This window comes from candidate division KSB1 bacterium, from assembly GCA_034506395.1.
In the GTDB taxonomy this organism is placed as follows: domain Bacteria; phylum Zhuqueibacterota; class Zhuqueibacteria; order Thermofontimicrobiales; family Thermofontimicrobiaceae; genus Thermofontimicrobium.
On sequence record JAPDPQ010000021.1, the window covers coordinates 1 to 57,671 of the forward strand.

At 45.8% G+C, this 57,671-nt stretch carries 49 protein-coding genes and 1 tRNA gene (1 of these 50 running past the window's edge); 11 read left to right on the forward strand and 39 right to left on the reverse strand.

The annotated features are described in order from the left end of the window. Window positions 1–373 precede the first annotated feature (373 nt). Both ONB37_13450 and ONB37_13455 read right to left on the reverse strand, forming a co-directional pair. Complete coding sequence (locus ONB37_13450; GenBank protein ID MDZ7401161.1) at window positions 374–1,165, reverse strand: tetratricopeptide repeat protein; 792 nt, start codon at window positions 1,163–1,165, stop codon at window positions 374–376. A 134-nt stretch (window positions 1,166–1,299) separates the two neighbouring features. Next, window positions 1,300–3,459, reverse strand: a complete 2,160-nt coding sequence (locus ONB37_13455; protein MDZ7401162.1) for a TonB-dependent receptor — start codon at window positions 3,457–3,459, stop codon at window positions 1,300–1,302. 145 nt (window positions 3,460–3,604) lie between these two features. Here ONB37_13455 and ONB37_13460 point away from each other — a divergent pair, with 145 nt between their 5' ends. Continuing rightward, window positions 3,605–3,739 (forward strand): hypothetical protein, encoded by a 135-nt coding sequence (locus ONB37_13460; protein ID MDZ7401163.1) that lies wholly within the window; start codon window positions 3,605–3,607, stop codon window positions 3,737–3,739. Between the two features lie 30 nt (window positions 3,740–3,769). On the opposite strand, the gene ONB37_13465 is transcribed toward ONB37_13460, so the two are convergent. The 11 genes from ONB37_13465 to ONB37_13515 all read right to left on the reverse strand — a co-directional run bounded on the left by ONB37_13465 (window position 3,770) and on the right by ONB37_13515 (window position 16,896). Next, complete coding sequence (locus ONB37_13465) at window positions 3,770–4,426, reverse strand: deoxynucleoside kinase (GenBank protein MDZ7401164.1); 657 nt, start codon at window positions 4,424–4,426, stop codon at window positions 3,770–3,772. Between the two features lie 98 nt (window positions 4,427–4,524). After that, a complete protein-coding gene (nadB, locus tag ONB37_13470; protein MDZ7401165.1) occupies window positions 4,525–6,162 on the reverse strand; it encodes an L-aspartate oxidase in 1,638 nt (545 codons plus the stop codon). 761 nt (window positions 6,163–6,923) lie between these two features. Beyond that, window positions 6,924–8,483 carry a SpoIID/LytB domain-containing protein gene (locus ONB37_13475; GenBank protein MDZ7401166.1) on the reverse strand — a complete coding sequence of 520 codons (1,560 nt, stop codon included), beginning with the start codon at window positions 8,481–8,483 and terminating at the stop codon, window positions 6,924–6,926. A 234-nt stretch (window positions 8,484–8,717) separates the two neighbouring features. Further along, window positions 8,718–9,521: a CPBP family intramembrane metalloprotease gene (locus ONB37_13480; GenBank protein MDZ7401167.1), complete on the reverse strand. Its 804-nt coding sequence runs from the start codon at window positions 9,519–9,521 to the stop codon at window positions 8,718–8,720. Between the two features lie 13 nt (window positions 9,522–9,534). Next, a complete protein-coding gene (locus ONB37_13485; GenBank protein MDZ7401168.1) occupies window positions 9,535–10,308 on the reverse strand; it encodes an RNA methyltransferase in 774 nt (257 codons plus the stop codon). A gap of 4 nt (window positions 10,309–10,312) precedes the next feature. After that, window positions 10,313–10,786 (reverse strand): PTS sugar transporter subunit IIA, encoded by a 474-nt coding sequence (locus ONB37_13490; GenBank protein MDZ7401169.1) that lies wholly within the window; start codon window positions 10,784–10,786, stop codon window positions 10,313–10,315. A gap of 726 nt (window positions 10,787–11,512) precedes the next feature. Beyond that, entirely contained in the window at window positions 11,513–11,995 is a 483-nt protein-coding gene (locus ONB37_13495; GenBank protein MDZ7401170.1) for an adenosine-specific kinase, read from the reverse strand. A 527-nt stretch (window positions 11,996–12,522) separates the two neighbouring features. Further along, window positions 12,523–12,596: transfer RNA gene (locus ONB37_13500), tRNA-Val, on the reverse strand. A gap of 214 nt (window positions 12,597–12,810) precedes the next feature. Then, the gene (locus tag ONB37_13505; GenBank protein ID MDZ7401171.1) at window positions 12,811–13,884 is read right to left on the reverse strand and encodes an LD-carboxypeptidase; all 1,074 of its coding nucleotides are present in this window, start codon (window positions 13,882–13,884) and stop codon (window positions 12,811–12,813) included. A gap of 116 nt (window positions 13,885–14,000) precedes the next feature. Further along, entirely contained in the window at window positions 14,001–14,459 is a 459-nt protein-coding gene (locus ONB37_13510; protein MDZ7401172.1) for a RidA family protein, read from the reverse strand. A gap of 616 nt (window positions 14,460–15,075) precedes the next feature. Further along, window positions 15,076–16,896 (reverse strand): ATP-binding protein, encoded by a 1,821-nt coding sequence (locus ONB37_13515; protein ID MDZ7401173.1) that lies wholly within the window; start codon window positions 16,894–16,896, stop codon window positions 15,076–15,078. Between the two features lie 376 nt (window positions 16,897–17,272). Between ONB37_13515 and ONB37_13520 the strand changes: the two genes are divergently transcribed. Both ONB37_13520 and ONB37_13525 read left to right on the forward strand, forming a co-directional pair. Beyond that, entirely contained in the window at window positions 17,273–18,088 is an 816-nt protein-coding gene (locus ONB37_13520) for a YjbH domain-containing protein (protein ID MDZ7401174.1), read from the forward strand. A 25-nt stretch (window positions 18,089–18,113) separates the two neighbouring features. Beyond that, window positions 18,114–18,716 (forward strand): hypothetical protein, encoded by a 603-nt coding sequence (locus tag ONB37_13525; protein ID MDZ7401175.1) that lies wholly within the window; start codon window positions 18,114–18,116, stop codon window positions 18,714–18,716. Between the two features lie 455 nt (window positions 18,717–19,171). Here ONB37_13525 and trxB read toward each other — a convergent pair whose 3' ends face one another. The 24 genes from trxB to ONB37_13645 all read right to left on the reverse strand — a co-directional run bounded on the left by trxB (window position 19,172) and on the right by ONB37_13645 (window position 46,261). Next, window positions 19,172–20,119, reverse strand: coding sequence for a thioredoxin-disulfide reductase (trxB, locus tag ONB37_13530; GenBank protein MDZ7401176.1), 948 nt, complete (start codon window positions 20,117–20,119; stop codon window positions 19,172–19,174). Then, entirely contained in the window at window positions 20,120–20,929 is an 810-nt protein-coding gene (locus ONB37_13535) for a hypothetical protein (GenBank protein MDZ7401177.1), read from the reverse strand. 6 nt (window positions 20,930–20,935) lie between these two features. Continuing rightward, the gene (locus ONB37_13540) at window positions 20,936–21,820 is read right to left on the reverse strand and encodes a hypothetical protein (protein ID MDZ7401178.1); all 885 of its coding nucleotides are present in this window, start codon (window positions 21,818–21,820) and stop codon (window positions 20,936–20,938) included. 21 nt (window positions 21,821–21,841) lie between these two features. Beyond that, window positions 21,842–24,919, reverse strand: a complete 3,078-nt coding sequence (locus ONB37_13545) for a DPP IV N-terminal domain-containing protein (protein MDZ7401179.1) — start codon at window positions 24,917–24,919, stop codon at window positions 21,842–21,844. A gap of 204 nt (window positions 24,920–25,123) precedes the next feature. Continuing rightward, complete coding sequence (locus ONB37_13550) at window positions 25,124–28,348, reverse strand: FG-GAP-like repeat-containing protein (protein MDZ7401180.1); 3,225 nt, start codon at window positions 28,346–28,348, stop codon at window positions 25,124–25,126. Between the two features lie 303 nt (window positions 28,349–28,651). Further along, the gene (gene porV / locus ONB37_13555) at window positions 28,652–29,704 is read right to left on the reverse strand and encodes a type IX secretion system outer membrane channel protein PorV (protein ID MDZ7401181.1); all 1,053 of its coding nucleotides are present in this window, start codon (window positions 29,702–29,704) and stop codon (window positions 28,652–28,654) included. Between the two features lie 345 nt (window positions 29,705–30,049). Further along, a complete protein-coding gene (gcvPA, locus tag ONB37_13560) occupies window positions 30,050–31,393 on the reverse strand; it encodes an aminomethyl-transferring glycine dehydrogenase subunit GcvPA (GenBank protein ID MDZ7401182.1) in 1,344 nt (447 codons plus the stop codon). Between the two features lie 53 nt (window positions 31,394–31,446). Continuing rightward, complete coding sequence (gene gcvH / locus ONB37_13565) at window positions 31,447–31,830, reverse strand: glycine cleavage system protein GcvH (protein MDZ7401183.1); 384 nt, start codon at window positions 31,828–31,830, stop codon at window positions 31,447–31,449. A 32-nt stretch (window positions 31,831–31,862) separates the two neighbouring features. Beyond that, the gene (gene accC / locus ONB37_13570) at window positions 31,863–33,209 is read right to left on the reverse strand and encodes an acetyl-CoA carboxylase biotin carboxylase subunit (GenBank protein MDZ7401184.1); all 1,347 of its coding nucleotides are present in this window, start codon (window positions 33,207–33,209) and stop codon (window positions 31,863–31,865) included. 30 nt (window positions 33,210–33,239) lie between these two features. Beyond that, window positions 33,240–33,740 (reverse strand): acetyl-CoA carboxylase biotin carboxyl carrier protein, encoded by a 501-nt coding sequence (gene accB, locus ONB37_13575; GenBank protein MDZ7401185.1) that lies wholly within the window; start codon window positions 33,738–33,740, stop codon window positions 33,240–33,242. Between the two features lie 13 nt (window positions 33,741–33,753). Then, window positions 33,754–33,879: a hypothetical protein gene (locus ONB37_13580; protein ID MDZ7401186.1), complete on the reverse strand. Its 126-nt coding sequence runs from the start codon at window positions 33,877–33,879 to the stop codon at window positions 33,754–33,756. 427 nt (window positions 33,880–34,306) lie between these two features. Then, on the reverse strand, window positions 34,307–35,761 hold the full coding sequence (gene gatB / locus ONB37_13585; protein MDZ7401187.1) for an Asp-tRNA(Asn)/Glu-tRNA(Gln) amidotransferase subunit GatB: 1,455 nt from the start codon (window positions 35,759–35,761) through the stop codon (window positions 34,307–34,309). Then, window positions 35,751–37,202, reverse strand: a complete 1,452-nt coding sequence (gene gatA / locus ONB37_13590) for an Asp-tRNA(Asn)/Glu-tRNA(Gln) amidotransferase subunit GatA (protein MDZ7401188.1) — start codon at window positions 37,200–37,202, stop codon at window positions 35,751–35,753. The genes gatB and gatA overlap by 11 nt, the downstream gene beginning before the upstream one ends. Before the next feature lie 157 nt (window positions 37,203–37,359). Then, entirely contained in the window at window positions 37,360–37,551 is a 192-nt protein-coding gene (locus tag ONB37_13595; GenBank protein MDZ7401189.1) for a twin-arginine translocase TatA/TatE family subunit, read from the reverse strand. Window positions 37,552–37,738: 187 nt separating this feature from the next. Next, entirely contained in the window at window positions 37,739–37,927 is a 189-nt protein-coding gene (locus ONB37_13600) for a twin-arginine translocase TatA/TatE family subunit (protein MDZ7401190.1), read from the reverse strand. A gap of 162 nt (window positions 37,928–38,089) precedes the next feature. Further along, complete coding sequence (locus tag ONB37_13605; protein MDZ7401191.1) at window positions 38,090–38,365, reverse strand: DUF4321 domain-containing protein; 276 nt, start codon at window positions 38,363–38,365, stop codon at window positions 38,090–38,092. Window positions 38,366–38,433: 68 nt separating this feature from the next. After that, a complete protein-coding gene (gene pssA / locus ONB37_13610; protein ID MDZ7401192.1) occupies window positions 38,434–39,183 on the reverse strand; it encodes a CDP-diacylglycerol--serine O-phosphatidyltransferase in 750 nt (249 codons plus the stop codon). Between the two features lie 45 nt (window positions 39,184–39,228). Further along, the gene (locus tag ONB37_13615; GenBank protein MDZ7401193.1) at window positions 39,229–39,870 is read right to left on the reverse strand and encodes a phosphatidylserine decarboxylase family protein; all 642 of its coding nucleotides are present in this window, start codon (window positions 39,868–39,870) and stop codon (window positions 39,229–39,231) included. 43 nt (window positions 39,871–39,913) lie between these two features. Then, window positions 39,914–40,624: a phosphoribosylaminoimidazolesuccinocarboxamide synthase gene (locus tag ONB37_13620; GenBank protein MDZ7401194.1), complete on the reverse strand. Its 711-nt coding sequence runs from the start codon at window positions 40,622–40,624 to the stop codon at window positions 39,914–39,916. Between the two features lie 297 nt (window positions 40,625–40,921). Next, the gene (purB, locus tag ONB37_13625; protein ID MDZ7401195.1) at window positions 40,922–42,217 is read right to left on the reverse strand and encodes an adenylosuccinate lyase; all 1,296 of its coding nucleotides are present in this window, start codon (window positions 42,215–42,217) and stop codon (window positions 40,922–40,924) included. 9 nt (window positions 42,218–42,226) lie between these two features. Then, complete coding sequence (locus ONB37_13630; protein MDZ7401196.1) at window positions 42,227–43,432, reverse strand: trypsin-like peptidase domain-containing protein; 1,206 nt, start codon at window positions 43,430–43,432, stop codon at window positions 42,227–42,229. 381 nt (window positions 43,433–43,813) lie between these two features. After that, the gene (fsa, locus tag ONB37_13635) at window positions 43,814–44,461 is read right to left on the reverse strand and encodes a fructose-6-phosphate aldolase (protein MDZ7401197.1); all 648 of its coding nucleotides are present in this window, start codon (window positions 44,459–44,461) and stop codon (window positions 43,814–43,816) included. A 29-nt stretch (window positions 44,462–44,490) separates the two neighbouring features. After that, window positions 44,491–45,219, reverse strand: coding sequence for a tRNA pseudouridine(38-40) synthase TruA (truA, locus tag ONB37_13640; GenBank protein MDZ7401198.1), 729 nt, complete (start codon window positions 45,217–45,219; stop codon window positions 44,491–44,493). 235 nt (window positions 45,220–45,454) lie between these two features. Further along, on the reverse strand, window positions 45,455–46,261 hold the full coding sequence (locus tag ONB37_13645) for an energy-coupling factor transporter transmembrane protein EcfT (protein ID MDZ7401199.1): 807 nt from the start codon (window positions 46,259–46,261) through the stop codon (window positions 45,455–45,457). Window positions 46,262–46,562: 301 nt separating this feature from the next. Here ONB37_13645 and ONB37_13650 point away from each other — a divergent pair, with 301 nt between their 5' ends. The 8 genes from ONB37_13650 (at window position 46,563) to ONB37_13685 (ending at window position 55,329) form a co-directional block, all read left to right on the forward strand. After that, the gene (locus ONB37_13650) at window positions 46,563–48,602 is read left to right on the forward strand and encodes an oligopeptide transporter, OPT family (protein ID MDZ7401200.1); all 2,040 of its coding nucleotides are present in this window, start codon (window positions 46,563–46,565) and stop codon (window positions 48,600–48,602) included. Window positions 48,603–48,672: 70 nt separating this feature from the next. Next, window positions 48,673–48,897, forward strand: coding sequence for an AAA family ATPase (locus ONB37_13655; GenBank protein MDZ7401201.1), 225 nt, complete (start codon window positions 48,673–48,675; stop codon window positions 48,895–48,897). Between the two features lie 215 nt (window positions 48,898–49,112). Beyond that, window positions 49,113–49,463, forward strand: a complete 351-nt coding sequence (locus ONB37_13660) for a PqqD family protein (GenBank protein ID MDZ7401202.1) — start codon at window positions 49,113–49,115, stop codon at window positions 49,461–49,463. A 165-nt stretch (window positions 49,464–49,628) separates the two neighbouring features. Then, on the forward strand, window positions 49,629–50,999 hold the full coding sequence (locus tag ONB37_13665; protein ID MDZ7401203.1) for an ATP-dependent Clp protease proteolytic subunit: 1,371 nt from the start codon (window positions 49,629–49,631) through the stop codon (window positions 50,997–50,999). Window positions 51,000–51,401: 402 nt separating this feature from the next. Further along, window positions 51,402–51,881, forward strand: a complete 480-nt coding sequence (locus ONB37_13670; protein ID MDZ7401204.1) for a hypothetical protein — start codon at window positions 51,402–51,404, stop codon at window positions 51,879–51,881. A gap of 345 nt (window positions 51,882–52,226) precedes the next feature. Next, window positions 52,227–53,210 (forward strand): flotillin-like protein FloA, encoded by a 984-nt coding sequence (gene floA / locus ONB37_13675; GenBank protein MDZ7401205.1) that lies wholly within the window; start codon window positions 52,227–52,229, stop codon window positions 53,208–53,210. A 593-nt stretch (window positions 53,211–53,803) separates the two neighbouring features. After that, complete coding sequence (locus tag ONB37_13680) at window positions 53,804–54,250, forward strand: hypothetical protein (protein ID MDZ7401206.1); 447 nt, start codon at window positions 53,804–53,806, stop codon at window positions 54,248–54,250. A 125-nt stretch (window positions 54,251–54,375) separates the two neighbouring features. After that, window positions 54,376–55,329, forward strand: coding sequence for an aminopeptidase (locus tag ONB37_13685; GenBank protein MDZ7401207.1), 954 nt, complete (start codon window positions 54,376–54,378; stop codon window positions 55,327–55,329). Between the two features lie 190 nt (window positions 55,330–55,519). Here ONB37_13685 and ONB37_13690 read toward each other — a convergent pair whose 3' ends face one another. After that, entirely contained in the window at window positions 55,520–56,962 is a 1,443-nt protein-coding gene (locus ONB37_13690; protein MDZ7401208.1) for a DUF2851 family protein, read from the reverse strand. Between the two features lie 148 nt (window positions 56,963–57,110). Then, window positions 57,111–57,671, reverse strand: the final stretch of a protein-coding gene (locus ONB37_13695; protein ID MDZ7401209.1) for a CapA family protein. It continues 645 nt past the right edge of the window; 561 of the gene's 1,206 nt are visible here — the last part of the coding sequence; the start codon falls outside the window, past its right edge — the gene reads right to left on this strand; the stop codon is at window positions 57,111–57,113.

Sequence of the window (57,671 nt, forward strand, 5' to 3'; positions counted from 1 at the left end):
CAGGCCAAACAGGTAGTTGTAGTTGGCTGAAGCAATGAGCGCCGCCCAAAAGGGAATCGCTTCGATTTGTAGATACATCACCAGCGCATAAAACAACACCCAGAGGGTGCATAGCAGGATGACCCCGAGGACAGTTTTTGGTTTTGTTATTTTCATTTTTAAGGTTGAATAGTTTTTGTATTCTCCCACAGATATGGGATCAAAAAATTCTGTGGCATTTCATGCCGCTGCAATACGACCATTCCGCCGACTGGCGGACGGTTTTGTGAGAGGAAAATCGTCATAGAGCCCGCATTCCTAAACCTGGTAGGTTTAGGAATGCTTTCTTATCGTTTTATCAATATAATCCTATCAAACCAAAAATTCAAGCTCTTTATTTTTTTGCGGCCAATTTCTTTTGCAAATTTGGCATTAAATCATTTTTCACCCAGGAATAGTCAGGATTAATTTGTAGCGCCTTTTCGAAATTTGTTTTTGCAGCTTCCAACTCTCCATTTTCCATCTGAAGCATGCCCAACCAGGTATAAGCTTCCTCATACCCCCAATTGGGCAGCAACGGATCAGTAACTTGGTAACTATTGAAAAAAGCAATAGCCTGTTCGAAATATTGTTGTGCCTTGTCCTTACCGCCACCGAACATTTTTGGCGTAAAATAGGCCGACCAACCAGCGATCAAATGAGTTCGCGGATTATTTGGCTCTAACTCCAGCGCCTTTGCCATTTCTTTACCCGATTTCGGTCCCAGCACCATGGCCGAAAATGGGTTCACAGCGATTTTATTTCCATATAATGCGCCTAAAAGACTGTGCGCTTCTGCAAAGTCAGGCTTACTTGTAACGCAGTTTTGCAACTGCTCGATCCCATCATCAAGAAACGCCTTAGCCTTATCTTGAGCCTCAATAGTAAAATAGAAAGTTGTTAATCGATAATCCGCCAGAGCGAGGTAATATTGCACCAGCCAAGCCTCTGTTGGCTGAGCTGTTATCAGCCGTTCGAAAAAAGCACGAGCTTGCAATAAATCTGCTTCCTGCCAGGTATTTTCTGCCTGTTTTAATTTCTCCTTACCCTGGAGAATTAATGAACTGAAATCATTTTGAGTTTTAGCGAAAGATAGCAGCGCCGTGAAAAAAACGAAAAGTAGGATGAATGTAATGGTGTTTCTCATTTGAGCCTCCTGCTAAATCAAATTTCGTAATGAAAATTTTTCAATTCTTGACCAATAAATGAATCGAGAAAATAAAAACGCTGAAGATCATCTGTTGGTTTCATCCATCAATTTGAGTATATGTCTTCTATCAATCACAAATTAAATGAAACTCCAAAATAAACCGACCTGCCAAACGAGCTATCCACCGCATCCCGCCGCTGATAATCAGACGAATAACGATAATCATAGATGTTGATTCTTCCCTCCAGATTGGAGATGCCTAAATAAAAGACCGTCAGATTTCCTTCGAAAAAGCGTTGCAAATGGGAGAGGGTCAAATCGACTCGCATATAATCTGGAACTCTCGCCTGATGATATTTATCGGGCGCAGGGGTATACGGTTTTCCCGTGGCATAACGAAAGCTGATTCCCGCCGAAAAATTTTTGGGCAGCGTGGCATTCAGCACCAGCGTCAAGTTGTGGGTGATATCGAAATAAGGCGGGGCCAACGTTGGCGCATCCAGCCATTTGCGGCGAGCCTTGAGCCAGCTATATGAAATCCAGCCAGAGATTGGTCCCCAAGAATTTTTGGCAAATACATCGATGCCAGTGGCATAGCCATGCCCCTGATTGACATAATTCAATTGCTCCTCTTCCAGCAGCAGCTTGGAGTAATTTTTATAGTAGCCTTCCAGACGAAAAATTTTATTCTCTTGCTGAAACGCATAGCCGATAATGTAATGTACCGCTTGCATCGAGGACAACTGGGGATTGCCGATGTAAGGATCATAATAGCTCGGCTCAGGAAACTGGTGATAGATACCCCAACTGGCCGTGAGATTCGACTGGGGCGTTAACGAATAGATCAGCGCCAATCGTGGATCAAGTATAAATTTTTTGGAAATGGACTCATACTCACCCCGCAGCCCTGGGGTCATTTTTATTCCCAAAGGACCAAATAACTCCAACTCGATAAATTGAGCGGCTCGGTAGGAATTGTAATCGGTATACACCTGATCGGTTGGCGCAGTAGGGCTTAAATCCAATTCATTTTGGGTGATGGTTCCTGAAATCAAGGTCTGATTCTTAAAAAATTCCATGCCCGCTTGTAAGGTGTATCCCTGGAATGATTCGATCTCAGCATTGAGCCGTGCCTGATAGAGTCGATCCTCAAAATCCAGCTCCATTACGCTCAGCCGCACATCCCGCTTGAAATTGCTGAACGCCAGATTCGCCTGCAATAAAAATTTTTTCTGGACCAGGCTATGGTATTTCAGATGATAAAGCTGGTTGGAATTATTGCCGTGAAAATGAGTCGAATAATCAGGATCGTCGATCTCCACGCCGACTTTATCGGCGGCTCGATAGGCGAAAAATTTGAGCTGGCTTTGCGGATTCATTTTATAAACTGAATTGAAATTGAAATCATAAGAAAATGGATACTGGGAGAAATCCTTGCTGCAGTTATTCAATTGGAACATCATCTTTGTATTGCTGCGATTGCCTGACAGGGAAAAGCCAAATTTGTCATCAACAAGCGGCACAGCCAAATAAATCGATTCAGCCGCCAGTCCCAAGCCCAATCCGATGGCCCGTTGGTCGGGCAGATCGAGGCTTTCCATGGCCAAAGCGCCTGATAGAGCGTTCCCATACTGCGCCGAGAAACCGCCACTGGAGAAGAAAGTCCCCTTCAATAGGAATGGGCTGAACGTCCCGAAAAAGCCACCAGTGGGCGATTCGTATTTATAAGGGTGATTGATGATAGCGCCGTCCAGCAGCACCACCGTTTCCGAGACATCGCCGCCACGGACAAATAAGCCAGCGCCTTCATCGACCTGTTGCAAGCCAGGAAAAGTTTTGATCGCCCAGAACAGATCGGCCGCCGCACCAGGCGTGCGCACCACATCCATGGCTGTGAGCGTGACCCCCTCGCCTTCATCAGTAGCGGTGAAGGCGCTGGCCGTGACCATCACCGATCGCCCTCGTATTTCGATTTGTCTCAATTTGATGTTGATTTCGATGATCGAGCCAGCTTTCAACTCCAATTCTTTTTCAAAAGATTGGTAGCCGATGTAGGAACAGATTAATGTGACTTTGCCCGATGCTTTGGTTTTAAAAGAAAAATTGCCCAGGCTATCCGAAACGCTCCCTTCCATTCGTCCTTTGAGGAAGATATTGGCAAACGGCAGGGGCGTATTTTTCTCGTTAATGACCGAGCCCTTAATCGTACAGATGGGTTCTGGCTGGGCCAAGGAATTTGCAGAGAGGAGGATTGACCAGAGCGCCATCAAAATGAAATAAGTGGTTCTCATGAGCTGTTTTCCCCTTCAAATGAATTCAAAAGATTTCCAGCGGATCGAAAGATCCAGCAGATATGTTTTGTCGCCAATCTTTGGATAAAATAATCAATTGATCTGGATTTTTCAAAACATTATCCGCCAATGGAATTATTATTCGGTGAAAAGAATTTTTAGTCGGGGAATGAGCCAGATCATCGAGCAAGAATGGTTCAATAATCCGGGGATGAATGGAGCGGCGGAATGGTTTGCGGATTTATTGGTCACTAAAATTGGGGTTCAAGCCTTCAATTAAAGGATTGCTCAAACGGAAAGTACTTGGATGCTAAATCGCAGTCATCTTCGGAAACAACTCTAATTGTGTCTCATACAGTCCCACTTGCTTGATAATTTTATCGACTCTGGATAAATCTTTCTCGATATCGAGATTATCCGTGTCGACAACCAGGACCCGGTTACGCAACGCATAACGTTTGATCCAATCTTCGTATGCTCGGTTCAACTGGGCAAGATACTCTTTGCTAATCCTTCGTTCGTAGTCGCGGCCCCGCTTGCGGATGCGGCTGATCAGGGTCCAAGTAGAAGCCCGAAGATAGATGATAAGATCCGGGTAGCGGAGAGAATCAATAATAGTCTCATATAGATCGCGATAGCTGCGATAATCCTTTTCTGACATCACCTGGTTCAGGTACAAATTTTTGGCGAACACCTCGCCATCCTCAAAAATCGTTCGATCTTGAATACAGGTCATCGTGGTTCGCTGGATTTCCAGATGCGCTTTGAAGCGCTGGGTCAAGAAAAATATTTGTGAATGAAAGCTCCAGCGCTCCATATCATGGTAGAAATCCGCCAGGTACGGATTCTCTACAACTTTTTCATAGTATGGCCGCCAGCCAAAATGTTCACTTAGCAGTTTGGTCCAAGTAGTTTTTCCCACACCAATATTGCCAGCTAAAGCAAAAAAATAATTGCTGTCGCTCAAATTTTACCTCAATTTGGTTTTAGCAAGTGGGCAGTTGTCAATTATCAGTCTAAAGTTCTTTATAGCAGATCGCTGATGATTTTATAGTCACCAATGATTCACAAAAAAATCAATTTTCCATTTCGCTGAATCAGCACGGTATCCTTCAACCAATGTTTATCATCGCGCTCAGGATAATCAGTGGTGTAGTGGAGTCCTCGGCTTTCTTTTCGATAAAGGGCGCAATTGATGATCAGCCGGGCAACCTGCACCAGATTTCGAAGCTCGATCAGCCCTGCAGTGATTTTGGTCTTTTTATAAAAATTTTCTACCTCCCTGGCGATCAAATTAACCCGGCGCAGCGCTCGTTGCAGCCTCAAATTCGACCGAACTATGCCCACATAATCCCACATTAAACTCTGGACTTCTTCTTTGTCATGAGAGATCAGTACCCATTCCTCTTGATTAAAAGTGCCCTCATCGTTCCAGATTGGAATATCGGGGAAGCTGATCTCGGGAAATCGCTGCTTTTGTTCCAACACAGATTGATAGACCTGATCTGCAAACACAACAGCTTCCAACAGCGAATTGGAGGCCAATCGATTGGCACCATGAAGTCCTGTGCACGCCACTTCGCCGCAGGCGTATAAATTTTCAATATTGGTGCGACCATGGATGTCCGTTACGACTCCACCGCACATATAATGGGCGGCTGGCACGACAGGGATTGGCTGGGTTGTGATATCAATATTGAATTTCAGGCAATTTTCATAAATGTGTGGAAAGCGAGCCTTGATTTCGTCAGCGTTTTTATGGGTGATATCGAGATAAACGAATTCCTCACCGCGTTTTTTCAATTCGGCATCGATGGCACGAGCCACGATATCCCGGGGCGCAAGTTCGGCCATGGGATGGTATTTTTCCATAAATAGCGCCCCATTTTGGGTCTTTAATTTTGCTCCAAAGCCACGCACAGCTTCTGAGATCAGAAATGATTTGCTCTGTGGATGATAAAGGGTCGTGGGATGAAATTGCATGAATTCTAAATTTGCGATTTTAGCGCCCGCGCGATAGGCCATGGCGATCCCATCACCGGTGGCAATTGCTGGATTGGTGGTGTGCTGATACACCTGGCCACATCCACCTGTTGCGAGGATTGTGGTTCTTGCCAGAAATTGATGAATCTGACCACTGGCTTCATCCAGAACGTATGCGCCCCAACAGTGCAAAGGCTGAGTGAGATCCGAGAACTTCAAGCCCAAATGATGTTCAGTGATTAAATCAATTGCCAAATTTTGTTCCAGGATGGTAATATTAGGATGCCGCTTCGTCGCCTCAAGCAATGATTGTTCCACTACCTTGCCTGTGAGATCCTTGGCATGAACAATCCGATTCCGGCTGTGTCCTCCTTCCCGGCCCAAATCAAGCTGGTGATTCTGCGGTGGGCTCTGGCGTGAAAATTCGACCCCCCAAGCAATCAGCTCCCGAACGCGCTCCGGGCCATTGCGCACCACCAGCTCAACAACGTCGTCGTGACATAGCCCAGCCCCTGCCTTTTTCGTATCCTCGATATGGAGATCAAAGGAATCATCCGGGGATAAAACCGCCGCCAGCCCTCCCTGCGCATAGTTAGTATTCGATTCCGCCCGCTCTTTTTTCGTGATTATGGTAACCGTCCCGTGTTGAGCTGCCTTTAAAGAGAAAGAGAGACCAGCAATGCCGCTGCCGATAACAAGAAAATCTGTTTTGATTGTCATTGGAGTTTTAGATTAATTCGGTGGTCATTATTGAACAAAGCAATATTTTTAAAATTTGCTGGAGCGCAGAGCTCGCGAATAGCCCCAGAAGCCCATGAGGGAATTCATTTTGAAAACCAGATTTTTGCCAAGCATTTAGTAACCTGAAAACGATTTTATTAAGCTTCATCAAGCCCAAAGCCACCAAATCCCTGCCAGGAAAACGAATAGCAAATCACCTGCCCCCTTCGGTTTTGAAATCTAATCGGTGCTAAACGAAAAACCACCTCTCTGTCATTTCGACAGGGGGGAGCAATCTTTAGATGAAATAATCTCCAGGTCATCAGATTTCTCGCTTCGTTCGGAATAACATTTTTGCTAAAAATTTATTGGTTTTCGTTCCAGTACTAATGATGAGAAGTCTGTTCAAAAAACTTCATTGAAGACAGATGAGCGATATTAAACATAATATAATTTTGTCATAAAATCAAGGGGAATGTTTTTCAATTGTTGAACGCCAAGCTTGGATGGAATTTGTGGGCAATATAAAAATTGGAATGAGATGGCAGAGAAGAAATAAAAAAGGCCAGCACCGCGTTCCCAGTTCAGTGCTGGCCCCCCCCTAATCTCAGATGTGAATCAATTAACCTAAAGAGAGCTCCCAGTCCTCTTTCATCAAATTGAATTGCTCAAATTTTTCACCCATACAATATAGGCAATTCGCCAGCTTTGCGGAAAATATTTTTTAACGAACTGCTCAGGCAGTTTCAACAGCGAATTTACTATTTGGGAGAATACAGCTCGACCAGTCTAGTGCCTTTATAATAATGCTGCAAAATTTGTTGATAGGGGATCTGTTTCATCGCCATCACTGTGGCGCCAACCTGACAGAGTCCTACCCCATGGCCCCAACCAGCACCTTTAAGCCTAAGCTGCTTAAGTCGGCCACTGCTATCGTATTCCTTGATTACATAAAAACATGAACTGTAAAGGTGGCTTTTAGATAAGGCGCGACGGATCTGGAGTTCTTTTCCTATTTTTAAGCGCTTTTTAGACCCAACAATTTCAATATAAATCAATCTCCCCGAGTCCCCGCGCTCCAGTGGGATAATGTCGATGAGCTCTCCAATGTCATGACCCGTCTTTTCCGCGATCAACCGCTCCAGTTCCTCTCGCTGGTAAATGACCTCCCAGCGGAACAGATTCTGAGTGGAATAAAGGTTGGCAAGCTTTGGCGGTAATGGGTGGAGGTGCGTGTTACAATAGGCTGGTACTTCGGTATCGATCAATTGCCGAGCTTTCTCCTCGGTATTAGCTGGGCAGTCGATGGGCTGGTCGCTGTCGATACCCGTAACCATGTACGGGATATGGCGATTTTCCCAGACATTATGATAGGCTTCCATGATGCCGCCACAGATTTTTGAATAGCGGGCATCGCAGACCTCGTTTTCATACATGATCACCTGACCCCAGGTGCTTTCGACTGCTTGACGGGAGGCTGGCTGCTCCCGTTTCTTCCCCTGATAGCATTGGCAATGATCATCAGAGCAAAGATGGAAATTGGTATTATAATGATGTTTTCCCATAGTGGCCAAAACAGTGTTTCGAGCGACCACGGTCTGTGCTTTGAGCAATTCCAGCGGACAATCCGGTGTCATTTCTGAGGAATTCACGCTGACCAAGTAATTTTCAAGATCCAATTCATTGATCACCACCAATTTCCCCTGGTTGTTAAATCCGATTTCAATGATGCCCCGATAGTCCAAATCTTCATACCGCTGCCAATGAAATTCAATACCGATAATGATATCTTTCACCGTAATATGGGTATTAGGTGTCTGGTGCTCTGGGACTAGTCGAACTGGCGCCTCGAAGATTTTATCATCAATCTGAATGGTCCCTTTTGCCGGCGAAAGCACCCGCTCGACAATTACATACTCGCCCAATTGCTCTTGAAGATTCCGAAATGCCAAGGCCTCCTCATAGCTGCCAAAGTCGCCAATAACAACCCAATGTTCGCGATTGTCGATGCGGTGACCATTGATTTCAAAATTTAGGCCAACGGTTCGAATGGATGTGGCAAGCCCTTGCTGTCGCAATGCATCGGCTCGTTGTTCGGCTTGGGCAAGTTCTTTCTCAATACCAGCGCGTACCTGATAGCGCAAACCCGCCGGCTGTTGGGAAGCGATAGTGAGGAGATAATCCCGATTCGGTTGTCCTGAATAGAGTTTCTGCCCATGAACATTTTGCAGAGAGAAGCTTTCATTGCACCGCAATATGACGCGATCTGCTGATTGCAGAACGCCAATTCGGATTATAGGAATATTTTGAGATGCGATCAAGAGGTCCCTCCAAATTGAAAAAGTTCAAGATTTCAGTAAAATGAAAAGCGAAAAAATATGGCAGCGACTTTTCGCTGTTACAAAAAACTCTTTGGTATTATGAAATGAGAATCTAAACGAAACCGATCAAATTGTATAGAAACGTTTGAAACAAAATAGATGCTTGTTGGCATTTTTCAAATGAACAGGAATGTTCTTTCAATTTAAAAACGGATGTGATCACCGCTTTAGACTTCATGGATAGAGATGAGCTGAGTCGTGCGATTCAGTAAATTCATAGAAAAGCTTCATGCCCCAAACAGTTGCTATGATTGCAGCCAGAACAACTGGAATTTGGACATGATCTCCGCGCAAATACCATCGCATCTGATCCGGCGAGAGATTAACGAACACGATCGCCAAGCTATTGTTGATAAAATGCACGATAATTGGGGGGATGATGCTATTGCTTTTCCATGCCATAACCCCCAAAATGACCCCAATAATGATGACTTGAATTAGCCACCATGGGTTGAAATGGATCACCGCAAAGAGCAACGCACTCGACATGACCGCTTTGGTGATGTCGAAGTGATGTTCGAAGCTTGTTTGAACAAAACCGCGAAAAAGCATCTCCTCAACGATAGCGGCAAATATCACAGAGGAGACAACGATAATGATGAGATCGGAATGCGACTCAATTTTGAGTGCCGCCTCGATCGCTTGTCGGACAGCATCGGGCATTGGGAAAAATATTTCTACGATGCGATCAATTTCATCTGTAACCACAGCGATTCCCAACGCAATGATGATACTGATCAGAACCACACGGGAGTTGACCCCTCGCAATCGAAACAAAGCTACCGCCGAAAGACGATTTTTATAAATGAACAAGAGCGCTGGCAAGATAACAACCGCTTCTAAAAGGTACAACTCCTTGGTAGCGCCGAGCATGGTTCCGATAAGGCCCAGCAAGAATACGATACCAATAGTGAGCAAAATGACAAAGATCACCTGCCGAACGGAAGGATACATGGTGATATCATGTTCTGAGTTCATGTTACAAGCCCAGTTAATTGATGATTCGACTAATTATCAGGGCAGCGGCCACCGCCATATTAAGCGATTCCGCTTTGCCATAACTTGGAATTTTGACGAGTTTATCGAAATATGGATAAAGCTTTGGTCGAATGCCATGATGTTCGTTTCCGATAACCATCAGGAGCGGTCGAGGATAGGTAACCTGATGATAGGCATAGGTTCCATTAACATCAGCGCCAAAAATAGAATAACCCAGCTGTTTCATTCTTGGTAGCCAGTCACAAAGATCGAGCTGTTCCACAATAGGCAGGTGAAAAATGGACCCCATCGTGGAACGAACTACCTTTGGGTTGAACAGCTCTACGGTTCCTTTGCCCAAAAATATTGCTGAGACGCCAAACCAGTCGCAGGTTCGAATGATCGTTCCCAAATTGCCGGGATCTTGTCCAGCATCGATGACGATTCCGAATTCAAAACCAGACCTTATCACATCATCCAAGTGGAATTTCTTTTGCTCGACGATCGCAAATATCCCCTGAGAATTGACTGTATCGGCCAATTTTCGGACATCAAGCGCTTCGATTTTCTCGACCTTGATAGCCTTAAGACTGGCCAAGTTTAAAAGGTCGGTGTATTTTTCCTTAGCTAACAACTCGGGTGCAATAAGCAATGTTTCGACCTCAAAATCAGATCGGATGGCCTCGGTGCAGAGATGGTATCCTTCGACCAGAAATTTGCGATGAGTTTCCCGATATTTTTTGCGCTTTAAAGAGAGGATGTAATTGAATCGAGCTTTTGAAAGCATACGATTAATTGAGATCGAAATACTTTTCTTCTTCTTCTTTGATAAATTTAACAACTTCCTGGGGGGATTTGGAATCAAGTAATCGGTTCCGAAATTCCGGCCGATGCATCAATCGAGAGATTCGACTGAGCGCTTTTAAGTGCGGCCCTGTTTTATCTGGTGGCCCAATGAGCATAAAGATCAATCGCACTGGCTTATTATCGATTGATTGAAAGTCCACATCCTTATCGGTGATCCCCAATGAGGCAACAACATCCTTCACTCCCTCCGCTTTGCCATGCGGAATAGCGACTTGGTTGCCGACACCCGTGCTCATTACCTGCTCTCTATCTAAGATCGCTTTCAAAATTCGATCTCGGTCCTCTATTTTGTGATGCCTGAATAGATGGTCCACCATCTCTTCAATGATTTTTTCTTTATCATGGTTTTTCAAGGGAATGATCACATCATCATTGGATAAAATTTCCGCCAACTTCATGAAAAAACCTCCGAGGCCTGTTTCACAATCGATCCGATCAAATTGTGAAATTGATTGTAATAACTAGAAAGCACTGCCATCCATTACAGGTCAATGTCTTTTATTTAACTGGAGAGATCATCGAAGGTTCAACGCTGGATGATCAAATTCCATAATTATCTATTTCGTTGGTCTGATGAATCAAGAGACTCACATATCGCATTTCATAATAAATCGCGCTACCCAACAGCGCTCTCAATATGCTCCAATTAAATTACCTTGGTTGCAAATGAACAAAGATTTTGCTGTTTTTCAGCCAGACAAAATCAATTCGAAATCAAAATCCGCTAATTTAAACAAAAATCCTGACTGCAAGGCCAGGATTTACCAATTGAGGAAAATTAAATCGAAGAATTGGTAAATGAAAAAGCAGCGCTGAATTCTTTTATCACCAAATCCGCCGACAATTTTGCCCGATTAGGCTAATCGATCAATACACACTTCAATTACGTCCCGATGCACGTGATAATAGCCTCCGCCAGTGGCGAATTGCCTCTGCCTACCGATAGACAATTCCGATTCGAACTTGATAATGTCATTTGGTCAGATTTTTATGGGATTGTCTTTCATTCAGATCGAGAGACTTCGGAGACTGCGCTCTGATGAGATTTTCTCAAAAATCGGGCACTCTATTTTTACCGAATATATGACAACGATGGCAATGAACTCAAGCGATGCCCTTAACGATTAAAGTTTATATCCGAATTTTCGGAGCAGATTTTTCCGTTCTTGAATATCTTCATCCTGCTCGATTCCCAAAGCCTTGAATCCATCAATTACCCCTAATACTCCCCGGCCCTGGTCTGATTCAACCACAACTACCTCTAATGGATTTGCAGTGGCACAAAAGATCCGACAAATTTCTGGCACCGATTTCACTTCTTTAAGGACATTAATTGGATAAGCGTTTTTGATGAAAATAATAAAGAAATGTCCAGCAGCAATCTGCATGGCGTTTCGTTGTGCTAATTCAATCAGCTCTGAATCATTGCCAGACCATCGCACCAATCGTTTATCCGATGCTTCACAGAACGCGATACCAAATTTTATCTGTGGAACTGCATTGGTTAAGGCTTCATGAAGGTCTTCGACTGTCTTGATGAAATGAGATTGTCCTAAAATCACATTATAGTGCTGCGGATTTTCGATTTTCACAAGTATCAGTTCCATTCTCCCTGCTCCTTATTTTTGCACAAGAAAACAGCAAATCAGTTTTTGATCGAACAAGAAAGAAAGCGGAATCAAAAAATTTGCGAGTTCAAAGGCTGATTTGTTCAGGAAGTTTTGGTGTGCGATCGCTTCGATTGATCTCAGCTGAACAAGCTGGGACGCTAAACAAATGATTGTGTCGCAATGGCGAAGCTCATTCGTCAATCAGTTAGTCAAACATTCCTGATAATAAGTTTGGTAAAGGTTGGCCAGCAAATTCTAAGTTCAGACTGAAAGTCAAATATTTCAACTGAACGACCGAGGAACGAGGTTAGCTAATCACAAGGTAATGACAAGCGCATCTCTTAAAAACGCGCTGTCATTTATTTTTAAGCGGCAATTTAAGATCGCTACAAGCTTGTTATGCTTGAAATCGTAATGAGAAGTCAACAGCAATTAGAAGAGAAATTGGAATAAGAAAAGCTGTGATAAACCGCGTTGATCAAAGTTTGCTGTGCCTGCTTGCTATTTAAGCATAGATTATTTAGTGGGCGATACTGGAATCGAACCAGTGACCCCCGGTATGTGAGACCGGTACTCTAACCATCTGAGCTAATCGCCCATTTTTGCGCAGATAAAATATGAAATTTATTCTTGAAAGTCAAGAAAAATTATTTTGCAACTTTAAATCTCAAAATCAGATCTTCATGCGCGTCCTCAGTTCCCAAGAGCAAATTTCCAAATGACTTTTGGTCAACCAGAAAGCTGATTCGCTTGCATGATTTTTGCAAAGAGAAATGCGATTTGAGCTATAAATGTTTTAAGTGTTTTTAAGTTCAAAGAACCGCCGGTTCTTCAATAATGAGAGCATTGCGCTCGGCATCCAATGTCACTGTTATTCCGATTGGAAGTGTTGGCTTATCGGATTCATGGCCCAGATGCAGGCCATAGGATATTGGGCAATTCAAGTTTCCAAGCCGATCCACTAACACTTCCTCAACGCTCAGGGTGGTGTAGAATGCTGGCTTATAGTCACTGGGCTTACAATCCGGGCATTTATCAAAGGCTAAACCAGCAATCTGGTTCAGCTTGCCAGCGAGTAGCAGTTGCGTCAGCATGCGGTCGATGTCGTAAGGTTCTTCCCCAGTTTCTTCTAAAAATAAAATAGCCCCGCGAGTGTCAGCCTCATAGGGAGTGCCCAATAGGGCTGTGAATAGTGTTAAATTCCCACCGATCAAGCGTCCTGTGGCTTTGCCTGGTCGAATGCAATTCAGATGGGCTGTCGGTCGCAATGGATTAGCTGGTTCGGGGTGTGGCAACTCGCCAAAGGGCTGGGGCGAACCGAGCATTTTCCAGAAGATATCTCTCGTGTATTTGGTAAAACTGGAGATCGCCACTGGACCATGAAATGTGACTAAACCTGTTTTTTGATGGATCGCGATCAGCAACGAAGTGATATCGCTATACCCGATGAGAATCTTGGGGTTGTTTTTTATTAAATCATAATCAATTAAATTGAGCAAACGCATGCTCCCGTAGCCGCCCCGAAGCGCAAAGATCGCCTTCACTTCATTATCTCGAAACATTTGGTGCAAATCGGCCACCCGATCTGCATCGGAGCCCGCAAGATAACCGAGCTTGTCCCGAATATGAGCCCCCAATTTCACGCGAAATCCCAACGATTGGAGCGTCTCAACTCCTTCCCTGATGGTTGTTGGTTCAAAAGCATTACTTGCTGGCGCAATCAGGCCCACTGTATCTCCCAGTGCGATTCGCGCTGGTTTTATGATTTCGCGGGATTGTCGATTTTCCTGAACAAATTTAGGCACAACCGAGGGAACGGAAGCCAATACCGCTAGCCCTGTCATAAACTGTCGCCGATCGAGCCAGTGAGGTGAACGATGTTTCATGCAAAAAATCCTATCATCCATTAACTGAAATAATACAAAATGCTCAGGATTGAGTTCCACTATATCCGAGCGGGTCACAAAGTTGGTTGCTGACTTCGCTGATGCTGCGAGCCGCACTATTTAATCTTGACGATCATTTCGATTTCCACGGGTGCCCCTAATGGCAACTCGGCGACACCAACGGCACTTCTGGCATGGGCACCATTTTCTCCAAATAGCTGTTTGAGGAACTCTGAAGCTCCATTGATGACCGCGGGCTGCTCTGTAAAACCTGGCGCACTCGCCACAAAGCCAACCACCTTTACCACTCTGGTAATACGGTCGAGATCACCGATGACGCTGGCTATAGCGCTGAGCGCATTCAAGGCGCAGAGGCGGGCTGCCTCGTATCCCTGTTCCTTGTTAATTTCGCTGCCTAATTTGCCTTGATATTGCAATTGGCCATTCAAAATCGGCAATTGACCAGAAGTATACACGAAATTATCAACCAAAACGGCTGGGACATAAGCAGCCACTGGCTTAGGAGTGGTTGGTAAGGTAAACCCTAATGATTTCAGCTTGTCATTAATTGTCATCGCTGTTTTCCTTCCGGGATAAAGTTTGTAATCCGCTTGATGATTTACTGCACCTATGTGAGAGCACGAACCAGTTTAGCAAGAAAATCTCAATCCACATGTTTGGAAAATGTTTAAGGACACGACAAGAGCCCTCCGACGTTTCACCCATTCTTTCAGAAGGCTATTGCAATGAAATGCAGTTAACATTAACAAATTTTTAAAAAAGAAGCAAGCGATTTTTCTTGTGATTTTTTGGATTCGATCATGTAACAAACCATTACCGTTTTTAGCTGCATCTCAATTCATCTGAGATTCCATTAAGGCGATGGTTTTTAGACCGATTCGATGGCGTAGGATCGAGATTTTCGTAAGGCAGTTTTTAGGAAGCCAAAATTTAGGATTGTTGCGATATCTGGCTCAAAGTGAGGAGATCGATCTTCTATATTATTCGAATGCGAGACTCGAGAATTTGCAGCGTGGCGTGGATTTACCAAGGAAGAAATGCAGGACATGAAGAGTTAAGATCAATTGCCTGACAAGTAGCAACAAAGACCCTGCAGTACCGATCTAACGAACTCCGAGGTCGGCAATCCGAATCTGATGCTGATAATCTTTTTTGATTAATTTTGGCCTTCTATTTTGAAGCCGCTTTGGGCAAAGTAAAATAGAAAGTAGCACCCTTATCCAATTTCGATTCCACCCAAACAGTTCCACCATGATGTTCTATGATCTTCTTCACGATTGTCAGGCCTACGCCAGTGCCATTATTGTCATGAAGCTTCCTTTCACATTTCTGGAACACCTCAAAGATCCGCTGATGATCGGCAGGGTCGATGCCAATGCCATTATCGCGAACACAAAATTCATAATAGCTATTTCGGTCGACGCAATCGACTTCGATGAGGGGCGTTCGCTTATCGGAAATAAATTTGATGGCATTGCCGATCAGATTTTCGAACACGGTTTGCAATCGTTGCCGGTCGCCGTAGATGATCGGCAGCGATTTGGAGATCGAAAAATTAATTTGATGTTGGAGAATTTGCGGATAGAAACACATATAAATTTCTTTCACCAGCTTATAAGTTGAGAATCGGCGCTTTGCCCCGACCACTCGACCAGCGCGTGAAAGTTTCAGCAGATCGCTGATCATTTTATTCATGTACTCTGCATTACAAATAATGCGGTCGAGGTATTCCTGCCCTGTTGTATCGATCAAATCCTGAAATTCTTCGCGAAACAGGCTGATATAACCATGCAATGCGATGAGCGGCGTTTTTAAATCGTGAGAGACAGTGAACACGAACGAACTCAGCTCTTTATTTTTAGCTTCGACTTCTCGGCTTTTTTCTTCCAGTTCTTTGAATAGAATGGCATTTTCGATATTGATAGCCAATTGATGGCCAATGGCGGAAAGTAATTGCCGCTTCTCCTGATCAAATTCAATTCGAGATTTGCTGGCTAACACCAACAATCCAAACGAGCTTTTTCGAATGAACAAAGGAATAAAGGCCAATGAACGACATCGGGGGCTCTTACCGAAGATTTCCCAAAATTTCCCATTCGGCGAATTTAAAAAAAGATCCTCTTTCTGTTTCTTGATCTGTTTGATTTGCTCGCGATATTGCTCCAGCAACTCGTTGGCATTTTCAAACGTCATTCCGGCGGCTGCAATCGGCTGCAATGTTTTCAAGAATTGATTCCCCTGATAAATCGCTCCCATTTCGATCCCTAACAGCGCTCGTGTTTGGTCTAAAGCTACATTTAAGATTTGTCTCAGGTCTTTTGGATGATTGATCAATCTGGAAATCGTGTTGAGGAGGGTGAGTTCCTTGGTTCGTTGCAAAATTTCGAGTTCATATTGCCTCTGCTTGGTGACGTCATTCAACATGATCAGCAGATAGTTTTGACCAGCCACTTTTGTCCCTCTGAATTCTACAAATCGAACGGATTTATCGCTGCAAAGGCATTGGACCGTGATAGCCTCGGTGGATGTATCAGTATCGGCAGATTCGAGCTGCTTTAAAAATTTTTCAATTTTTTTTCGATCTTTTTTATGAAAATAATCGTAAAGATTACCACCGCTCATCAGATTCACAGGGTCGTGACCAAGGAGTCGAATGAAATTTTGATTGGCCTTGTGGATGCGACGATGCGCATCCACAAGAAGCACTGCACTGGAGGTAGCTTCAAACAACGCAGCGAATGTATTTTTGATCGCTTGCTGTTCATGAATGAGTTTCTTAATCCGAAGATCGAATTGATGTAGGATATTGCTGGGGAATGAACGAGAAATTTTCATTTGTGCTGGCAGATCAACTACTCTGACGACGGATTGGCTATCGTTTGGCGGTCCATCAGTGAGAAGCTCATTGATGGTTGCGGATTCCTGAGGCGAGAAAAAGAGTTCGGATGCCTCAAATTCAGTTTTGGGTTCGATCTGCAAATCTTTCACCATACATCACCTCCCCAGATTCCCCCAAATTGGTCTGAAAGTTGAATTATTAAACTTCTTCAAACAAAATTAACAGATGATAGCATGAGAATCAAGTAAAAAATATATTATTGCTGTTTTTTAACGGCAACTGTCATTTATAATAATATTAATCTATTTCAATGTCAGAAACTTTTGCTCATTATCCCTGGTAATAATGATGTGATCAAATTTTTTGAAGGAAAAAAATAATATCAAGTAACAATTCTCAGATCACGTTTCCAGCCAATTTTAATGCTCATCTTTTTTTTCTGAACGATAATTTATGCTTGATTTTCCTCAAGAAAAAGTTTACATTATAGTGCATTACGAGTCCGCTTTTTATTTAAGGAGCATGTCGATGAAAACCACAATTAGCTTGATATTGGTTGCTTTGGAAATGGCGCTGGCGACGATAGTTTTTGGGCAAACCTACCGAAGTCAACCGCAAGAAGAGTTCACCCCTTTTTTTGCGCAAAACATCCGTCCGATCAATTTGATCGATGTGCCTACTGCCAATTTCTTATCGAGAAAGGCATTTCAGCTCAAGTTACGCGTATATCACCTGGGAGGTATGATTGGAGGGCTAACCGTTTGTTTGACAAATCGACTGATGTTTGGTGTGACCTATGGCGGGCAGAATATCATTGGCCAGGGGCGAGTGCTATGGAACGGAGCGCCTGGGGTGAATCTGCGATATCGTATCAGGATTGAAAACTATCAGCTTCCGTCCATATCCGTCGGGTTCGATTCCCAAGGTTATGGCACTTACTACCCTCAGCTTGGCCGCTATCAGATCAAGTCAAAGGGTTTTTATGTGGTCGTTAGCAAGAATTTTCTCATTCTGAGTGATTTCGGCATCCACGGCGGAATCAATTATAGCAATGAGAACAAAGGGGATGAAAAGGATATCAATTTCTTCTGTGGCGCTCATTTAGTGCTTGATCCTGAATTAACGCTGCTGTGGGAATACGATTTTGGGATCAACGATAATGATGACAAATCGCTGGGCTCAGGCAAAGGCTACATGAATGCGGCAGTTCGGTGGCATTTCTCGAACCAGATGGTGTTTGAATTTGCCATCAAAAATTTGCTCAAGAATAATCGGGAGTTCAACGGCGAAAAAATCCCAAATTTGAATCGGGAACTCAAGATCATCTATTTCCAAAACCTCTAAACACGCATAATTATTGGGGAAGCGCATGCATTCAATCAAAAATTTTAAGCTGATTATGTTCATCACAGCGGCTGTGGCTTGCCTGTTGGTGATGCAATGTTATACCACATTCCGACATCCGCCAGTTGTCTCGCAATCTGATTCGACAGATGTAGCGATTGCAAAGCAAATCGATTTTCTCGATGACTGCAGCAGTTGTCATGAGCAACATAACCCGATCGACAATTCGCATTGGCAGCTTTACGATAGCCCACGTCTTCAAGAGAGCTACAATTGGCAATATTTTTATGCGATCCCTTGGTGGGTGGATGCCTACTATTATGAGGATGGCAAGACCCAGCAAAATTCACCTTTGCCGGCAACCCAACGCCGAGACTTTGATCGACGTGATCCAGCAGGGACATCAGCTATTCCAGCCGGGGGTGCACCAGGAACTAGTTTGGCTCGACCTGCCACGGGCTCCGGTTCCAACGAGACGAGCCAACCAGAACCCCCGCCAGCCAAACGGAATGAGCGCAGGGAGATTCGAAGTGGGGATACTTCTGGCTCTCAGCCACCAGTTACGCCGGCCCCTGAACGCAAGAAAAGGCAAGATCAGCAATCGGGATCGAAAAAAGAAAAGGAATAATAAGGGGGCAATACTTACCCCTGTGCAATCATCAAAATTGACTAATAAAATGCGCGGTAGCTAAATGATGAGCGGTATCCCCTCAATGGGGAAAAGGGCGGCTATGGGATACCCAAAAAAATTCTTGCTAAAAAAGCATCAAATCATTCGGATGGCACAGAGCAATTGGTCATTTCGATAACAACCGAGCGCCGGGCAATCTCGATTACACAAAAAGTTTTTCAAAATAGAATCGCAATTGGTTAATCGAAATTATGCGTATGAATGCGAGCATTCTGCTACATGGGCAGGAATGACATTCACATATTCGCGATTGGCCCTTTCTTGAAAGGTCCAAAGTTTTAAGAGAGCAGCGGATCTCCCTCCATTAACCTTCAATTTGCCGCATGAGACAATTGCTTGCGTTCTGATCAGGGTTAATTGATATGATCGAGCAACCAGAATATCTGGCCGAATCAGTTTAATTTTCCTGGATAAGCTGTTCCCTCCAATTCTGCCAAGAATCGTTCTGCTTCCATGGCAGCAATGCAGCCCGAACCTGCAGAAGTAACGGCCTGTCGATAGATCGCATCTTGGACATCGCCTGCCGCAAAAACCCCGGGAATGTTGGTGTGCTGCCGACGATCAGTGACAATAATGCCAGATTCGTCCAAATCAAGCTGGCCGGCAAAAAGCTGGGTATTCGGGATATGCCCGATGAACACAAAGACCCCATCGGTCTCCAGAATCGTTTCCACTTCAGTTTTCAGGTTTTTCAACCGCACTCCAGAGACCCCAGTGGTCTGACTCCCTAAGATTTCAGTTACGATCGTATCCCAAATAAAGCGCATTTTCTCGTTGGCAAAGGCGCGGGATTGAAGATGGGCATGAGCTCTGAGTCGATCGCGCCGATGGATCAGGGTGACTGAACTGGCGAAGCGCGTCAGAAACAGGCCCTCCTCAACAGCGCTATCGCCGCCGCCGACGACCACGACTTTTTTCCCGCGGAAGAAGAATCCATCGCAGGTGGCGCAATAAGAAACCCCTTTGCCGATGAATTCCTTCTCCCCGGGGACATTTAATTTTCGTGGGTCCGAACCAGTGGCAATGATGACAGCTTTGGCGTGATAAAGCTGTTCATGCGTTCTAACGGAAAAAGGGGATGCTTTGAAGTTGACCTCAATCACAGTTTCTGGTAAAACTTTGGCTCCGAATCGAACGGCTTGCTGCTCCATCGCCTGAAAAAGCTCATAACCAGAGATCCCATTGGGAAATCCCGGAAAATTATCGAGAGCATCGGTGAGCGTGATCTGCCCCCCGGGCTGAACACCTCGGAATACCAACGGCGCCAGCTCAGCTCGAGCGGCATAAATAGCCGCAGTTAATCCTGCTGGACCAGAACCAATAATGATGACGTTTTCCATTTAGAACTCCTTTTTAATTTGAACCAAAATTCGGCCAGCATCCTTTTCGGCAAGAAACTGAATACGCACTGGTCCATCGGCCGTCTGATTTAATTTTTTATTATGATGCACCGCCTGCCAGGTGGCATTGATAGCGCTGATCAGATGATTGGCAAATATCGCCCCGAGCACATAAGTAGCCCGGTTGCGCGCTCGATCGCTGGCAATCCGCAAATTCTGAAATTTTTGGCGATGATCGTCACTATCCCAGGACCAGAAATATTCCGTTTCTGAATAGAGCTTCTCATATTCGCCAAACCGAAGCTTGGCTTCATTGTAACTGTAAATATCCGAATAATTGCCGATGTCAACAAAGTATTGCGACGGTTTACCTTTGATCGCGGCACCAGAATGGGTTGCAGCAAAAGCTAACGCATCCTTTCTCACCCACTTGCCATATTGACGAAAGGCGAAATGACCTACCCACAATGTAACTTCAGAGGCCAAAAATATCTGAGCAAAGGTTCGCTTGCCAACATAATATTCCCCAGCGCCTGGCAGAATCAATGAGCGGAAAAACGCACTTTTGCGGTTCTTATAGCCACTCGCCCGATCGCCTAAAGGCTGGTTTGCCAAATTAGGCAACGAATCAAAAGCGACTTGCTGAATCGCGAACGACATTGGCGGCATCAATTGGAGCTTCGCTTGGGAGAGCGTTGGATTGAATTTCGGCCCGAAATGGTCCAGGGTGTCCCATTCAGCTTCAACTCCATTGGGAAATACCACTATTGTGATGATCAAAAAGACGATCCCAGACTCCAAAATTTTCATGAGAAGTTACCATTTTAATTCGAGTGACATCACTGGCTGGAATTGATCGACATAGAAAATCTGTTTGACTCGGATAGAAGCTTCCAGCAATTTATTGTTATGCCGTTTGGCCGTCCAAGCTGCATCGATGGCGCTGAGAATATGGTTGACGATGACATAGTTGGTCGCAGTTCTGGCTATTCGGAACAGTTGATTACTCTTGTCTCTCATGTCCATGTATTTGCCAATGTCCGACGAATTTTGTTGGATGGCCTCAAGGGAGTCCATAGAGATGGTATTGAAAAACGATTGGTTTTCATAATATCTGGCAAAATCCCAACCCACATAAAATGCGGGATATTTACCAATCATCTCGTAATACTGTTGTTTCGTGGTCGCCATCTTATCGCCGCTCAGATATTTTTCCATGGTGCTTGCATGGGCGTCATCTAATGAATTCGCGTAATTCTGTTTCCATTGTTGCCAGACGTTTGGATCCCAATGGGCGTCGGCATATTCTTGATATTTCTTTTCCTGATTCTTGCCCTTCTGGGTATAGCTTCCATAGACTGTCCACGCAGCCACTTCGGCTAGGAAAAAGACCCCTGCTTTGATGTAGGATTTGGCATAAAGTTCACCAGTCCCGGGAATGAGCGCGGAGAAAAATAATGCGCGTTTTGGTAGCTTGTAGCCTGGGAGCTGAGCCAGCCGTTGCTCTCTGGAAAGCGAATCCTGAACAACCAACGAATTGAGCGGATTAAAGTACCGAGCGGAAAGTTGCGCCCGAGGAGCGTTAAAAGCGAACCCATTGCCCTCTGAAATCTGATTTAATTGCTCCCCCTCCCCTGCATAACAGAGTTGAAGCAAGCCGAAAGCGAAGAAGCAAAATGCGAAACGAAATGAGCGCTTCATGAGACATCTCCATAATTTGTTTTAGTCAAAATATCCAAAACTAATGCCCAGATAATAACGCCATTCTTTACCATAGCGCAACCACGTATTATCTGTTTCTTTTTTGGTGAATTCATCAAATCCATAAGCGGCATTGAAAAAGATCTTCGTCGGGAAACTATAAAATGAAAACAGGTCTAATCGCACTTCAGCGCCAGCGGTCTTTTTGAATCGGGAGAAATTCAGAACATCAGCATTAAAGGCATCACCGTAATCAAAAAAGGCACCCAAATAGAGTTTGTCAAAATGGAGGTGGAACAAACGAATATCCAGATTATTGGAAATTGGGAAGCGATAGCTTGTCCGTGTGATAATCATTTTTGTGCCTTCAATGCTGTAATATGGATAACCGCGCAGGCCTACCAATCCACCAGCATAAAAGTTGAAAAATTCGTGAACAGGACGGTCGATCCAGCCGGCCTGAAGATTGAAATTGATCGCATGTCTCCCATGGTTGAAGAGCGGGATGAATTCTTTCCAATCTAATTCCAATTTGCCATAGTTGTAGTCATCGTAATCTTCCACCCAAGTGCCATATTTGGTGATGGTGAAATCGCGAATGAATTTATTGAATTCCTGACTATATTTCACCGACACGATCCGTCCAGCGGCTGGATTGATTTCTGAAGAGATACTCGGCAACACATTTTTATAGCTCCAATTCAATTGAATGGAGCGGCCGATGAAATAGTTGTAGCTGGTCGCGGGATAGTCCTGGCCATTGGGATAAGTGTATTGGGGATGATAAGTTCCTCGATAGCGGCTGAATACGAACGCGGTCCTGAGATTTTGCTCGTCATTCAACTTGAAGTCCAATCCTGCATCGACCTCAGTCAAATTGTACTTGAATTTGACCAGAGTGGTGTCTGGAGGGTTCGAGGTCGGGTCAGCGCCGTAGGGATAAAAATAATTATCCATTTCTGAATGATGCAACAGCCGATTGTAAACTTCAAGAAACACTGTGGGACGAAACTTGCGATAGTTGACCATGCCAAATAGATCATAGTCCCAATCTCGATTCATGGCGAAGCCGGCAAAGATATCGTATTTGTTCAAAATGTCGCTGGAATAGAGATAGGTCCCGAATTTGACCGTTCCGTAATCGACCATGACGCGAGGCAGGAAGGCCAGGCTGCTGTAAGTGAAAGTATAAGGGGTCGTCGAATAGCGCGGAACTTCGGCATCATTATAGTTGACCGTTTTATCGCTGATCCCTTGATTGATTAAATAAATATCCTGATTTTCTCGCGAAGCAAGTTGGGCGCTGTTGGATCGATATGCCAGATAGCGACTTTGCTGCTCATCCACTTGGGTCGGTCGTTCGATCCAGGCGATGCGATAGCCCTGCGAGTTGAAATCGCTGTATAATAGTTGGCCCTGTTTGTTGACCGAGGGCATAAAAGCGCCGCCCAGCACGTTGGTTAACTGTCTCTTATTTTTGGTGGCCAATTCAAATGCATAAATATTGAAAATGCCAGTCCGATCCCAACTAAAGTAGATTTCCTTTCCATTAGGGGAAAATATCGGATCGCGGGCATCATGTTCATCGGCGATCAAAACTTTCATCGTTTTCCCATCAGCGCTGATGAGGCCAATCTGGCGCCCCTCGCTTTTAGAGTAGGAGAACACGATGACGCTGCCATTTGGCGCCCAGCGCGGAGTGAAAATCTGCTGGCCATCTCTGAACTTGGTCAGATGGGTCATTTTGCGGGTTTTTAAATCGAGCACAGCGATGTTCTGCGTCCCATCTCTTGTGGTCACAAACAACAGTTTGTTCCCATCGGGCGACCAATCCGGATGCTGGGCGCGCAGATTGCGCGTCACTGGGCGTTCTTTTTTCTTTTTTAAATCATAAATATAAATATCCTGAAAATGGGATCCGTGTTTATTCGGTTTGGAGATCCGCGAATAGGCGATTTTTTCACCATCTGGGGACCAAGCCAATGACGAACTGACACCACCTTTAATTTTTTCGACGGTTCCCTTGGTCATATCGTGGAGGTACAATGAAGACTGGGAGAGGTAGTCATAACCTCGGTTCGATACGAAGGCGAATTTCGTCCCATCTGGTGACCAACAGGGGAACAGATTTGCGAAGCCTTTGGACTCGATGATTTTGCCAGCTCGAACATTATTGACAATCGGGCTGACCCGATAGTTGTACATCGTTTCGAGATAACTCTTCCATTCTCGATAGAGCTGTCGTTCGGATTTCCCGAGTACATCCTTCAATGCATCGTTGACCGTGAAATGAAACGGGCTTTGCAGTTCTTGAAAAATGCGTCGCAGCGATTCAACGCCATAGGTTTCGGCAATGTAAATGACCAAGGCATAGCCATGATTATAGAGTTTCTCATTGCCGAAGCTATTTTTGCCGAATACCCCCATTTCCCGATGATTGAGAAGCGTCCCTTCCAGCACGGCGGTCCGAAGAATCATATCGCGATGGGTATCCCAATTGTCGTAATTCAGCTTTGCCAGTTGATATTGAGCCACGCCTTCAGCAAGCCAGTTGGGAACCGTGGTTGTGGCAATGGGGTAAGAGACGATCCGATTGGGAAAGCCATAAAGCACATAAGGGTTCTTTTCCGGCTCATAATCCATGTATTGAAAATAAAGCGCGGGGATTTTTCGCGTCAGTTTTCGGGCGGCGCCCAGGGAGATCATGTGTGTGAATTCATGGGTCACGACATTGCGAAGCCAATTATGATTGCCACGCAACACAAAATCCATCGGAGTCGCCCAGATCTCAATCTTGTTATCGTAATAGTAGGTTGCACCATTGGAATAATCGTCATGATCTCGAATAATGAAATGGACCTTGCCATCGGGCTGATAGAGGTAGAGCGACGTGATAGGCGCATAGATCTCCTCAGCGATTTTGGCGACTAATGCCGCGGTCCGCTCTGCGCCTTTATGATAATGAACCTGAAAATGTTCTGTATCAATGGTCAGCCAATTTAACTCTGGATGGTTATATTCTACTGGTTGACCGAATAGATTTGCTCCCCACACCCAACCAATTAGCAACAATGGAATGATGTAATTTGCTCGTTTCACTGCTGTTCACCCATTTTATCAGATTTCATACTTATTTTAAAGTCGAATTCGCCCCCCGTCATGGTTTCATGGATTGATCGTTAACTAGTTTGAAAAGTATTTTGAAATCCAGTTTGCCTATTTGATTGATCTTATCCAATCTGCAACCCTGCAAATACCACGAAAATTGCGAACAGGTCGCGCAGAATATCCAATCATGCCAGTCTATTTAACGACGGCGATCTTAATCATGACCATACTCGACTCGTTCGCTCGCTTTGCGGTTACGCGGGCGAGATAGATGCCGCTTTGCACTCGAGTCACGTCCCAGGTTCGCTCATTTTCGATGCCACCAATGCCTGGTCCGGTCAATTGCTCAACAAGTTCACCCGCCGCATCATAGATTCTGATCGTCACCTCTGCTGCCTCCCTTAAATAGTAGCGGATGATGGTCCAATTCCCTTCTGTTGGATTGGGATAATTATACACCGTTTTTTCAGGCATCAGAGCCCCAGTTCGAGATGGAACCGATCCCGGCAGTTGTGCAATAGCAGAGTGACGTTCATTGTTGAGAAATTGTCTCCAATAGATTTGACGGTCATTGAATTTATATTCTAATGTCCACACGTGACAGAAATCGTCTTCGGATCGAGCAATCAAACAAAATAAACTATCGCTGGTCAGATGAGCAATGACTGGCGCCGAATTCGCTGGTGTCGAGATGGAAAGCGGAAAGCCATTGACCTTTCGTCCATCGCTGTGAAAGGCGTTCATAAGGCCGTTTTTTGACGCCACGATGATTTCGATTTTCTGATCGCCATCTAAATCGACCAAAATCGGGTCGGGATAAGCTTCGCTTTCCGCGCCGCGGTCGATGAGAATGGGGAAATTCGTTAACAAGGTTCCATTGAAGCGATAGGCGAAAATTTTTCCACCGCCAGTAACAATAATGTCCAAGTAACCATCCCCATCGACATCAGCTAAGGCGGGATTAGAGAGCGGCGAGCTCGTCGAGATACCGGCGAAGTCTGGGAGAAAATCGCCCTCATGGGTCAGGATGAATAAATTCCCTATGGTAGAAGTGAGGACGATATCAGATCTTCCATCACGATCCAAATCTCCAAATGCCGGGTAATTTAAAATTCCTGCGCCAGCAAAGCGTTTCTGCCAAATAATGTTTCCATTCTCATCGACCGCGAAGATAGTACCTGCCTCGTCAATTGCAACAAAGCGCATTGCTGAGACATCGCGACATGCCATTAACCGTTGCAAAGCCTTATTAGAAATTGCGGTTTGCCAGACGATTTGTCCTGTTTCAGAAATGAGATGAATTCTCCCTGTTTGATCGCCAATCGCAATTTCGCTGCCTGGTGTTGCTGAATTCCAATCGCCAATAATTGGCACCGTAGTAATCGTGCTGCCGCAGTTAATTTCAAACAATAAATCCGCTTCACCATCGCTGTTGCGATCTTCTGCCTGCCATGCAAATAAGTGGCCAATAGACGATCCAGCGATGACCTCTAATGCTCCATCTCCAGTCAGATCAGCTAATGCTGGGGAGTGCAAAAAATGTCCAGTTTCAATGCGAGCAAACATCGGCAATGGTATGTTGGTGGTATCGCCCAACAAGCTGATCTGGTATGTGAATGCGTCATTGGTGATCAATTTTTCACCATTGGCTTGCCATGCAAGGATCATTCCGCTTGCAGTGGCTGCTACAATTTCTTCGCGACCATCGCCATTCAAGTCTCCAACAACGAGTGCACTATTGCCTGAGTTTGCCCCCAAAAATGCTGGGAAGCCAGGCTGATAGTACTTGATTTCAAGTTTGAAATACATTACTGAATCGATCGGGCTAAAATTGGTAATATAAATCCCAGTGTTTGCCCGTGCGTAAGAATGGGTGCTTGGCTTCGTGAAGGGGGTGAACTTGACCTGTTGAGATGAATTGACAAATAGATGAGCCGGGTTTGCATCCCACCACATGTCCTCAGCATAACCCGCGTGATATCCAGTGAAACCGAAAAAATTGTAATAATAGCCCATATCCTGTGAGCCGTCGGCTTCAACCAGATCCACACCACGATGGTTCATATCCGTGTTGACCCGGTTCTCCGCATATTTTTGCTCGATGATGTTTTCGTCGATATGCCAGATCAAGATGCCAGACCCTGGTAGATCAAAGTCATATTCGTTTACCGAAGTGATGACGTCGATGCCGTCTAATGGGTTTATGATCGGCGATCCGTCACTCCCGTAATAGAACTCAACCCGTTTACCGTTGGCATCAAATCCGACTGCGATATTTCGGGTCTCGCGGACACGTTGCTGGCGATTTTCCACAAGAAAGTATTCTTTGGCGTTAATGGGGATTTTATAAATTTTATTGGGATTGGCCGCCAAGGCTGCTGCTACAGGGATTTTATCGCCAGATGAAATGAGGATCGGTTGCTCCCAACCCAAGAAAATTTTGCTCCATGCGCATGGTTGAGCTGGAATTGAGCCATAGAAGTTCCCAGAACCTTGATCCATTAATCCAAACCGGCCAATCCCTGGATGACCTGTATCGGTATCAAACAAAGCTGGTAATCCTAATTGAAATCCCATCATCAGCGCGGCAGTGCCTAAGAGACCGAAAATTTTATAGTCGCCTTGATTCTCTGTTTCCGGCAAAATGATGCCTTCTTTGATAAAAAAAGTCCCGTTGTTGACCGGGATCCCTGCAAAGTCCGGCAAATTGCCGCCGATATTTTTTTTCAGATCGTTGAAATTGAGGAACACCGAAGGGATGTCGCAAGGTGTAGTATCGAATTCCTGCGTGAATTCGGCGCCGACCCCTGCATGAAATATGATAAAGACGTCGAACTTGGAGAAATCGATATAGCCAGCTTGGTCGGCGCTTACGATCGCATCTCGAAAAAGCTCGGCCAGCCGCTGGTCCAATACCGCTGGCGTTTGATTCGGGTTATAGTACGCCATGGGATGCGGGAGAGTCCAAGCACTATCGGAAGCGAGCGGATAGACAAAACTATCGCCGTTTTCCTCTTCTACCTGAAGGGCGAGTTTTCCTCCTGATACTTTCAGGTAATAGTCCTTCAGAGCACGAAGCTGATTTGCAAAATAGCGTCGATTATGCGGCGGAGGATTGATCATACCAGTGCCTGTAGATAAGTCGAACCAACCATCCCCGGTGGTATTCCGATCGTTATCCCGCTGAAATTGTACGCGGATCGCCATGACCTTGAGTGTTTTTGGAAGGTTAGCTTGAATAGCAGCAAAATCGTTGCTGGCCTCCGTTGCCGTGCTGGCTGGTTTGAACGTCACAAATCGAGCTGAGGGAGTGCTGGGGTAAAAGGAAGGGCGCTTAATTTTTTCCGCTGCGAAGCTGGCGCTGAAGATCAATAATCCAATCGCGATGAATTTTATCCGTAGTGTCTGGTGTAAGATCATAGTTCAAATAAGGTCTCAACATAAATTATCCGATGATGATTGAATACAATAATTGATCAAATTCCTGAAATGTGTCAGGAGCAGCGAGGCGCTGAGAGCGAGCTTGAAAATTAGCTTTGTTAGCATGCAAGAGTTCTATTCATTTCAATCTCAGATGCCTCACTACTCCTGAATCAATTATTGCAACGAAGCCATGACCGAAGTCATGGGAATTCATCAAATAGATCTATTAGGCAATTGTGTGGCTTGCCATTAGGTTGCTATCAGTTGCTTTGTCGAGTGATCTAATAAAATCAAAGTCAGTTAGAATCCAGCAGTCAATGAAAATCGCATGGTATCTGCCAGCGGGTGGCCCTTTTCAGCCGCGACATAGCCGAAGTCAAAGCCGTAGGATGCGTACTTGATGCCAGCGCCAAAGCTGAAATAATGGACTTTGCCTTCTTTATCGTGGTAATAACCGGTCCGCAGGGCAAACAGATCGCTGTACCAATACTCAATACCGACGCTGCGGGTGATCTTATCCAATTCCGTTTGGAGGGGATCATCGTACCACGAGGTCACGAGCGCTTTATAGAAAGGATCCGCTTTGCTGCCTTTGCGCGGGGTGACCAATAACTTATTGATATCCGCGGTGAGCGTAATTTTGTTGTATTTTTGGTCCACTAATTTGAAAGCAAATCCGGTTTTCAAGTTAGTGGGGAGCGGATCGGCCTGATCTTCATCGATGTAAGCGATTTTTGGTCCCATATTTGAAAGGTTCATGCCCCAACTCAGGCGATTATTGAAGAACGGGAAATTGTACAGCAGGCCAACATCGAAGGCAAAGCCGCTGGCAGTGCCCGAGCCGCGTTCCGTGCCAGCGCCATAGGGAGAAAGGCTACTGCGAATGAACCGCAGCGACAGCCCCATGGACAGATTATCCGTAACGGTTGCTCCGTAGCTTGCTGAGATGGCCCACTCGCTGCTGTTGAACTCGCCTAATTCTTGTCCCGTCGAGCTGGTGCGCATTTGCTTGCCGAGATTCAGATAGACAACGTTAAAGCCGACCGTACCTACACCCTCGATACTCATTTTATAAGCTAAAAATTCATAGAATAGGTCATCAGTCAATCCAGGAAGCCAATTGGCGTGCATAAAGGTAATTTCTCGGCCAGTTTGGTAGGCCAATCCAGCAGGGTTCCAAAATACGGCTGAGGCGTCATTGGCGACAGCAACGAAGGCCTCGCCCATACCAGCGGGCCGCGCGCCAGGGGAGATTAATAAGAACAACAGGGCCGCTTCGCTGACAGCTAAGGCCTGTTGTGAGACCAATACCAGGATGAGCAACAATGATGCGATGGCGAAATACTTTTTCATGAGATCAATCCTCCACGATTTTGCATCTGTAAAAACAAAAAAACCGAATGAAAAAGGTCAGCCCTTCCATAATCCACAAAGGTTCACCTCAACCATTCGGAATTTAACCTATGAAAGGAAAAATTCGGAAAAGGCAATGAGATGGTTAATTCCCCCGTGTCACAGAATAACATTGTCATGATTGAGCAACTGTTAACCACTTAACAAACCTTTAACGAACTTTTCCTAATAGGCGGCCTCCACAAATTATTCATCCAGTTAATTTGCAAATTGTCTTAAAGAAAAGTCGTTATATACTACTCATGGTAATGGCAAAAGTTCCTTGCTATTTCCCTGTTGGCTGTTTTATTTCTTAAACATTTTCAAGGCTGCTACCAATGAGTCCATTTCTGCTTTGGTGCGCTTTTCGGTTACTGCGATCAGCAAGCCTTTGGTGAGACCAAAGTCATATCGGGAAAGATCAATCCCGGCATAGATGCGTTGCAATAGCAATTTTTCGATAATTTGGCTCGGTGGTACAGGAGTTAAAACCACAAACTCTTTGAAGAATGGGGCATTGAAAGCCAGACGATAGCCATCGAGCTGCTGGATTTGTTCGGCCAAGTAGTGGCTGTTTTGTAAGCACAAATTGGCCACTTGCTGGATCCCCTGTTTGCCCATTAGTGCTAAATAAACAGTTGCAGCCAACGCAACCAAAGCCTGGTTGGTGCAGATATTGGATGTGGCTTTCTCCCGCCGAATATGTTGCTCGCGAGTTTGGAACGTGAGCACGAAACCGCGACGACCGTGGCGGTCCACCGTTGCCCCAGCAATCCGGCCTGGCATTCGTCGGATCAGATCAAATTTGCAGGCCATGATGCCCAGATACGGGCCCCCAAAATTGAGGCTATTTCCCAGGCATTGTCCCTCTCCAGTCGCAATATCGACGTGATAGCGGCCTGGAGGTTCCAGCAGCCCCAGGGAGATGGGATCTGTGGAACTAATCATCAATGCGCCAGCGGCATGGCAGCGTTCGCTGATCTCAAAAACTTCCTCCAAGTTGCCCAAAAAATTCGGATGTTGCACCATGACCGCTGCAGTGCTACTATCGATCTTTGATGATAGATCATTCAAATTGGTAATTCCATTTTCCAGCGCAGCGAGTTGAATTTGAATACGCTGCCCATGGCAATAGGTCTGTATTACCTGACGATAATGGGGATGAATGCCGCGGGAGACTACAACCTTTTTGCGGCCGGTCTCTGCTACCGCCATCAGGGCTCCCTCTGCCAGAGCAGAACCGCCATCATACATGGAGGCATTGGCGACTTCCATGTCGAACAATTCAGCAATCATCGATTGGTATTCATAAATCGCTTGTAATGTTCCTTGGCTTACTTCTGGCTGATACGGGGTGTAGGCAGTATAAAACTCACTGCGGGAGACGATGGCCCCAACGGCTGCGGGGATAAAGTGATCATAAGCTCCACCACCCAAAAAGCTAATAGCATCAGCCACGCTCTCATTGCAACGAGTTTTTTGATGAATTTCGCGGGCGATCTCCAATTCAGATAATGCTGGTGGTAGGTTAAGTTCTCGATTGAATCTAAGCTGTTTCGGAATATTGCTAATCAGAGCTTCAAAGTCAGGGACACCAATCCGCTCCAACATCGCCTCTCGATCGGCATCCGTATTCGGAATAAAAGGCATAAATGGACTCCATGCTGGTTTTGTCACTCGTTCGATGCGCTTGGCTATTTCGCTCAACTGATATGCTTTCTATAATCCTCAGGACTCATTAATGCCTCTAATTCAGCGGGATCGGAGATCTGAATCTTAATCATCCAACCCTTATCGTAGGGATCCTGATTGATCAATTCAGGTTGATCCTGCAATATGGTGTTAACTTCGATCACAGTGCCTGAGACTGGCGAAAACAAGTCTGAGACCGCTTTAACCGCCTCGATGGTTCCAAACGGCTCCATCTGCTTAACTTCCTGATTCAGTTCGGGCAATTCTACAAATACGATATCGCCCAGCTCGCTCTGTGCGTAGTCTGTAATCCCAACCGTGGCGACGCCGCTCGTGTCATCGTATAAAACCCACTCATGTTCCTCAGTGTACAGCAGTTCCTTCGGTATTTCCATGCTTCGGTTCTCCCTTAATTTTGTTCTGCAATTTATTGGTGACTTAATAATCGTTCGATGTATTTGGTATCGAAGTTCCCTTTCTGAAAATCGCTATCCTGCATGACCTTCTGATGGAATGGGATAGTGGTTGCGACTCCTTCAATAATGAATTCTTCGAGAGCGCGCTGCATTCGCACCAATGCCTCCTGGCGGTCTTTTCCCCAAGTGATCAGCTTCGCAATGAGGGAATCATAGTAGCTGGGTATTTGATATTGGGCGTAGGCATGGGTATCAACCCGAACGCCTGGACCTCCAGGGACATGAAAGTGTTCGATTTTGCCGGGACAGGGGCGAAAATTCTTTTCTGGATCCTCGGCATTGATTCGACATTCAATTGCATGCCCACGCAATTTATAACCACGAATCACCGAATTAAGTTTCTCCCCAGCGGCAAGCAAAATCTGTTGTTTCAGCAAATCCATTCCAAATACCACTTCTGTGACCGGATGTTCCACTTGAATTCGCGTATTCATCTCCATGAAATAAAATTTGCCGTCCTCATCCAGCAAAAATTCGATCGTGCCAGCACTCTGGTAATTGACCTGCTTGGCCCCCTTAATGGCAGTATCGATCAGTCGTTTCCGAATGCGCTCGGTGACTACTGGGGATGGAGATTCTTCAATCAGTTTCTGATGCTTACGCTGGATGGAGCATTCTCGTTCCCCTAAGGCCACAATGTTGCCGTAACGGTCGCCCAATAGTTGTACTTCGATATGGCGCGGACGTTCAAAATATTTTTCGATATACAGGTCAGGATTTTTGAATGCTGCATTCGCTTCGGTTCGGGCGGTGATAAAGGCGGCCTCCAGTTCGCTGCGTTCTCGAACCACTCGCATCCCTTTGCCCCCGCCTCCAGCCGTGGCTTTGAAAATGATCGGATAACCGATCTGTTCGGCAACTGCCTCTGCGGTCTTCAAATCGTTGACCACCCCATCGCTACCAGGGATGGTTGGGATGCCAGCTTTTTTCATCGTGGCTTTGGCGTAGGCTTTATCGCCCATACTCGCAATCATTTCAGAGCTGGGACCGATGAAGTGAATTTTGGAGGACTCGCAGATCTCAGCAAATTGGGCGTTTTCAGCTAAAAAACCGTATCCGGGATGAATTGCATCGGAATTGGTGATCACTGCTGCGCTGATGATTCTCGGAATATTGAGATAGCTCTCGGAACTTGGTCCTGGACCAATTCGGACGCACTCATCAGCGAACCGAACATGCAACGAATATTCATCCGCTTCTGAATAGACGGCCACAGTGGCGATGCCCAATTCCTTACAGGCCCGGATGATCCGTAATGCGATTTCACCTCGATTGGCTATAAGTATTTTCTTGAACAACCCTAAGATCTCCAGCAGTTAAACTTCGGCTCACAGCTTTTCAATTTTGAACAAGACCTGATTGTATTCGACTGGTTGGGCATTTTCAACAAGGATCGCGACGATGCGGCCACGCCACTCAGACTCGATTTCATTCATGAGCTTCATGGCTTCAATAATGCAAAGAACCTGGTTCGGTGCCACAATATCACCAACTTCGACGTAAGGTGGCGCATCTGGTGCCGGTGCTCGATAGAAAGTTCCCACCATCGGTGACCTCACCTCGACGATGTTATCGGAACTTGGCTCTGGAGCAGGTGGTGCAACTGCGGCGACTGGCGATTGGGCGCCCGGCAATGAGGCGACCTCCTGAACCTGGGGCAAAGGTGTAGGCAGCGAGGCAGAGGGAGGAGGTGCAACGATCGTTGAGGGCGCTGATGAGTTCGTGCCTTTGCGAATACGCACTTTCTTGCCCCAACGACTGACCTCAAGTTCATTAATTTGGCTTTGTTCGACCAGTTCAATTAATTTCTTAATTTCTTTCGGCCTCATCCTTTTCTCCTGATTAATGACAGTAGCTTCGGCGTTCTCCTCGGCCTCCATCCGAAGCTAACATGATCTCTTCAAAATTCCCCAACAAGGGCATGGTCTTACCATTTGTCCCCTGACGATCATAAAGACTGTAAAACATAAATCCACTGACCAGTGGATTGATCTTTTGAGTTGCGGATGATATAATTAGCGACACAGTTCAAATAAGAATCAGAACAAAGCAATACGAAAATTTCGTCCTTCCGTGAACGGAAACGCTCCAAAATCTTTCGGCTTCGATTTACCCATAAAAACCGAAGCTCCACTGCTGCTCGGCAAATGCACGATATCGCAACCCAAAATTTTGAGCTGAAATTTAACCGGAAAAGAAATAAAAGTCAAGATTTTTCTGGACAGATCAAAAATAACCAGAACTGCATCAGCTTGCCAGAACGAAGATAATTGATTCAAATATTCTCGCTGCGTTGAACATGCCGCCGAAGTTTAATATTGAATCAAATCTTACAAAATAGATGGCGTTTGATCCAATTATGTTTCAGCATGTGAGAGCACTGGATCGCAGCATCTCACTGGCTCAATAATACTTTTCGAAGCAATTCACTGACCAGTTGCGGATCGGCGCGATGCCCGGTCTGTTCCATTATTTGTCCCATGAAGAAGCCCCACAATTTGGTTTTTCCAGCGTGGAATTGAGCTACCGCTTCGGGGTTGCGCTGGAGCACATACCTGACGATTTCCGCCAAATAGTCGCTATCGGCAATCTGGCTGAGGCTGTGCTCAATGAGGATCTCCCTTGCAGGACGGCCAGTGGTTAGCATCCGTTTGAAAATTTCGCGAGCCGAGAGGTCATTCACCTTTCGTTCGGTCAGCAAACTCAGCAACTCTGCCAGTGCATGGCTGGTGATCGGCACATCTTTTACATTCGAGATATGTTGGATCGCCGGTGAGACGAACTCGAGCATCCAACGGCTCAATAAGTGATGATCCGATACCAGTAGGGCGACCTGTTCAAAATAATCGGCCAGGACTTTGTCTGCGGTGAGTCGCTCTGCCCGCGATCGATCTAGATGATACTGGGCGATGAAGCGATCGCGACGGGCGAGGGGCAATTCGGGCATTTGTTTCTGGATCGTTTCGATCTCAGTTCGGTCTATCGAGAATGGGAGCAAATCTGGCTCTGGGAAATACCGATAATCATGGGACGCTTCTTTGCGACGCATGGGGATGGCCGTGCGGGTTCGGGCGTCCCAGAGTAAAGTCTCGTTGCTAATGCTGCCGCCATTTTCAAGCAGCTTCATTTGCCGGTTGATCTCAAATTCCAGGGCCTGGCGCAGCGCATGAATAGAGTTGAGATTTTTTATTTCGGTCTTTTGCCCCGATTGAGCAGAGCCTGGGCGCTGCACCGAGATATTGGCGTCGCAGCGCATTCTGCCTTCTTCCAAATTGCCATCGCTGATCTCTAAATAGCGCACAAGCTGTCGCACTGCGGAAAAGCAGAATACTGCTTGTTGCGCAGAATGGATTTCTGGTTCGGTGACGATTTCGACAAGCGGCACTCCGCAGCGATTGAAATCGATCAGGCTCTCGCGTTTCGGTACCCAATCTTCATCATGGATCAATTTGCCAGCATCTTCTTCAAGATGGATACGCGCGATTCCAATTTTTTGCCGCGAGCCTTGGTGCTCAAATTCGATGTAACCTTTCCAACCTATCGGGGCATCGAATTGGGAGATCTGATAGCCTTTTGGCAGATCTGGATAAAAGTAACTTTTCCGAACGAATCGAGAATGCTGAGCAATCTGGCAATGGGTTGCCAACCCCAATTTGATCGCCAGGGCCACTGCTGAGCGGTTCACCATCGGAAGCGTTCCAGGCAATCCCAGACAGATGGGGCAGACGTTGGAATTGGGTAGAGCCCCAAATTGGGTACTGCACTGACAGAACAACTTTGAGGCAGTGAGCAGTTGGACATGAATTTCAAGCCCAATCACTGGCAGGTATTTGGAATGGTCAAATGTCATGGTTTGTTTGATGGATTGCTCGTTCCAAGCTCGACCCAACTTGAAATAATGTTGGTTCGTTGTACGGTTTAGCCAAGAATTGGACTCCGATTGGTAGTCCTTGCGGGTCATTACCGACAGGCAATGTGAGGCTGGGGAGCCCACCCAAATTTGCTGATACAGTGTAGAGATCAGAGAGGTACATGCTCAGAGGATCGTTTGTTTTCTCACCGAGCCGAAACGCCGGGGTTGCTGTGGTTGGGGCGATCAGGCAATCACATACTTCAAACGCGCTGTCGAAATCTTGTTTGATCAGCGCGCGTACCCGCTGCGCAGTCTGGTAATATTGATCATAATATCCTGAGGAAAGCACGAAATTGCCGAGCATAATGCGGCGTTTTACTTCTGGGCCAAACCCCTCTGATCGCGTTAAATCGTACATTTCATCCAAATCAGAGGCTTGAGGATGGCGAAAGCCATACCGAACCCCATCAAAGCGAGCCAGATTTGACGCTGCCTCGGCACTGGCAAGAACGTAGTAACAGGCTACTGCGTAATCGAAATGGGGTAGAGAGAGTTCGATGAAGGTTGCACCACCTTGTTCCAACAATCGACGGCAGAGTTCGATTCTGGCGCGAATCGTCTGATCAAGACCGGGTACGAAATATTCGGTTGGCCAACCGATTTTCAGGCCAGCAATAGAACGATCGCAATAGCGAGAATAATACGGAACCGAAATGGGGGAAGAGGTCGCATCGCGGGGATCGTGGCCAGCAATGACTTGGAGTAATAGGGCTGCATCAGGGATATTCCGGGTAATAATGCCGATCTGATCGAGCGATGAAGCAAAGGCCACTAAACCAAACCGTGATACGCGACCATAAGTGGGTTTAAGCCCCACAACGCCGCAGAATGCTGCTGGCTGGCGAACTGAACCACCAGTGTCTGAACCAAGTGCTGCCATAGCCAGATCAGCGGCAACGGCAGCGGCGGATCCCCCTGAGGAACCGCCAGCCACTCGATCCAGCGCATGCGGATTCTTGACCGGGCCGTACCAGGAGTACTCGTTCGAAGAACCCATCCCGAACTCATCCATATTGGTCTTGCCGATAATAATGGCATCCGCTTGCTCTACTCGCTCGATCACGGTGGCACTATAAGGGGAGCGGTAGGCGCTAAGAATTCTTGAACCGCATGTTAGTGGTTCATTATCAATGCTAATATTATCTTTAATCGCTAAAATGAGACCTGCCAGCATGCCAGCAGTCCCTTTTTGCAACTTATGATCCACTTCTGCCGCCTTTTTCAGCGCCCGATCGTGGCAAATCGTAATAAAGGCGTTGTATTGATCATGATTATTGATGCGATTCAAATAATATTGAGTGAGCTCGCGGCAGGAGTAGCTATGGCGATCTAAAGCGTTACGGACGTCAGAGAAGCCTATGCCCATCCAGCTCAACAATGATTTTCTCCTCGTAGCATCTGCCAAATTTTCTTTGAGTGGTCTGACCTCGCAATTTCGTCAAACAAAAATTGATCATTAGGCCGCATCGGCTTGGGATTTGCGCAGAACAGAGCAGGAACGATCAGAGCGGATCAATGTCGTTGAAATGCAGCAGCTATGCTTTTTCATCCTGTTTTGCTTCTTCGATCTTTTTTGGGGGTTCTTCATCTTTCCCCTGGGTGGCTTTTTTAAACTCCCGAATCCCCTTGCCGAGCCCGGCTGCCAGGTCCGGCAATTTCTTCGCCCCAAATAGCAAAATGATAATAAAAAAGATGACCAGCAATTCTTGTATGCCTAATCCGAACATTTTTCCTCCACAATTTAGTTTCAATCTTGCGCTCTGCAATATGAAAAATAAAAAATTTGTCGCTATTTCTCCTTCGAATGGGGGCTCTTTTGGACTTTGCCTGCCAATCGATATGCTTGATTATTTTTTAGCTCTGATGGCGATCCTTAAAAAATCACCAATATATTAACTAAAGCTCTCGAGAACGCTATTCTTTAATCTGTCGATCGATATCGGTGAAATCGATTTCATCTTTGACGTCGTCCATCGCTTTACGAAATTGCCGGATCCCTTTGCCAATGCCGCGAGCAAGCTCTGGCAATCGCTTGGACCCGAACAACAATAAAATGACAAGCATAATTAACAGCAATTCTGGAGTCCCAACTGTACCGAACATATAGAATCACCTCCTGAGCAGAAGGATGCCCACAAAATTATTGGGCTTCCCAAACTCGATATAGAAATTTTATACAAATGTCATAGAGACAAACAAGGCTGACGCATAACGAGCAAACGGATCGAATTCCATCGCATGAAGGGATGGGATCAGTGCATTCGTTTAATAACGATTTTGGTGATACCAGCGCAGCAAGTATGCCGCAAATGCAATGCTGACGATCCCAATAACATTCAAGATAAATTTAAACCCCAGAGTGAAACTGAGAAAACCTAAATTCAGTGTCACGGGATCGAATCCAATGGTAGCGGATCTGATAAAGAACTGTTTTACCACGCCATCTGGCAAGAGCAATGCTAAGAGATTGCCCAATGCTGAACCGATAATTGCTCCAAGAATCAGAAAGACGACGATGATTCCTAACGGTCTTTTGCGCATCTTTTGATCCTAAAGTTCATTTGCTATATTCGTTCTGACATCAAATATAATTAAAATGAATTAAAAATTCAATTGCTTTTTTGAGATAAATGAACCGTTTTACTCTCGCGGGGTAATTTCGAACCGCGAGTTTGGTGATAAATATATCGAATCACCCCCCATAAGATATAGGCGATAGTCATGGGATAAAAGGTTTCATGAGTTCGGAGCGCCAGGATTGTCAATAGAATGAAAATAAGAATGATGCCGATTGAGTTTTTTGCTCCTTGTCGAAAAGACAACTTGGGAAGCGTATAATACTCTACCGGACTTATCATTAACCCGCAGACCAGAAGCAGTTGAGGAACAAGGATGCGAGATAAATGAATATCGTCCCAAAAATGATAATTGAAAATAACGAAGGAAGCAGTACATAAAGCAGAATAGGGGATTGGCAGTCCAACAAATTTGGTCTTTGGTTTATTGCCATACAGAACGTTGAACCTGGCCAGTCGAATTCCTCCGAATAACAGCGGAAGAAAACTAATAATAATCCCCAACCGGCCTAAATTGACCAAATAGACCTTATATAGTAAAATAGATGGCGCCACTCCGAATGAAGCAAGATCGGCCAGTGAATCGAATTCGATGCCAAAGCTGCTGGTGGTTCTGGTGAGTCGGGCAAACTGCCCATCCAGCACATCGAACACAGCGGCCAGCGAAATGAGCCAGCAGGCCGAAATCACTTTGTCCTCCAGCACGCTGATAGTGCCCAGAAAGCCGCAGAAAATGTTGAGCGTAGTGAAAAGATTAGGAATGACGCTTTTGGTATTTTTCATCCTCGAATTCAATGCCAATTAGCACTCCATTAATAGCTGAAGGGCTCATTCATATCGGCCAATAATGGTTTCGCCAGCCCGCACCTTTTGATTGAGTTGAACCTGCAATTGAACTTCGAGTGGCAAAAAGAGATCGATACGGGAACCAAATTTGATCATGCCAAACCGCTGACCGCGCTGCACCGTCCATCCATTGCGAAGATTGCAAACGATCCGCTTGGCGAGGATGCCAGCGATCTGTTTGAACAACAATTTTATTTTCTCATTTTCGATGCCAATTAGCGTTTGTTCGTTCTCGTAAGCGGCAGCGGACTGATAAGCTGGCAGAAATTTGCCTTTATTATATTTTAAATAAGTGACTCGGCCTTCAACTGGGATTCGGTTGACGTGCACATCAAAAACCGACATGAAGATACTGATCCGGTAAACACGGGTCCCGAAAAAAATCGGCTCGGTTGTTTGATCGAGCAGAATGATCTTCCCATCGGCTGGCGCAACGATGATGTTCGGTTCTGTGGGCACGTGGCGCTCTGGATCGCGGAAAAAATAGATCGAAAAGAATACAAGACTCCAGCCGATCAGAGTAAACACCCCGAACAGCGGTCTCGGGTTAATTACAGCGCCGATAGTGATCGCAACGGCCATGGCGCCGAAAACGACGATGATCGGTGCTCCTTCTTTTGCCATTGATCCCTCAATTGGATAATTGTGCTTTTTATTCAGTCATCCATCAGGACGGCTGGAAGATTCGCTTCTTAATTTCTTCCAATTCCATTTCATTGCTCGGTTGGAGCAACTGAAACTCGGATCCGCTGATGTCAGCACCAGGCTTTGCTTCACTGAGCCGAAAAGTATTCAGTGAAATTTCGTCGCCAAGGACCAGTTTATCCTTGGCGCGGCCGAATTCCAGCGCTAGATCCACTAACCTATAATTCCTGCGTTGAAAGAACGACTTCAACACGGCATTGATTTTTGATGTGAGCCGTTCGATCACCCGGATTTCATCAGGGGTAGCCAGTTGCAATGCAATGGCATGGCTCGGATTGATCATGGGATTGTTGCGCTGCTCATCTTTTAGATAAAACTCAATAATCGGGTAATTGAGCTCTTTACCGGCCTCAAGTCCAAAACGCTGAGTCAAGCTCCCGGCTACAATATTGCGAATGGCGATCTCAAGCGGGATCATTTCCAGCCGGCGCACCAGCATTTCCCGACCTCCCAAATCCTTCACGTAATGGGTCGGAATGTGAAATCCTTCTAAATAATGAAACAAATAACAAGAAATGTCCTTGTTGATGATGCCTTTTCCTTTGATCAGCTCTGCGCTGCTGGCCTCAAAACCCATCGCATCATCTTTGAATTCTTGAATCAATTGATCCGATTCTTCGAGGGAATACAATTTTTTTGTTTTCCCATCGTGTAGTTTCTTTTTCTTTTTCAAGATGCCGTCTCCGTCACTAACAATTCTAATTTAATTCCGCGCAAGAAAAACTAACATGAAAATCGATTCTATTATATCTCAAACTCTACTTGCAAGAATAGCCACAGCCATATGCAAGATTCTATTTTCTAAATCCGCAAGGCAACATCCCAAAATAATTAGCGGTGCTTTTTCTATTAATTTTCCTCTGATTGAGTCACCGCAGCACATGGCAATCCATCATTCATTGCATCGACAGCCGACTATCCGCACAATAAAAGTTGCTTCTCCTTTAGAATTTCTTCAGCTGACGATAGGCTAAATGATGCCGACTCGCTGGAAAATCGAGTCAATATTTCTGAGATGCACTCGAAGATCGAAACATGCATCGATCTCAGATGGCGAAAGCACTTGACGAATTTCAGCGTTCGTCATGAGCAATTGTTTGAAAGATCCTTTATTTTGCCAAACCTGCATCGCACAATCCTGGACCAGTCGATATGCGGTCTCGCGCAACATCCCTTTTTGGGTGAGCGCTAATAGCACGGCTTGGGAGAATATCACGCCCTGAGTTTTTTCCAAATTCGCCATCATATTTTCCGGATAGACCAGCAATTGATCCATAATAGCAGCAAATCGGTTGAGCATATAGTCGATCAATATGGTGCTATCCGGGAGGATGATCCGCTCAACGGAGGAGTGGGTGATATCGCGCTCATGCCAGAGAGAAACATTTTCCATGGCAGCGAGCGCATTGGCGCGCACGATGCGACTTAGCCCTGCAATTTGTTCACAATTGATCGGGTTGCGTTTATGGGGCATGGCCGAGGACCCTTTTTGTCCCTTGGAGAAAAATTCTTCTACTTCAAGGATCTCAGTCCGCTGAAGATTTCTGATTTCAGTGGCGAATTTTTCTAAAGAGCAACCGATCAGAGCCAACGTAGTCAAAAAGTGGGCATAGCGATCGCGCTGAACAATTTGGGTGGATGCGGGTGCCATCTTTAGATTAAGTTTTTCGCCCACCCGGGCCTCGATATCAGGATTGAGATGCGAGAAAGTTCCAACTGCTCCGGATAATTTTCCGACGGCGATCATTTCGATGGCTTGATCAAGCCGAGCCAAATGACGGCCCAGCTCATCGTACCAAACGGCCAGTTTCAAACCGAAAGTGGTCGGTTCCGCATGAACGCCATGGGAGCGACCGATGCAATAGCTGTACCGATGCTCCAGCGCGCGACGTTTGATAACCTCTCGAAGCTGAATAAGATCGTTGCGGATGATCTCTCCAGCCTCTTTCAGGAGCAGGGCATTGGCCGTATCTAATAAGTCCGATGAAGTCATCCCCAAATGGACGTAACGAGACGCCTCGCCGACATATTCCGCCACATTGGTCAAAAACGCAATAACGTCATGCTTTACTTCTCGCTCAATTTCTAAAATACGTTGCGTATTAAACTGTGCTTTGCCACGGATTTGTTCCATTGCCTCAGCCGGGATAGCCCCCAATTCGGCCTGGACCTCACACACGCAGAGCTCCACCTTTAGCCAGGTGCGAAATTTATTTTCTTCGGTCCAGATCGCCCCCATGGCCGGCAGCGTATATCGCTGAATCACTGCGCCTCCTCATCGGATTTCTTCCAATTTCAATGATAGGGAAATATTCCTTCCTTGGCGAATCACTCGCATCTCCAATACATCGCCACCTTTCACATCTGAGTTGTCGATCACCGCCCAGACATCTTCTTTGCTATGGATCTCTTGCTCATTGATGGCGACGATCACATCTCCGATTTTAAAACCTGCACGACTGGCTGGGCTGTTTTTTTCCACACCCGAGACAATCACGCCATCGGTTGAGCGCAAACCTAAATATCGGGCTAAAGAAAAAGTGATGTCCTCAATTTCGAGGCCGGTTCGGAATCTACGATTGACTCTGCCAAATTGCCGTAACTCCTGAATGATCCGTTTAGCCCGATTTATCGGAATGGCAAAACCGAGACCAATGGAGGTTCCAGTCCGCTCACTCCCCGAAAAAATAAAGGTGTTGATCCCGATGACTTCGCCCACACTATTGACCAACGGTCCGCCGCTATTCCCACTATTGATCGCCGCATCGGTCTGAATCATGTCCTTATAGACCCGATTATCGCTTTGTTTGCCGAAATCCCGATCGGTTGCGCTGATAATCCCCTGGGTCACCGATGGCTGACCCATATCGAATAGACCAAATGGATTCCCAAAGGCAATTGCCCATTCGCCGATGATCAGATCATCAGAATTTCCTAAGATGACGTATGGCAACGGTTCGGTAGAATCGATCTTGAGCAACGCAATATCGGAAATATAATCCGATGCCACAACGTTTGCCTGGAATTTTTTGCCATTGGGCAGCGTGACGACGATCTCTGCCGCCTGGTTGACCACATGCTCGTTGGTCACGATATATCCCTCTGGGGAAATGATAAATCCAGAACCCAACCCTTTGACGATCTGCTGTCGGGTCTCTGGGAAAAAATGTCGGAAGAACGGATCATCGAACAACCAATCTCGGGAACGATACTCCCGAATCTGCAGCACATTGATCCCAACCACAGCAGGACTGACCAATCGGACCGCCTCTGTAATTGCATTGCGCCGAGAATTTTCAAACGGCGCTGGCGTGGGAGCCGATCCTTGCATAGGGTTCTGATTCGTTGCCACATAACTAGCTGGCATCGCATTGGTGTGAAAGATCGGTGATTGCTGTCGTGGTTTTATCTTCGGTGCCACCATAAATCCGATCAAGCAGCCAATGACCAGAACTATCATGTGAGACCAAATCTTCTTCATTTTTTTATCTCTGAAAGATTTCGTTGCGATATTTTTTGTGCAGATTGGTTAAAGTTTGATCATCTGATCTAACAGCTATTTCGTTACAAAAAATGGCAAGCTATCTGAGACCCTCCATGAATGTTATTCTGTTCAGCCTTATTAACAAAAACATTTTTCAATGTAACCTGCGGCTTACAGAGCATTCCAAATTGGATTTGGTACAGAGCTATTTGAATTGATGAATTCGCTTCCTCAAAAATCAAAAGAGAATTCGCACAGATTAAGCTGCGATGCTATGTGCAAGATGCCATACAGGTTCGTCCGATTCATAACCCAAATAAGCACCGCGCAGTTGAAAACTCTCAATGTTTGCTAAAAGTACACCTATTCAAATTCAAGCTATCGGGCTTTTACTTTTTCCCAGTCAGCTAAAAACCGTTCGATCCCTAAATCTGTCAATGGATGCTTCACCAATTGTTCGATGACTTTGAACGGGATCGTGGCAATATGGGCACCCGCCAAGGCTGCCTCAACCACGTGCAGCGGATTTCGAATGCTTGCTACGATGATTTCAGTTTTGAATTGATAGTTGCGAAAGATGGTCACGATGTCACGCACTAAATCCATGCCCCAATCACTGATGTCGTCAATACGGCCAACGAATGGGCTGACGTAGCTGGCACCAGCCTTTGCTGCAAGCAATGCTTGTGACGCGCTGAAGATCAAGGTGACGTTCACGCGGATGCCTTCCGACTCAAGTTGTTTGATGGCGCGCAATCCGTCCTTGGTGATTGGTATTTTTACGACGATATTGGGGTGGATTTTCGCCAGCTCGCGTCCCTCTCGGATCATGCCATCTGCATCGAGACTGACGACTTCGGCGCTGACGGGACCATTTACCAATTGACAGATAGCACGCAAAATATCTTCAAATTTCCCTGGTACTTTTGAAACCAAAGAGGGATTAGTCGTTACACCATCCAATACGCCCAGTGCCGCAGCTTGCCGGATCTCATTGATATCAGCCGTATCAATAAAAAATTTCATCGCAAACAACCTCCAGTTCAGATTCCAGATCAATAGTAAATTTTCTCAAGGCAAAGTCCTTTTGCTGGGACTGTTGGCCCAGCTTGGCTTCGGTCGCGGGATTCCAGAATGACGGGGATCTGTTCAATCGCAGTAAATCCTCTGCCGACATTGATCAGCGTGCCCAGAATAATTCTCACCATGTGATGCAGAAAGCGATTGGCAACGATTGTTAAAATTATTAGATCGTCTTTTTGTTCCAATTTGATGAGCTCAACAAAACAGCGATAATGTTCTAATGGCTGATCCACGTGACAAAAGGCCCGAAAATCGTGCTCCCCAAGCAAATATTGGGCGGCCAGATTCATTCGTGGCAGATCCAATTTGGATTTGTAGCACCAAACATACCATCGATCGATGGCTCTCTCTCGGGTCGTGATGGTATAACTATAGGCGCGTTTGATCGCATCGAAGCGGGCATGAAAATTTTCTGGGGCCTCTTCCGAAGCGATAATTCTTACATCCCTCGGCAGGTTGCCATTCAATGCAGCCGTTATGATATTTACTGGCATAGAATTGGAAATGAGGAAATTGGCCACTTGCCCACGGGCGTGAACACCTGCATCGGTACGGCCAGCGCCATGAACCGTGATTTCTTGGTTGAAAATAACCTTAAGCGCTCGCTGAATTTCTCCTTGAACCGTCCTCAGTCCCGGTTGGTATTGCCAGCCATGAAAACGGGTTCCATCATATTCGAGCAATAGCTTTATGTTTCTCATACCACTCATATCATCAATCATCAGACATTTTTGCTGCCCCATCGAAAATCGATTTGTGGTCATTTTAATTTGAATTGCCCAGAAAATCTCATCTCCGAGAAAAAACAAGCCGCGATTGAGTGATGCTGTGATGACCATGATGCAGCAATTTTGGGGAACCAATGAATAATCGACTGCCAGTCTCGAATTCATGTGTTTGGTTCAAGCTATTGCGTCGGTGTTGCGTGGTCATGATTCAAAATTTTACTAGGATGAGAATTGCCATAAAAATAGCATTGATCCCCAAAACAAAATAATCAACATAATGAAACGATAGTTCCTTGAATGTGGAGCGGCCTTTTCCTCCAACATAGCATCGCGCATCCATTGCTAAGGCTAATTCGTCGGCGCGCCGGAAAACCGAGACAAACAAGGGCAAAATGATGGGAAAAACGCTCTTGATGCGCTGGATCAGATTTCCATCGAACCTTGCGCCACGAGACATTTGGGCCTTTTGTAGCTTGTCCGCTTCTGCTAATAATGTTGGGATGAAGCGCAACGAAAGGGTCATCATCAGGGTCAACTCATGGGTTGAAATTCCGAAACGTTGAAGTGGCTTCAAAAACCGACCCAGCGCATCGGTGATCTCCATTGGCGAAGTGGTTAACGTCAATAGTGCAGCGAATAAGATCAGAATCGACAGACGAAGCGAATAGATCAGACCGTTTTTTAAGCCCACATCGGTAATATTCATTTTAATTAACGGCAAGGTGAGCAATAGCTGACCTGAACGGGTCAGAAGAACCTGGAAAAACAAGGTCAAAATAAGCAGCCAGAAAAAAGGGCGGAGGTTGCTAAAGACAAGGTATGGGGGGATTTTCGATAGAGCGATAATGATGACCAATAGCATAAGAGCCAACGCTAATTTTATCAAGCTCAATGTCACCATAAAAGTGGTCATCATGGTCAATATAAAGAGCAATTTCGTCCGCGGGTCGAGTCGATGCACGAAAGATTCTGATGGATAATAGAGTCCCAGAGTAATATCTTTTAAAATGGCCATTCAAACTCTCGTTTGAACAATCGCGGTGAAGACCCATTATCCGATTTCGACCGAGAAAAGGATGCCTCACCGAAGACAAGCATAATCATTTGTTATGTTGATTCATTGGTTAGAGGCAATATAATAAATTTTATTTAAAAAATCAAGTGGCTGGTCTTGGCGAGGAAAATTTCTCTTGACTTTTTGATGATTTTATTTTAAGTTGTATGGCAATTTAGCCAATTATATTAACGGCAATTCAACACTTACTTTCGCCTCACAAACAACCTGAAAATCTGAACCAACCTCGGGAGGAAACTTTATGGCAGAAGCGAAGGCCTCATCGGGAGTGTCCTACAAGCCTTATGTGCCGGCAGATCAGAGTCTCAAGGAATTCACGCTGAAAGCATTGCTAATTGGACTGGTCATGTGTGTGGTGTTGGGAGCTGCCAACGCATACCTTGGGCTGAAAGCGGGGATGACGATCGCAGCAACCTATCCAGCAGCCGTCATCGGGATGGCGGTTCTCCGACTCTTCAAGGGGAATATCCTTGAGGAAAATATGGCACGAACCGTTGGCTCGATTGGGGAATCGGTTGCTGCTGGCGCCATTTTTACGCTGCCAGCTTTTTTTATTGCCAAAATCTGGTATCCCAGCTTTTTTACAGCAAAAAATTACATTCTATCCGCAGTCATTATGTTGGTCGGCGGAATTCTGGGCATTATGTTTGTCGCCCTATTGCGGCGAGTAATGGTGGAGGACACAGAGCTGCCGTTCCCCGAATCTGTTGCTGCGGCGGAAATTCATAAAGCGGGTCGCGCCGGTGGGACGGGCGCCAAATTTTTGTTCAGCGCCATGGGCATCGGAGCCGTAATCCAGGCCATGATCCAATTTAACATCTTCAAGAGCACCTGGGAACATTTTGTTGGCTTCGCCAAGAAGGTCATCGATCTCAGGTCTACTGGACAAGCGGTGGGACAAAGCGGCATCCTGTTAAGCTCGCCAGGTATCAGTCCCGCCTATATCGGCGTTGGCTATATCATTGGTCCTAAACTTGCGTCCCTTAACTTTAGCGGCGGACTGTTGGCGTGGGGTTTATTTGTACCGATTTTAACCTATTTCATTGGTCCCACATTGGTTCCCTCAGGAGAGGCGGAAACCGCAACGTGGATTGGAATGGCCACGAATGTGTGGCGGTTCATTGTGCGACCGGTCGCCATCGGTGGGATGCTAATGAGCGCGGCCTATACCTTGTTCCGAATGCGAAATAGCTTGGCGGTTGGATTAAAACGCTCGATCGGCGATGTGAAAAAGGCCGCCACTGGAGAACATGTCATCATTCGGACCGAAAAAGATTTGAGCTTTCCACAGGTGCTGCTCGGCATTCTGCTAACTGCTATTGCCACATTCTTCATTTATCTTTATTTCGCCAAAGACCCAGTTGCCGCGCTGGTGGCAATGATCGTGATGATCCTGGCTGGGTTCTTTTTTGCCGCAGTGTCTGGCTATCTGGTTGGCATCATCGGTTCCAGCAATAACCCAATCAGCGGGTTGACCATTTCCACCTTGCTCATTGCTGCGATTTTGATGGTGGTTTTAGGGATGAAAGAGGACACTGGTGTCGCGGCAGTATTGGGCGTAGCGGCTGTGGTATGTGTGGCTGCGGCTGTGGCCGGTGAAATGTTGCAAGATCTAAAGGTCGGTCATATCCTCGGTGGAACGCCATGGAAAATGCAGGTTGGCGATCTCATCGGTGTGACCTTGGCCGCGGCTGTGATGTTTCTGCCGATCATCGTGCTTCACGAGGGCGACATCAAGACCGGTGGCACTGGTCTGGGCGGCGCCAAATATCCTGCCCCTCAAGCCAGCCTGATGGCATTGCTATCGCAGGGGATTGTGAAGGGCGATATGGCCTGGCCGCTGATTATTGTTGGGATGCTGATGGGCTTCGGATTGATCCTGATGCAGGTTCGCAGCCCGATGCTGGTGAGCGTTGGGATGTATTTGCCATTAGAAACGACCTTTGCCATTTTCATCGGCGGATTAATTAAGGGGATCGTCGAGAAAGTTAGCGCAGCGCGAAACCACAATGCGGCGCAAAAGGCTCGCGTCGAGAACAATGGTGTGCTACTGGCTGCTGGGCTGATCGCTGGTGAGGCGCTCATTGGGCTGCTTTTTGCCTTACTCGCTGTGCTCGAAATCAAATATGGCTCGATTTTGCCAACGATATTCCCGTTCCTCCCATTGCCGTTTTGGGTGAGTTTATTATTATTGGTCTTTATCGGCTGGCTGCTGGTCCAAATCCCCATCAAAAACGCTGGCAAAGCAGATGAACCAGCGCCACCCAGCGCAGTGATGTAAAGTTATTATTTTGGGGGGACTCTTTTAAAGAGTCTCCCCGTATTTTATCACTTGCTTTTGCAGGTTCAAAATGATCAAAAGGATCAGAATTGAGGGATATACATCGTTTCGTGCACTCGATCTGGAGCTAAAGCCGCTCGCTGTCATTTTTGGACCCAATGCCTCAGGGAAAAGCAACATTTTAGATGCAATTTTTTTGATCTCTCGCCTTGCCACACAAAAAAATATCAATGAGGCATTCATCGGCCATCGCGGCTTTCTGTTAGAGAGCTTTCTAGATAGTGTGGAGAAATAGAAATATGGATCAATCTTTAAAATGAGAAACCTGTACACAATTTTTAATTTAAGGTTCGAAAGAGAACCGTCCTCAAAAAAATCTTTGCCCAAGAAACAGACATAAAAACGTTGAATTTGGGAGTTATTTTTTTAATCTAGAGTGCATATTGATGAAATTTCATACCGCATTTTTCTATTTTGAAGCTTATCTTTCAATATATTGCCAGAACAAAAGTGAAAGCGAACCTTTTCGATCAGATTCCCGAACCTACCATCCAATTCGAAGAATTGGAGGACGGCACTATTATTTTGATTCAGCCGAAGTTTACTAATAAATGGCTGATGAGATATATTCTCCCTCGTCTCAGCAAGCCAAATTTTCGAATTAAGCTCGACAGTTTCGGGAGCTTCGTTTGGAAACTGATAAATGGTCAAAATACCGTAGAGCAAATTGCCAATCTATTTCAGGCACGGTTCAAGGGAGAAATTGCCTCGGTTCATGAGAGGGTAGCTTTGTTCGTTCAAATGTTAGCTCGTCATGGTTTTATCCGTTATAAAAATGATGCGAACGGATCAGCAAACTAAATCTTGCACTTGGAATTTCTCTTCGAAGTCGAATAATTCGTCGTTTCTTTTGCAGCACCGAATACAGCGGCGAGTTTGATCACTGAGCGGAATGTAATAAAAAAAACCAATATCGTAACGAATATTTTGAATCAAGCATGTGGGTGAAGACTGGGTTTCCAATTCATGAACATTTTCTTTACTAAAGCTTTTTTGATTTATTTGGGGGCGCTGGTTTCGGTTATTCTGAGTATTGGTGGCGGTTCAGCTCAATCATTGGAAAGAGTCGATCGGGATTCAGCGGCTTCTTATTACGTCAAGATCGAAGGGGAGATCAATCTCGGTGTACCGAATTATTTATCCAGGGTCATCCAACAAGCCAATCGAGAACGAGCCGGGGCGGTCATTTTGGAGATCAATACGCCAGGTGGGCGAGTCGATGCAGCGCTGGAGATTCGGGATGCGATTTTTGGAGCCGAAGTGCCAGTGGTTGCGTTCATCAATCACGAGGCGGCTTCGGCTGGGGCACTGATCTCGCTGTCTTGTGACAGTATCTATATGTCTCCTGGCAGCTCGATTGGCGCCGTCACTCCAGTCGATATGCAAGGCCAGAAAGCATCAGAAAAAATGGTCTCTTATCTTCGTTCCGTTATGCGGTCGATTGCGCAGCGGAATCATCGCCCAGTGGATCTTGCTGAAGCAATGGTGGATGAGGATGTGTCCATCCCAGGCGTGATTGAAAAAGGGAAACTGCTGACCTTGACGGCCGAGGAAGCAGTGAGACTGAGAATGGCTGATGCTGTCTTGGAGGATCTTGATGGGGTTCTTGAGCGTCTCCAGCTAAGCACGGAACGAATGATCCGCACCCGAATTACCTGGTCTGAAAAACTGGTGTACTGGCTCACTAATCCCATTATCAGCTCGCTATTATTGACCCTTGGGATTTTGGGGTTGATCTTTGAGGTCCGAACCCCAGGCTGGGGAATCGGCGGAACGCTATCGCTTTTGGCGCTGGCGCTCTTTTTCGGAAGCCATTATTTGGTCAATTTGGCTCAATGGACTGAAATCCTGATTTTCTTGGCTGGACTGGTATTGATCCTTCTGGAGATATTTGTCATCCCTGGATTTGGATTGCCAGGAATTTTGGGGATCGCGCTCATTTTGGCCAGCTTCGTGCTCAGCCTTCTTCCTAAATTGGAAGGTATTGGCTTCGAAGAGATCCTGAACTCTATTACGAAAGTGGGGATCTCGTTCATCGCTGCTTTTATTCTGATCATCCCGATCATTCAATTGGTCCCTAAATCGCGGGCGTTTCAAAAATTGATCCTCGATACCAGTGAAAAAAGCGCTGAAGGTTATCGTTCATCTCCAGCATATTACGAACAGTTTTTAGGCGCTGAGGGTACTGCAGTTTCGCCGTTGCGACCTGTTGGCATCGGATTATTTAATGGACAGCGCTTGAATGTTGTGGCTGAAGGCGATTTCATTGAGCCCAATCAGAAGATCAAGATCATTAAGGTAGAGGGAAATCGGGTGATCGTCAGGAAGATCTCCTGATCCCTACGCTGTAGCTCTATGATTCGTACAAATTTTTCAAACTCGATCATTTGGACATTCTGAGGGCAGCGCACGCGGGAATCGAGTCAAGAATTAGATAAATGAGCTTCCAAGGTTAATCAATTGATGGGCCGGCTGAGATACTAAAATTTTTGAATGGTTCATATGATCCGAGCGGTGCGATCCATGTTTGCATTCCAATTTTTTCCATTAAATTTTAGTAAAACTTGTTCAGATTATTAAGATTCATGAGCAAGTACAAGATCATTTCGAGCGAAGCGAGAAATCCTTTTATCAAACCGAGTAATCTGGAAATATATAGATTCCTCACACCGATTCGCTTCGTTCGGAACGATATGGCTTGTTTCATCTGACTCAATAGTATTGATTAGGCGATGGAATATGGCAGTAGAACTTCTCGTTGGTAGTTTGATCATCATTGGATTTTTGCTGATTCTGATCGAAATCTTTCTCGTGCCAGGCTTCAATATTTTTGGCGTGTTTGGATTTGTGATGGTCGTCTTGGGGATCATTTTTGCATATAGCAAACTAAGCTTGGCTGTGGCGAATCTGGTGCTGTTGGGTTCATTGATCGCTGCGGGGGTTTTGGTCCGAGTCATCGTCAAGTCGAAAAGTTGGCGTCGTATTGTTTTAGATGTGCAACAAGATAAGGCCCAAGGCTTTCATGCTTCGCCAGAAAATCTGCTCCAATTGGTCGGCAAAACTGGGATCGCCTATACGCCGCTCCGGCCTGCCGGCATTGCTTTGATCGATGAGCAGAAAATCGATGTAATGACTGAGGGGAGCTTTGTGGAACGCAACAGGCCGATCGAGGTGATCATGGTTGAGGGAAACCGGGTCCTCGTACGAGAAATCTCTTAAGATCTCGATGGAATTTATTTGATGTGTGCTTAGAGGAGCTTTTCCGAGTGGAAGGGAGATTTTCTTTTCAAAACTAATTTCCAACTCGTTTGAAACCGCAATTTGTCTAAAACCGTTCTCGTTAAAAGGGCTGCTTGCACGATTGATTCGGCGGAATCATTCAAGCGTGCTCTTTTCCAACTCGAGTCCGTTATGGTTTCTTTTTTTGCTTTAGCAAAAAGCAATTGATACCAAATAAGATGGTCCAAGATTGACGTGGTTTCATGTCGTTCAATCGAGAAATAAAAAAAGTTTCATCCCCAAAAAGTGCTTCATCATTATTGATCATCATTTGGAGGTAAGGTCATGAGTCCCACTGCATTGATTGTGTTGATTGTTATTGCAATCGTAATTTTCTTGTCGCTATTTTCATATTTTATTCCTGTCGGCCTTTGGATCACAGCGTATTTCTCGGGTGTGAAGGTTCGTATTTTGCGAGATCTAGTCGGGATGCGGCTGAGGAAGGTGAACCCGCATCTAATTATCCGGCCGTTGATCAGCGCTACTAAGGCAGGGATTCCTGTGGATATCAATAAATTGGAGGCGCATTATTTGGCTGGCGGTAATGTGGAGCGGGTGGTCAATGCGCTAATTTCGGCGGATAAAGCGAATATCAATCTTTCGTTTGAAAGGGCGACGGCTATCGATCTGGCAGGCAGAGATGTCCTGGAGGCGGTGAAGCTTAGCGTGAATCCCAAGGTGATCGAGACCCCGTTGGTGGCAGCCGTGGCGAAAGATGGAATTCAAGTGAAGGCTACCAGCCGCGTAACGGTTCGCGCCAATATCGACCGACTTGTTGGTGGCGCTGGTGAGGAAACCATTGTGGCCCGAGTTGGGGAAGGGATCGTGACGACCATCGGGTCAGCCGAGTCCCATAAGCAAGTGCTTGAAAACCCGGATTTGATCTCCAAAACCGTGCTGAAAAAAGGGCTCGATGCCGGAACCGCTTTTGAAATTCTGTCCATCGATATCGCGGATGTAGATGTGGGGGATAATATCGGAGCGAAATTGCAGACCGATCAGGCTGAAGCAGATAAGCGGATTGCACAAGCGAAAGCAGAGGAACGGCGCGCCATGGCCGTGGCTCGAGAGCAGGAGATGAAAGCGCTGACACAGGAAATGCAAGCGCGTGTGGTCGAGGCCGAAGCTGAATTACCCAAAGCGATGGCCCAGGCGTTCCGCGAGGGCAAACTCGGTATCATGGATTATCTCAATCTAAAGAACATTCAAGCTGATACCAGAATGCGCGAAACCATTGCTGGCTCGGGCTCACCCAAAAAGGCTGAATAATCATTTGTTCGACGAATCTTTTGCTGGTTCTAATGATGCCTGTATTGTTGAAAGTGAGATCATGAATAGGCGATATAGCTATTATTGAATGCCCGGAGGAGAACTATTGCATTTGCAGCAAAAATGTCATTCCGAACAAGGTGAGGAAGCTGGTGACATTCAAATTATTTCATATAAAGATTTCTCCCTGCGATCGAAACGAGAGAGAGGCGAATTTTCGTTCAAACACTATTTGAACCCAGGTGCAAATTGATTGGGAAGTGGAGCTGATTGTCTATCATAGATCAAGTTGGTCAAATGGTTTGCACGGCTTTTCGATGGTCGAGCAATGAAACCCATTCATAACCGGCGATTGTTATGCATTCCAGGTGGCATCAATAATCAGCATGATCACTTTTGAGTTGCACGAACCTGTATCGATAGTGCAATCCTACTCCCATATAGCTGTGCGACTATTAATTGATGCGGTCCAACAAACTTATTAATTGCGGGCGATGATGCCGAGGAAACGACGCGTTGGTCAACCGCTCCGCTTTAATCTGAAGGATTGATGGTCGGAAGTTATTACTCAATAGAAAGATCCAAGGTAGACTATGAACGACGTGATTACTATATTGATCATTTTAGCTGCCCTGATTTCATTTTTGAATAAAATCTTTGGTCAAAGGAAAAAAGCAGGGACGGAGCAGCGGCTCCCAAATGGCGAATCGCCACTCCCGTCCTGGTTTCCGCCATGGCTGGAGTCGGATACCGAGGAATTCCCGAAGTCAATACCTAAACGAAAGAAATCAGAACAAGCGCCATCGCAGCAGACAGAAAAGCGAAAAGCCGAGCCGCTGGTTGAACCAGTCGCACCTCTGCGGCAGCCGCAACCTTATGCTGAACCAAGTCCAGCTATGGAAGCCATCAGAAGCGAGAATCCTTTATTGCGATCTGTTAAAATGGCGCTGGAGTCGAACAATGAACTGAAACGAGCGATTTTATTTGCAGAAATACTAGGTCCGTGCCGAGCGAAGAGAAGGACCCATCGGATCATTTAGGTGATAGTGGTCGAGGCGACAAAACTGAAATTTAAAAATATTTCTGTTGATCAAAGGGAACTGATGGCACTAATAATGGCGATTGATCGAATTGCAATTTTTAGAGTCGTCGTAGCATTCAAAGTATGGCAAAAGTAGAGCGAGCGATCTATAAAATTTTCTTTGATTGCTTCAAACTTACTGCGAAAGATTCTTGTTTGATTGTGGTGGACGAGACCACTCGGGCGATGGGGCAGCTATTGTTCAACCGCTTAAAAAAGAGTCGCTGCCAGGCGGCATTGTTGGAAATTAAAACGCGAAGCTCACGGTTAGGTGAGCCATCCGCTGCGATTTTCAATATCATGAAGCAAATGTCGGCTGTCTTGGCGTTCACTGGCACGCCTATGATCCATACAAAGGCACTAAAACAATTATGCCATTTTGGTGCCCGCGTTTTGTGTCTCTATCCCGTCACAGTAGAGGGATTGGCCCGAGCTGTCAATACCGATTATGAATTTATCGACAAGAAAAGCCGAAAGCTTTCGGATCTATTTTCGATTGGCCGATGCATTCATCTGACCACCGAAGCTGGTACTGATCTGACGATCCCAATCTCGCGTCATAAGGGAGAAGCAAATACTGGAATTGTCAACTCGGCAGGGATGCTATGTAGTTTACCTTCTGGGGAAGCGAATATTACGCCCAATCGCCGGGAAACCCAGGGCGTCGTAGTGGTTGATGGTTCGATCCCCGGTATCGGTGTGTTGAAACAACCTGCTGTGATTCACATTCGAGATGGCTATGCCTATCAAATTTCCGGCGGCCCAGAGCTTGAAAAACTCCGCAAGATATTAAAATCGTTTGGCAAAACGGCCAGAAATGTGGCTGAATTTGGCATTGGGACCAATCCGAATGCCACCCTCACTGGCGATTCCATAGAGGATGAAAAAGTGCTCGGCAGCGCCCATATCGCCTTGGGCTCGCCGGATTATGAAGGGGGGATTATGAAAAAATATCTGCACATCGATTTGGTGTTCATGAAACCAACCGTTTCTATCGATAATCGGATCATCGTTGAGAACGGCAAAATTCTGGTCTAGCCTTGCCTTAGTCGATTGGCAAACTCTATTTCTCAAAACCTATCGAATCATAGCATATCTAATCTGTCCCAATTCCCATAGCTCTTGTTTTCATCTCCAGCGAATTTTCTTCTAAGCTGTTTAACCATGATGATCAATTTAGCTGATACGTGGTTGCTCTCATGATCCAGATAAATAATTGATGAGATTTTCAAAGGGTGCTGGAATTTTGACCCGACCAATGTTGCTGGCAACGTTCGCACTCATCGCGCTGACAAAACAATTTGTAGAGATGGATTAATCCTTGTTGTTGCGCCGCTGTTGTAATAATCTGATTGAGGTTTTTTGCTCCACGGAACAACCGCTGGCTCATGGTCCGAATAATGGAATTGCTAGAAAACTTTGGATAATTCCGATAGAGCTTGACAATCGATTCTGACAATGTAGAGTCCGAAGTCTCAGCGGCATAAGCGAACAAAACTGGGAGCACGATATTGATCACAATGTCTCGCGCGCGCTCTTTTCCGATGAGCGTGGAAAATTTTTCATCGCTTACCGAAGCATCTGTATCAATCACCCGATAATGATTGGCCCAATATCCTTCGGTGCGACAGATGAACAGCGCCTCTAATTGTTGGATGCGGTGCAGATCGGATTTAGCGCGAGCTTTCAAAATCCTTAGAATGGTCTCTAAAATGCCTTCTGGGGCGAATTTTTGGAGAATCATACTTGCGCCCGCCAACCGGCGCGTTGGAAAATTAGATGGTCGCATTCGAAAGAATTGCCATTCCTCTTGGCGCATTGGTTGGAAGCCCAAGCGAGTAGAGATTTCAGCCCAAACTTCTTCTAATTGTGTCACGTATGCTTTCGCGTCCTGATCCTTAATCTTTCGCCAATCGAAATATCGATCCTGACTGGGGAGGAGCCCCGCTGCTCCCAAGAGCAGCCCCAAGGCGCGCGATGCTGTATTCTGATGACGCGCAAGCTCTAATTCTCGCTTGATGGCTTCATAGGGAATCATTTGCGCCAAGCGACGAAACGGGATCTGATTCTTTGAATAACCCAATGCCTCCATGAAACCAAGATACAATATTTGATTCCAAGAGCTGGTTTCTCGTTGTTCGGCAAAGCGATCGGCTTTGTCGCGCAATCGTTTTAACGCGAAATGGTCGATCACACCCATTTTAAAATCGTCGGATTTTTCGTTCAGTTGACAGCGGGATGACTGCTTGGGGATGGACTGATAGAGATGGTACTGTTCCGCTAATTGTCGAACTTGATCCTCGCTAAGGTCCACAAACACCTGAACTGGTACTGGATGACGATCCAAACGGACTGCTGCATCTTTAAATTTGAGAGGACCAATGACCAAATGCATGATGACCTGGTTATAGGCTGGATCTGCGTGGTGACTGTGCTGATACCAATCTTCTGCTGCACGATGGATCTCAAGGTCCCCCTGATAAAGTCGATCCCCTAATTTCACACTAATGCCCTTGAAATCTGGGCCAGCATCGGTATTTTTCGTCCCTGTGGAAATGATAGTGACGGGTCGATCATGAATGTCTCTCAGCGGAATCGTGGAGAAATAATTTTGTTCCCATAAATGAGCAATGAGATGCTCGGCGATGGGGCTGCGGTCATCAACCTGCATAATGGCTTTCCTTGATAAACAAGAGAAGTCGATTATTCAAACGACGCGGTGCATTGCATCGATAGGCCCGATTGATGGTGGGCTGCCCATTTAAGGTCCGAGATGTCTAAAAGGACATGTTATCAACTGAAAAAGGATCAGGGTGTTGTTATTCATTCTGAAGTGCGCCGGGCTGAGGGGCGATCAATTGTTGAACCATCAAACTATCGCCCCGCGACAACTCTCTCCCCCAAATATATCCGCGATCATCAATGATGTTAATTGAATTGAGTGGCTGAGAGAATTCTTTTAAATGGTCAAGGATAAGATTGGCGCGACGGCCCCGGAGCACTTTTGGCTGAAATGCAACCTCATAATTATCGACGCTGACTGGGATAATTTTGGCAAATAGCAGGCCCTTTTTGGTGAGATGAACTTTCAGGATCATGCTTTCGGTCGAACGCCGACTATAGGACGAAAAACTGAAATTGCCCAAAGAGTAGGCGATCAACCGATTTTTATAAATCTCCAGTCCCTGTAATACGTGGGGATGATGTCCAATCACCAAGTCGGCCCCACAATCGATGGCTAAATGGGCGAAGTGTTTTTGATAATCCTTGGGATAATTGCTCCCCTCAGCTCCCCAATGGAAGGTCACCACGATCAGATCGGCCAGTGAATTGGCATGAGCGATATTGGCAGGCAAATTTCTGGGATAATTGGTGCCGCC

Excerpts from the sequence above, each read along its gene's own strand:
- ONB37_13485 (MDZ7401168.1), bottom strand. The coding sequence starts at position 10,308 with ATGCTTTCAAAAGCTCGATTCAATTACATCCTCTCTTTAAAGCGCAAA.
- ONB37_13580 (MDZ7401186.1), bottom strand. The coding sequence starts at position 33,879 with ATGTTTTACAGTCTTTATGATCGTCAGGGGACAAATGGTAAGACCATG.
- ONB37_13630 (MDZ7401196.1), bottom strand. The coding sequence starts at position 43,432 with ATGAAGAAGATTTGGTCTCACATGATAGTTCTGGTCATTGGCTGCTTG.
- ONB37_13510 (MDZ7401172.1), bottom strand. The coding sequence starts at position 14,459 with ATGACAATTAATGACAAGCTGAAATCATTAGGGTTTACCTTACCAACC.
- gcvH (MDZ7401183.1), bottom strand. The coding sequence starts at position 31,830 with ATGGAAATACCGAAGGAACTGCTGTACACTGAGGAACATGAGTGGGTT.
- fsa (MDZ7401197.1), bottom strand. The coding sequence starts at position 44,461 with ATGAAATTTTTTATTGATACGGCTGATATCAATGAGATCCGGCAAGCT.
- ONB37_13515 (MDZ7401173.1), bottom strand. The coding sequence starts at position 16,896 with ATGGTGAAAGATTTGCAGATCGAACCCAAAACTGAATTTGAGGCATCC.
- ONB37_13600 (MDZ7401190.1), bottom strand. The coding sequence starts at position 37,927 with ATGTTCGGTACAGTTGGGACTCCAGAATTGCTGTTAATTATGCTTGTC.
- ONB37_13550 (MDZ7401180.1), bottom strand. The coding sequence starts at position 28,348 with ATGATCTTACACCAGACACTACGGATAAAATTCATCGCGATTGGATTA.
- ONB37_13615 (MDZ7401193.1), bottom strand. The coding sequence starts at position 39,870 with ATGGCAAAAGAAGGAGCACCGATCATCGTCGTTTTCGGCGCCATGGCC.
- ONB37_13455 (MDZ7401162.1), bottom strand. The coding sequence starts at position 3,459 with ATGAGAACCACTTATTTCATTTTGATGGCGCTCTGGTCAATCCTCCTC.
- porV (MDZ7401181.1), bottom strand. The coding sequence starts at position 29,704 with ATGAAAAAGTATTTCGCCATCGCATCATTGTTGCTCATCCTGGTATTG.
- gcvPA (MDZ7401182.1), bottom strand. The coding sequence starts at position 31,393 with ATGCCTTTTATTCCGAATACGGATGCCGATCGAGAGGCGATGTTGGAG.
- gatB (MDZ7401187.1), bottom strand. The coding sequence starts at position 35,761 with ATGACATTTGACCATTCCAAATACCTGCCAGTGATTGGGCTTGAAATT.
- ONB37_13450 (MDZ7401161.1), bottom strand. The coding sequence starts at position 1,165 with ATGAGAAACACCATTACATTCATCCTACTTTTCGTTTTTTTCACGGCG.
- ONB37_13670 (MDZ7401204.1), top strand. The coding sequence starts at position 51,402 with ATGGCAGTAGAACTTCTCGTTGGTAGTTTGATCATCATTGGATTTTTG.
- accB (MDZ7401185.1), bottom strand. The coding sequence starts at position 33,740 with ATGAGGCCGAAAGAAATTAAGAAATTAATTGAACTGGTCGAACAAAGC.
- ONB37_13480 (MDZ7401167.1), bottom strand. The coding sequence starts at position 9,521 with ATGAACTCAGAACATGATATCACCATGTATCCTTCCGTTCGGCAGGTG.
- ONB37_13680 (MDZ7401206.1), top strand. The coding sequence starts at position 53,804 with ATGAACGACGTGATTACTATATTGATCATTTTAGCTGCCCTGATTTCA.
- ONB37_13540 (MDZ7401178.1), bottom strand. The coding sequence starts at position 21,820 with ATGAAGCGCTCATTTCGTTTCGCATTTTGCTTCTTCGCTTTCGGCTTG.
- ONB37_13645 (MDZ7401199.1), bottom strand. The coding sequence starts at position 46,261 with ATGGCCATTTTAAAAGATATTACTCTGGGACTCTATTATCCATCAGAA.
- ONB37_13685 (MDZ7401207.1), top strand. The coding sequence starts at position 54,376 with ATGGCAAAAGTAGAGCGAGCGATCTATAAAATTTTCTTTGATTGCTTC.
- ONB37_13690 (MDZ7401208.1), bottom strand. The coding sequence starts at position 56,962 with ATGCAGGTTGATGACCGCAGCCCCATCGCCGAGCATCTCATTGCTCAT.
- pssA (MDZ7401192.1), bottom strand. The coding sequence starts at position 39,183 with ATGAAAAATACCAAAAGCGTCATTCCTAATCTTTTCACTACGCTCAAC.
- ONB37_13595 (MDZ7401189.1), bottom strand. The coding sequence starts at position 37,551 with ATGTTCGGATTAGGCATACAAGAATTGCTGGTCATCTTTTTTATTATC.
- ONB37_13490 (MDZ7401169.1), bottom strand. The coding sequence starts at position 10,786 with ATGAAGTTGGCGGAAATTTTATCCAATGATGATGTGATCATTCCCTTG.
- ONB37_13655 (MDZ7401201.1), top strand. The coding sequence starts at position 48,673 with ATGATCAAAAGGATCAGAATTGAGGGATATACATCGTTTCGTGCACTC.
- ONB37_13495 (MDZ7401170.1), bottom strand. The coding sequence starts at position 11,995 with ATGGAACTGATACTTGTGAAAATCGAAAATCCGCAGCACTATAATGTG.
- floA (MDZ7401205.1), top strand. The coding sequence starts at position 52,227 with ATGAGTCCCACTGCATTGATTGTGTTGATTGTTATTGCAATCGTAATT.
- ONB37_13665 (MDZ7401203.1), top strand. The coding sequence starts at position 49,629 with ATGAACATTTTCTTTACTAAAGCTTTTTTGATTTATTTGGGGGCGCTG.
- nadB (MDZ7401165.1), bottom strand. The coding sequence starts at position 6,162 with ATGACAATCAAAACAGATTTTCTTGTTATCGGCAGCGGCATTGCTGGT.
- ONB37_13650 (MDZ7401200.1), top strand. The coding sequence starts at position 46,563 with ATGGCAGAAGCGAAGGCCTCATCGGGAGTGTCCTACAAGCCTTATGTG.
- ONB37_13505 (MDZ7401171.1), bottom strand. The coding sequence starts at position 13,884 with ATGAAACATCGTTCACCTCACTGGCTCGATCGGCGACAGTTTATGACA.
- trxB (MDZ7401176.1), bottom strand. The coding sequence starts at position 20,119 with ATGGAAAACGTCATCATTATTGGTTCTGGTCCAGCAGGATTAACTGCG.
- ONB37_13520 (MDZ7401174.1), top strand. The coding sequence starts at position 17,273 with ATGAAAACCACAATTAGCTTGATATTGGTTGCTTTGGAAATGGCGCTG.
- ONB37_13535 (MDZ7401177.1), bottom strand. The coding sequence starts at position 20,929 with ATGAAAATTTTGGAGTCTGGGATCGTCTTTTTGATCATCACAATAGTG.
- ONB37_13525 (MDZ7401175.1), top strand. The coding sequence starts at position 18,114 with ATGCATTCAATCAAAAATTTTAAGCTGATTATGTTCATCACAGCGGCT.
- ONB37_13605 (MDZ7401191.1), bottom strand. The coding sequence starts at position 38,365 with ATGCGCAAAAGACCGTTAGGAATCATCGTCGTCTTTCTGATTCTTGGA.
- truA (MDZ7401198.1), bottom strand. The coding sequence starts at position 45,219 with ATGAGAAACATAAAGCTATTGCTCGAATATGATGGAACCCGTTTTCAT.